The sequence below is a fragment of the Achromobacter colocynthidis genome, from assembly GCF_057334535.1.
Window position 1 is genome coordinate 64920 of the sequence record NZ_JBHFIZ010000032.1, and the last position, 57671, is coordinate 122590.

The 57671-nt window shown below is 64.2% G+C and carries 41 protein-coding genes and 2 pseudogenes (1 of these 43 only partly in view); 25 read left to right on the top strand and 18 right to left on the bottom strand.

Features of this window, described 5'->3' with window-relative positions:
* Positions 1–70 precede the first annotated feature (70 nt).
* From ACE04A_RS14485 to ACE04A_RS14505, 5 genes are all read right to left on the bottom strand, one after another.
* Positions 71–1075 (bottom strand): Bug family tripartite tricarboxylate transporter substrate binding protein, encoded by a 1005-nt coding sequence (locus tag ACE04A_RS14485; RefSeq protein WP_448717527.1) that lies wholly within the window; start codon positions 1073–1075, stop codon positions 71–73.
* 78 nt (positions 1076–1153) lie between these two features.
* The gene (locus tag ACE04A_RS14490) at positions 1154–2467 is read right to left on the bottom strand and encodes a 3-hydroxyacyl-CoA dehydrogenase (RefSeq protein WP_448717525.1); all 1314 of its coding nucleotides are present in this window, start codon (positions 2465–2467) and stop codon (positions 1154–1156) included.
* Positions 2468–2490: 23 nt separating this feature from the next.
* Positions 2491–3642: an acetyl-CoA acetyltransferase gene (locus tag ACE04A_RS14495; RefSeq protein WP_279995658.1), complete on the bottom strand. Its 1152-nt coding sequence runs from the start codon at positions 3640–3642 to the stop codon at positions 2491–2493.
* 60 nt (positions 3643–3702) lie between these two features.
* Positions 3703–4110, bottom strand: a complete 408-nt coding sequence (locus ACE04A_RS14500; RefSeq protein WP_438858784.1) for a Zn-ribbon domain-containing OB-fold protein — start codon at positions 4108–4110, stop codon at positions 3703–3705.
* Positions 4111–4357: 247 nt separating this feature from the next.
* Positions 4358–5287, bottom strand: coding sequence for a LysR family transcriptional regulator (locus ACE04A_RS14505; protein WP_127185348.1), 930 nt, complete (start codon positions 5285–5287; stop codon positions 4358–4360).
* 272 nt (positions 5288–5559) lie between these two features.
* On the opposite strand from ACE04A_RS14505, the gene ACE04A_RS14510 reads away from it, so the two are divergent.
* Genes ACE04A_RS14510 through ACE04A_RS14520 form a run of 3 tightly spaced genes read left to right on the top strand, consistent with a single transcriptional unit; the run spans position 5560 to position 12412 of the window.
* Entirely contained in the window at positions 5560–8868 is a 3309-nt protein-coding gene (locus ACE04A_RS14510; RefSeq protein ID WP_485820242.1) for an acetyl-CoA carboxylase family protein, read from the top strand.
* 33 nt (positions 8869–8901) lie between these two features.
* Positions 8902–11349, top strand: coding sequence for a CaiB/BaiF CoA-transferase family protein (locus ACE04A_RS14515; protein WP_448717523.1), 2448 nt, complete (start codon positions 8902–8904; stop codon positions 11347–11349).
* Between the two features lie 55 nt (positions 11350–11404).
* Positions 11405–12412, top strand: a complete 1008-nt coding sequence (locus ACE04A_RS14520; protein WP_259245746.1) for a Bug family tripartite tricarboxylate transporter substrate binding protein — start codon at positions 11405–11407, stop codon at positions 12410–12412.
* A gap of 159 nt (positions 12413–12571) precedes the next feature.
* On the opposite strand, the gene ACE04A_RS14525 is transcribed toward ACE04A_RS14520, so the two are convergent.
* The gene (locus ACE04A_RS14525) at positions 12572–14233 is read right to left on the bottom strand and encodes an arylsulfatase (RefSeq protein ID WP_448717522.1); all 1662 of its coding nucleotides are present in this window, start codon (positions 14231–14233) and stop codon (positions 12572–12574) included.
* A gap of 512 nt (positions 14234–14745) precedes the next feature.
* Here ACE04A_RS14525 and ACE04A_RS14530 point away from each other — a divergent pair.
* Positions 14746–15522 (top strand): outer membrane protein, encoded by a 777-nt coding sequence (locus ACE04A_RS14530; RefSeq protein ID WP_485820243.1) that lies wholly within the window; start codon positions 14746–14748, stop codon positions 15520–15522.
* Positions 15523–15628: 106 nt separating this feature from the next.
* Positions 15629–17050: a DUF1254 domain-containing protein gene (locus ACE04A_RS14535; protein ID WP_447990650.1), complete on the top strand. Its 1422-nt coding sequence runs from the start codon at positions 15629–15631 to the stop codon at positions 17048–17050.
* 28 nt (positions 17051–17078) lie between these two features.
* Here ACE04A_RS14535 and ACE04A_RS14540 read toward each other — a convergent pair whose 3' ends face one another.
* The gene (locus ACE04A_RS14540; RefSeq protein WP_279995652.1) at positions 17079–17960 is read right to left on the bottom strand and encodes a YihY/virulence factor BrkB family protein; all 882 of its coding nucleotides are present in this window, start codon (positions 17958–17960) and stop codon (positions 17079–17081) included.
* A gap of 220 nt (positions 17961–18180) precedes the next feature.
* On the opposite strand from ACE04A_RS14540, the gene ACE04A_RS14545 reads away from it, so the two are divergent.
* Complete coding sequence (locus ACE04A_RS14545) at positions 18181–18345, top strand: hypothetical protein (protein WP_341767775.1); 165 nt, start codon at positions 18181–18183, stop codon at positions 18343–18345.
* Between the two features lie 171 nt (positions 18346–18516).
* Here the strand turns inward: ACE04A_RS14545 and ACE04A_RS14550 are convergent, their stop codons facing one another.
* Entirely contained in the window at positions 18517–19314 is a 798-nt protein-coding gene (locus tag ACE04A_RS14550; protein ID WP_279995651.1) for a Bug family tripartite tricarboxylate transporter substrate binding protein, read from the bottom strand.
* A gap of 1 nt (position 19315) precedes the next feature.
* Between ACE04A_RS14550 and ACE04A_RS14555 the strand changes: the two genes are divergently transcribed.
* On the top strand, positions 19316–19513 hold the full coding sequence (locus ACE04A_RS14555) for a LysR substrate-binding domain-containing protein (protein ID WP_448717642.1): 198 nt from the start codon (positions 19316–19318) through the stop codon (positions 19511–19513).
* A gap of 51 nt (positions 19514–19564) precedes the next feature.
* Here ACE04A_RS14555 and ACE04A_RS14560 read toward each other — a convergent pair.
* A pseudogene (locus ACE04A_RS14560) lies at positions 19565–19728 on the bottom strand (IS3 family transposase); the annotation flags it as partial.
* A gap of 37 nt (positions 19729–19765) precedes the next feature.
* On the opposite strand from ACE04A_RS14560, the gene ACE04A_RS14565 reads away from it, so the two are divergent.
* From ACE04A_RS14565 to ACE04A_RS14590, 6 genes and pseudogenes are all read left to right on the top strand, one after another.
* Positions 19766–19876 (top strand): hypothetical protein, encoded by a 111-nt coding sequence (locus ACE04A_RS14565; protein WP_448717519.1) that lies wholly within the window; start codon positions 19766–19768, stop codon positions 19874–19876.
* A 276-nt stretch (positions 19877–20152) separates the two neighbouring features.
* On the top strand, positions 20153–20821 hold the full coding sequence (locus ACE04A_RS14570) for a GntR family transcriptional regulator (RefSeq protein WP_279995650.1): 669 nt from the start codon (positions 20153–20155) through the stop codon (positions 20819–20821).
* Between the two features lie 66 nt (positions 20822–20887).
* Complete coding sequence (locus tag ACE04A_RS14575; RefSeq protein WP_485820244.1) at positions 20888–22264, top strand: aspartate aminotransferase family protein; 1377 nt, start codon at positions 20888–20890, stop codon at positions 22262–22264.
* A 109-nt stretch (positions 22265–22373) separates the two neighbouring features.
* A complete protein-coding gene (locus ACE04A_RS14580) occupies positions 22374–23363 on the top strand; it encodes a Bug family tripartite tricarboxylate transporter substrate binding protein (protein WP_259245756.1) in 990 nt (329 codons plus the stop codon).
* A 28-nt stretch (positions 23364–23391) separates the two neighbouring features.
* Positions 23392–23562 (top strand): annotated as a pseudogene (locus tag ACE04A_RS14585) (aromatic alcohol reductase); the annotation flags it as partial.
* 136 nt (positions 23563–23698) lie between these two features.
* A complete protein-coding gene (locus tag ACE04A_RS14590; RefSeq protein WP_448717648.1) occupies positions 23699–23917 on the top strand; it encodes a hypothetical protein in 219 nt (72 codons plus the stop codon).
* A gap of 55 nt (positions 23918–23972) precedes the next feature.
* Here ACE04A_RS14590 and ACE04A_RS14595 read toward each other — a convergent pair whose 3' ends face one another.
* Both ACE04A_RS14595 and ACE04A_RS14600 read right to left on the bottom strand, forming a co-directional pair.
* Positions 23973–28238, bottom strand: a complete 4266-nt coding sequence (locus ACE04A_RS14595; RefSeq protein ID WP_485820245.1) for a trifunctional serine/threonine-protein kinase/ATP-binding protein/sensor histidine kinase — start codon at positions 28236–28238, stop codon at positions 23973–23975.
* Between the two features lies 1 nt (position 28239).
* The gene (locus tag ACE04A_RS14600) at positions 28240–28623 is read right to left on the bottom strand and encodes a response regulator transcription factor (protein ID WP_448717514.1); all 384 of its coding nucleotides are present in this window, start codon (positions 28621–28623) and stop codon (positions 28240–28242) included.
* A gap of 133 nt (positions 28624–28756) precedes the next feature.
* Between ACE04A_RS14600 and ACE04A_RS14605 the strand changes: the two genes are divergently transcribed.
* Entirely contained in the window at positions 28757–29416 is a 660-nt protein-coding gene (locus tag ACE04A_RS14605) for a response regulator transcription factor (RefSeq protein WP_279995646.1), read from the top strand.
* A 24-nt stretch (positions 29417–29440) separates the two neighbouring features.
* Here ACE04A_RS14605 and ACE04A_RS14610 read toward each other — a convergent pair whose 3' ends face one another.
* The 5 genes from ACE04A_RS14610 to ACE04A_RS14630 form a co-directional block, all read right to left on the bottom strand.
* Positions 29441–30085, bottom strand: a complete 645-nt coding sequence (locus ACE04A_RS14610; protein WP_438858741.1) for a response regulator transcription factor — start codon at positions 30083–30085, stop codon at positions 29441–29443.
* Positions 30086–30229: 144 nt separating this feature from the next.
* Positions 30230–31309, bottom strand: a complete 1080-nt coding sequence (locus ACE04A_RS14615; protein WP_485820246.1) for a porin — start codon at positions 31307–31309, stop codon at positions 30230–30232.
* 114 nt (positions 31310–31423) lie between these two features.
* Entirely contained in the window at positions 31424–32287 is an 864-nt protein-coding gene (locus ACE04A_RS14620) for an alpha/beta fold hydrolase (RefSeq protein ID WP_448717510.1), read from the bottom strand.
* A gap of 25 nt (positions 32288–32312) precedes the next feature.
* The gene (locus ACE04A_RS14625) at positions 32313–32999 is read right to left on the bottom strand and encodes a hydrolase (RefSeq protein WP_279995642.1); all 687 of its coding nucleotides are present in this window, start codon (positions 32997–32999) and stop codon (positions 32313–32315) included.
* 207 nt (positions 33000–33206) lie between these two features.
* Complete coding sequence (locus ACE04A_RS14630; protein WP_448717509.1) at positions 33207–33596, bottom strand: helix-turn-helix transcriptional regulator; 390 nt, start codon at positions 33594–33596, stop codon at positions 33207–33209.
* A 382-nt stretch (positions 33597–33978) separates the two neighbouring features.
* Between ACE04A_RS14630 and ACE04A_RS14635 the strand changes: the two genes are divergently transcribed.
* A complete protein-coding gene (locus ACE04A_RS14635; RefSeq protein WP_485820247.1) occupies positions 33979–34317 on the top strand; it encodes a hypothetical protein in 339 nt (112 codons plus the stop codon).
* A gap of 145 nt (positions 34318–34462) precedes the next feature.
* On the opposite strand, the gene ACE04A_RS14640 is transcribed toward ACE04A_RS14635, so the two are convergent.
* Entirely contained in the window at positions 34463–34873 is a 411-nt protein-coding gene (locus ACE04A_RS14640; RefSeq protein ID WP_448717506.1) for a hypothetical protein, read from the bottom strand.
* 340 nt (positions 34874–35213) lie between these two features.
* On the opposite strand from ACE04A_RS14640, the gene ACE04A_RS14645 reads away from it, so the two are divergent.
* The 4 genes from ACE04A_RS14645 to ACE04A_RS14660 all read left to right on the top strand — a co-directional run bounded on the left by ACE04A_RS14645 (position 35214) and on the right by ACE04A_RS14660 (position 38165).
* Complete coding sequence (locus ACE04A_RS14645) at positions 35214–36176, top strand: Bug family tripartite tricarboxylate transporter substrate binding protein (RefSeq protein WP_448717505.1); 963 nt, start codon at positions 35214–35216, stop codon at positions 36174–36176.
* 126 nt (positions 36177–36302) lie between these two features.
* Entirely contained in the window at positions 36303–37085 is a 783-nt protein-coding gene (locus ACE04A_RS14650; protein ID WP_448717641.1) for an aldolase, read from the top strand.
* Positions 37086–37230: 145 nt separating this feature from the next.
* A complete protein-coding gene (gene relB, locus ACE04A_RS14655; RefSeq protein ID WP_279995637.1) occupies positions 37231–37785 on the top strand; it encodes a type II toxin-antitoxin system RelB family anti-toxin in 555 nt (184 codons plus the stop codon).
* Between the two features lie 14 nt (positions 37786–37799).
* Positions 37800–38165 (top strand): cupin domain-containing protein, encoded by a 366-nt coding sequence (locus ACE04A_RS14660; RefSeq protein ID WP_279995636.1) that lies wholly within the window; start codon positions 37800–37802, stop codon positions 38163–38165.
* A gap of 19 nt (positions 38166–38184) precedes the next feature.
* Here the strand turns inward: ACE04A_RS14660 and ACE04A_RS14665 are convergent, their stop codons facing one another.
* The gene (locus ACE04A_RS14665; protein WP_448717503.1) at positions 38185–38553 is read right to left on the bottom strand and encodes a hypothetical protein; all 369 of its coding nucleotides are present in this window, start codon (positions 38551–38553) and stop codon (positions 38185–38187) included.
* 228 nt (positions 38554–38781) lie between these two features.
* On the opposite strand from ACE04A_RS14665, the gene ACE04A_RS14670 reads away from it, so the two are divergent.
* From ACE04A_RS14670 to ACE04A_RS14695, 6 genes are all read left to right on the top strand, one after another.
* Positions 38782–39453 carry an STN domain-containing protein gene (locus ACE04A_RS14670; RefSeq protein WP_448717502.1) on the top strand — a complete coding sequence of 224 codons (672 nt, stop codon included), beginning with the start codon at positions 38782–38784 and terminating at the stop codon, positions 39451–39453.
* On the top strand, positions 39443–40018 hold the full coding sequence (locus ACE04A_RS14675) for an RNA polymerase sigma factor (protein WP_448717501.1): 576 nt from the start codon (positions 39443–39445) through the stop codon (positions 40016–40018). Before ACE04A_RS14670 ends, ACE04A_RS14675 begins: the two co-directional genes overlap by 11 nt.
* Positions 40019–40026: 8 nt before the next feature.
* The gene (locus tag ACE04A_RS14680; protein WP_448717500.1) at positions 40027–40980 is read left to right on the top strand and encodes a FecR family protein; all 954 of its coding nucleotides are present in this window, start codon (positions 40027–40029) and stop codon (positions 40978–40980) included.
* A 158-nt stretch (positions 40981–41138) separates the two neighbouring features.
* The gene (locus ACE04A_RS14685) at positions 41139–53807 is read left to right on the top strand and encodes a putative filamentous hemagglutinin family protein (protein WP_485820248.1); all 12669 of its coding nucleotides are present in this window, start codon (positions 41139–41141) and stop codon (positions 53805–53807) included.
* A 476-nt stretch (positions 53808–54283) separates the two neighbouring features.
* Positions 54284–55906: a ShlB/FhaC/HecB family hemolysin secretion/activation protein gene (locus tag ACE04A_RS14690; protein ID WP_448717497.1), complete on the top strand. Its 1623-nt coding sequence runs from the start codon at positions 54284–54286 to the stop codon at positions 55904–55906.
* A gap of 39 nt (positions 55907–55945) precedes the next feature.
* Positions 55946–57671 carry the 5' portion of a DUF2341 domain-containing protein gene (locus ACE04A_RS14695; RefSeq protein ID WP_448717496.1) on the top strand. Its footprint extends 191 nt past the window's final position, so 1726 of the gene's 1917 nt are visible here — the first part of the coding sequence; the start codon lies at positions 55946–55948; the stop codon falls past the right edge of the window.

Below are 57671 nucleotides of genomic sequence, written 5' to 3' on the forward strand. Positions count from 1 at the left end.
GGGCCGGCCTGCCCCCCCCCCCCCGGGCCGCATTGGGCTTACGGCGCCCGTTTGCGAGCGCCTCACCGTGCTATTGGACCTTGACGTGCGCCTGGTCGATGACGGTTTTCCATTTGTCGAGCTCGGCGTCGACGAAGCCCGTGACCTGTGCCGGCGAAAGCTTGGCCGTCGTGGCATTGTTGTCGTTGATCCATTTGATGTTGGCTTCGGTGTTGGCGCTGTCGATGGCGATCTGGTTCAGCTTCTGCACGATGGATGTCGGCATGCCGGCGGGGCCGAAGAGGCCTATCCAGGCCTGCGACTCATAGCTGGGATAGCCGGATTCGGCGACGGTGGGCACATCGGGCAAGCTGGGCAGGCGGTCTTTTGAGGTGACGGCCAGGGCTTTGACGTCACCCGAGCGGATGAACGCGGCTGCCGATGTTGCGTCCAGGAATGCCGCCGGAATCTGAGCGCCTATCAGGTCGGTGACGGCGGGCGCGGCGCCCTTGTAAGGGATATGGCGCAGATTGGCGCCGGCGACCATTTTGTAGAGTTCGCCGGACATGTGCGCCGAGCCGCCCACGCTGCTGGAGCCGAAAGCCAGACCGCCAGCTTGTTGGTTGGCGTAGGCCGTGAAATCCTTCGCGTTGGAGAGGGGAGATTTGGCGGGAACCAGCAGGACGTTAGGCGCGTAAGCCAGAATGGCCACGTTGGAGAAGCTTTTCTTCGAGTCGTAGGGCAGGTTGGGCTGCAGGCCGGGATAGATCACGTGCTGCGTGGCCGTGACAAGCAGGTTGTAGCCGTCCGGCTTCTCGCGCGCGACGAGCGCAGTGCCGATCTGGCCGCTGGCGCCGGGTTTGTTTTGAACCACGATGGTCGTCTTCAACGCATTGCCCAGGTCCTGAGCGTAGCGGCGCGCAACCAGGTCCGTGAAACCGCCAGGCGAAAACGGGACGACGATGGTGATGGGTTTGCCGTCGGGCCAATCGGCGGCAGCCGCGACGCCAGGCGCGAGCAGGGCGCTGCTGCCGCAGATGATGATGGCGGCCAGATTGCGGCCCAAGGGGATGCGATGCAGTTGCTTGTCAGACACGCTTGTCTCCGATTTGTTGTAGTTATCAAAACCTCTGTATTTGCTAGCTCCGCAGCCTCTTATTGCGTGTGCGAGGCTTCAGGCAGGGCCATCGAGAAAACCTCGCCCCTCCCGAGCGAGCTTGACGATGAGATCGGCCGGCTTCCAGTATTGGGAACCGTGCTCGGCTTCGTATTTGCGCAAGCCCGCCAGGATGGCAGGCAGGCCGATCTGGTCCGCGTAGCACAGCGGGCCGCCCCGATAGGCGGGAAAGCCGTAACCTTTGAGCCAGACGACGTCGATGTCGGAGGCGCGTTCGACGATGTTCTCTTCCAGGATATAGGCGGCTTCGTTGATCATGGAGTACAGGCAGCGCTCCAGAATTTCCTGGTCGGAGATCTGCCGTGCTTGTCGGCCGGAGGCCGCGCGGTGTGCGTCGACCAGTGCTTCGGCAGCCGGTGATGGGGTGGCCTTGCGGTCATTGTCATAGTCGTAGAAGCCGCCCTGGGTCTTCTGGCCCAGCCGGCCCGCGGCGACCATGCGGTCCAGCATGTCGCACTCGCGCTCGCGCGGCGTCAGGTTCGGCAGGCGGCTCTGGCGATTGCGCCAGCCCACGTCCAAACCTGCCAGATCCGCCATGGCGAACGGCCCCATCGGCAGGCCGAAATCGCGCAGGACACGGTCTATCTGAAAGGGCGAGGCGCCTTCCTGAAGCAGGAAATGACTTTCGCGCGTGCGCTTGGCCAACATGCGGTTGCCGACGAATCCGTCGCAGGACCGCACCAGCACGGCGACCTTGCCCAGGCGGCGGCCCACATCCATGACGGTGGCGCACACGTCGTCAGAGGTGGCGGAGCCGCGCACATTCTCCAGCAACTGCATGACGTTGGCAGGACTGAAAAAGTGCATCCCCACCACGTCCTGGGGCCGCCGAGTGGCGCTCGCGATAGTGTCGATGTCCAGGAAAGAAGTGTTTGAGGCCAGGATGGCGCCGGGCTTGCAGACCCGATCAAGCGTCTTGAAGATCTCGTGTTTAAGGCCGATTTCCTCGAACACCGCCTCAATGACCAGATCCACGTCGGCCAGATCCTCGAAGCGTGTGCTGCCCTGTATGCATGCGAGACGCTGCGCGACGTCGCCTGCGCTGAGTCGGCCGCGCCGCGCGGAGTTGGCGTAGTTTTCTTCGATGCGCGCCATGCCCTGGCTGAGGCGCTCGGCGTCTTTCTCCAGCAGCACCACGGGTATGCCGGCGTTGGCGAAACACATCGCAATGCCGCCGCCCATCGTCCCGGCGCCTATCACCGCCGCCCGGTTGACGGACCTGGTCTTGGCCGCCAACGGCACCTTGTGCAATTGAGGCTCGGCCACGAAGGGATGGTAGGTGACGACTGGCGTGCTGGTGGTGCTGCTCATGATGGTGTCCGCGGTTGTAGCGTTTACAGGGTGGTGCGCGATCCGAGAATCGCCGTGACTTGGCTGGCCAACTGGCCGCCATTGCCGTGGGCCAGGGCCAGATCGACGCCGTCAACCTGTCTGGCGCCTGCGGTGCGGCGGATCTGGTGCACCGCCTCGATGGCCGCGAAAATGCCATACATGCCAGGGTGATTGCAGGACAGGCCGCCGCCGTTGGTGTTGACCGGCAGTGCGCCGCCGGGCGCGGTCACGCCTGAGGCCACGAACGCGCCACCTTCGCCCTTGGCGCAGTAACCCAGGTCTTCAAGAAACAGAATCGGGTTGATGGTGAATGCGTCATAGAGCTGCAAGACGTCGATCTCTTGTGGCGCGACGCGCGCCATCTCGAAGGCGCGTTGGCCGGATTGCACGGCACCGGTGACCGTAAGGTCTTCCATGCTTGAAATCTGGCGATGCGTGGTGGCCTCGCCGACACCCAGAACATAGGCCGGCGTGTTGGCAAATTCCGGCACGCGCTCCGCGGCGACAAGAATCATCGCTCCGCCGCCGTCGGTCACCAGGCAGCAGTCCCGCAGCGTGAGCGGATCGGATATGGGCCGGGAATCCAGAACCTCGGCGATGCTCAGGGGGCCGCGCTCGTGCGCGGCAGGATTTAGCTGCGCCCATTGGCGCGCGGCGACCGCGACGCTGGCCAACTGCTCGCGCGTGGTTCCGTACTGGTGCATGTGGCGCGCGGTAGCCAAGGCGTAGCCGCTGATGGGGTTGCGCGGCGAATACATCGCCTCCCAGGGGGCGGGTTCGGTCAGGGTGGTGAGCTTGCCGCCCGCCGACAGTTGGTTCGACCCATAGCAAATGCAGGCCACTTTGCACAGCCCGGCTTGCAGGGCAAGCGTGGCCGACAACAGGTGGGCCAGAAATGAGGATCCGCCGATGTTGGTGCCATCCATGTAGGTCGGATGGATGCCGAGATACTCCGCCACGGACAGGGCGGGCATGAAATGCGTCAGGGTGGACGTGAACAAGCCGTCGATCTGGTCCACGCCGATGCCCGCATCGGCCGCCGCCGCCTGAACGGCGATGCCAAGTTGATCCAACGCCGAGAACCCGGGGCTGTTCCAGCCAGGCGTGGTGCCGATCCCGACAATCGCCGAGGCCCCTCTTGTACTAGTAGCCATCAAATCGTTCCAATAATCATGGGTCGCGCGATAGTCAGCGCGCACAAACACCACACGCGGTCAGTCCGCGCGCACGAACACCACGCGCGGCACGCCAGAGGAATGGCGGCGCACTTCTGCACGGACTCGCATGCCGATCGTCACCGCCAGGGGCTCCATGTCGACAACGGTGCTCATCAGGCGCGGTCCCTCTGCAAGGTCCACCAGGACGACGCAATAGTTCCCACCCCGTTCGGGGCGTTGGCGCACGACGGTGGTCGAATAGATAGTGCCGTCGCCACTGGCGGCTTCCCAGCGCAAGCGTCCGCCGCCATAAGGGGAGATGGCTCGAGGATAGAAAACGGCGCGGCCGGTTGTTTCGCAGCGCTGAATCATGAACTGCCCTTGTTCGAGCATGCGCTGGAAGTACTGCTCCGGGCCGACTGCCTCGTCGCCCGCTGTGTGTGTGCTGTTAGAGGAATTCTGCACATTCGCCTCCCAAGATTCGTTGGCCGCGGCCGGCCGGCAGGCGGACGGGACATACACCCGTTGGTGCATGGCTTGTCTGCTGGCGATGCCACGACGCTTGAATGATGTTAGGGGGGCGAGTCGTCTCGGGACAATTAACTAATTTTGACGAGGGGCATAGCGATTGAGCATAGCTGGGCCGTGGCCCGTTGCGTGCCGGGTTCGCGCGCGGAGGGTGCACGCAGAGGGTGCACGCAGAGAGATGTATTCAATCAGCCAGCCAGCGTACGCCGACGTTCTCGAACTGTTTGATGTAGGGCTCGAGCAGGCGGATCAGCTCGGCATGCAGGACATTGACGAGGCGGGGGTTGCGGTTCAGCACGGCGGTGCCGATGATCACAGTGCGTTGCAGCGTGGGGCTGATGATGGGAGCGCCTTCGATGCGCTTTTCGGCCAGCATCGTCATGATGGGCATGGCTGGCAGGATGGTGTAGCCGACGCCGCGTAACACCAGATCGAGAATGACCGTAGTGCTGTCCGACTCGGCAACAAGATTCAGGTTGACGCCGAGGATGGTGCAGGCCCGGTCTATCACGTTGCGCAAGCTGCGCGCTTCCGGAACCACCATGGGCATTCTGGAGACGGCCTCGAGCGTCATCGGGGTGTCTTCGGACAATCCGGATCCCGGCATGCCGAAGACGTATATGGGTTCGGAATAAGCGGGCGAGGTCTGCAGAAGTTCGGATTGCAGATAGTCGCCCATGAGGCAGATATCAAGCTTGCCGCCCTCCAGGCCCTCTTGCAGGAAATCCGAGAAGCCGGTGGCGATGCGCACGCGCAGATTTGGGTACTGCTGCTGCAACGCGATGACGAGCGGGCCGGCAAGCGCGGCCGCAAGGCTGGGCAGCATGCCGATGGACACCGTGCCAAGCAGCTCCGATTTTGCGGCGCCGATGTCGGCCCGGGCTTCATTGAGCCCCTTAAGGGAAACCCGCACCTGATCGACAAACCGGCGGCCTGGCACGGTCAGCACCATCCCGAGCCGGTTGCGCTCGAAAAGCGGCGTGCCCAGTTCGTCTTCCAGTTGTTTCAGTTGTCGGGACAGGGCGGGCTGCACAACATGCAGCAGTTCCGCCGCCTTGGTGAGGCTGCCGGTTTCCGCGATCGCCAGAACCGTTCTTAACTGCCTGAGTTCCATTTCCGCCTGCTTTTATCGAGACACATGCCGAACGGCTATAGGGGTCAGAGAAAAATGTGAATTGTGCGGCTGTGGCACGACTCCTACCATCCTCACCAAGTTAACGACAACCGCCGGATCAAGCTGGGCTGCGATTGCGCGTATCCGTTTGCATGTTAGTGCTTTTCGGCGCCTGCCCGCAGGCGCGCCTCGTCTGGCAGGAACATGCAAGGGCTACGGGCAGCAGCTCAAGGACTTGAGCATAAGAGTCAGAGCAGAGACATAGGATCACCATGAAGAGAGTGTTGGTTGCCAATCGTGGCGAAATCGCCGTGCGAGTCATACGCGCCGTGCGCGACCTGGGGTTGGAAAGCGTCGCGGTGTATTCCCAGGACGATTCAAACTCAAGGCATCGAATTCTTGCGGATACCTCGGTTGCGCTGACCGGCTCCGGTCCGGCGGCTTATATCGATATCGACGCCATCATTGCCGTCGCCACGGCCGAGCATTGCGATGCCATCCATCCGGGGTATGGCTTCTTGAGTGAAAGGGCGGATTTCGCCCTGGCTTGCGATGCGGCGGGAATCACGTTCATCGGCCCGAACGCCGATCACCTGGCTCTGTTCGGAGACAAAGGCCGCGCATTGCAACTGGCCCGCGAATGCGGCGTGCCCGTCATGCCCGCCACGCCGGGCGGTGCAACACTTGCGGACGTCGAACAGTTCTTCGACGAGCAGGGAGGGGTCGGGATTGTCATCAAGGCGGTCGGCGGAGGCGGCGGACGCGGGATGCGCGTCGTCAAGTCCAAAGCCGATATCGCCGAGCTCTATGCCCGCTGTCGGTCGGAAGCCATGTCGGCCTTTGGTGTGGACGCGCTGTACGCGGAGCGTCTGGTCAACCGCGCGCGTCATATCGAAGTGCAGATTGCCGGCGATGGGGCGTCGGTGGTCGCGCTTGGCGATCGGGATTGCACGCTGCAGCGCCGCTTTCAGAAAGTGGTCGAGATCGCGCCCAGCCCGGTGCTAAGCGCGCCGCTGCGCGCCGCCATTCTTGCCGCGGCAAAGAAAATGGCGGCCAGGGTGGAGTACCGCAGCCTGGGAACCTTTGAATTCCTGGTCGAAGAAAACGAACACGGGGTGCAGACGGACTTTGTATTCATCGAAGCCAACCCCCGGCTACAGGTTGAACATACGATTACCGAGCAGGTCACGGGTGTGGATCTGGTGACCTTGCAGATCGGCGTCGCGCAGGGAAAGCACCTGGCCGAACTGGGCGTGGACCCGAGCAACCCGCCGGGGCTGAACGGTTATGCCATTCAGGTTCGCATCAATGCAGAATCGACCGATGCCACGGGCATGGCGCGCCCGGCACACGGCAGGCTGGAGCGTTTCGAGCCGCCCGCCGGCCCCGAAGTGCGCGTCGACACCCATGCCTACGGCGGGTACTCGCCCGCCCCGGCGTTCGACACGCTGCTGGCCAAGCTGATCGTGTTCAGCGGCAGTGACGATTTCTCGGGCGTGGTGCGGCGGTTGCGCCGCTGTCTGGCCGAGTTCCGGATTGCCGGCGTAGCCACGAATATCCATCTTTTGCAGGCGCTTGTGGCCCGGGAGGACTTCCTGTCGCAGCGCAACCATACGCGCTACATCGAGTCCATCCTTGGGGAACTGCTTGCAGCGGCCGAGCAGTACGCGCAAGCGCAGCAGGCCAAGGACAGCCTGATCGGGGATGCGGGGGCGCGCAGCGCTTCGGCGGCAAAGCTGCCGGAGGCCGCGGTGCCGGAAGGGCTCTCGGCATCGCGCGCGCCGTTGAGCGGCCGCCTGGTCGAGGTGTCCGTAAGCGCTGGCGCTCTCGTGCTCAAGGGCCAACCCATCGCCGTGATCGAAGCGATGAAAATGGAGTACAGCGTCGTCGCCGATTTCAATGGCAGGGTCGTCGAGGTGCCGGCCGCCAGTGGCGGTAATGTGCTCGAAGGCGAGATCCTGGTCTTGCTGGAACAGGAATCGAGTGGGGTCGACACCGAGGTCGTGACAGACGCGATCGATCTGGATGCCGTGCGCCCGGACCTGCAAGCCGTACTCGACCGCCATGCGTCGCTTTACGATGACGCGCGCCCGCAGGCCGTGGCAAAGCGCCGTTCGCGAGGGCAGCGCACCGCACGGGAGAACGTGGACGATCTGTGCGATGAAGGTTCGTTCGTGGAGTTTGGCGCATTGGTCATTGCCGCGCAGGCCAGCCGCCGCAGCAAGGAAGACCTGATCGCCAACACGCCCGCGGACGGCATTGTCACCGGCATTGGCAACATCAACGGCGACGCATTCGGCTACGACGGGTCGCTGACCGCCGTCATGGCCTATGACGCGACGGTGCTGGCGGGCACGCAGGGCAAACGCAACCACATCAAGACCGACAGGCTGGTGGAACGTGCTCGCCGCGACGAAATGCCGATGGTGTTGTTCGCCGAAGGCGGAGGCGGCCGCCCGGGCGATGTGGATTTTCCGTTCGTATCCGGGCTGTATCAGCCGTCGTTCGCGGCGATGGCCGAACTCAGTGGCGAAGTGCCTTTGCTCGGCATTGTTTCGGGACGCTGTTTCGCGGGCAACGCCGCCTTTCTGGGGGTCTGCGATGTCATCATCGCGGACAAGAGCGCCAACATCGGCATGGCCGGCCCGGCGATGATCGAAGGCGGAGGGCTGGGCATCTTCCGGCCAGAGGACGTTGGCCCCGCGCCGGTGCAGTTCGCCAACGGCGTCATCGACATCCTGGTCGACAACGAGGCGCAGGCCGTCGTGGCGGCCAAGCACTATCTGTCCATGTTCCAGGGCCGCACCAAGGACTGGGTGGCGCCCGACCCGCGCCAGCTCCGTCATGTGGTGCCGGAGAATCGCTTGCGTGTCTACGACAGCCGCAAGGTGATCGAAGGCATTGCAGACGTAGGCAGCGTATTGATGCTGCGCTCGGGGTTCGGCCTGGGAATGCACACCGCCCTGGCTCGCGTGGAAGGGCAGCCTGTAGGGATCATCGCCAACAATCCGCATCACCTGGGAGGCGCTATCGATGCCGATGCGGCCGACAAGGCGGCGCGCTTCATGAACCTTTGCGATATCCACGGCCTGCCCATCATTTCGTTGATCGATACGCCGGGATTCATGGTCGGGCCGGAGCAAGAGGCCAAGGCACAAGTGCGGCATGTGTCGCGCATGTTCGTGGTTGCGGCCAAGCTGCGGGGCGCCATCCTGGCAATTGCCTTGCGCAAGGGCTACGGCCTGGGAGCCATGGCCATGGCCGGCGGGGGCTTTCGCTCGGCCAGTTGCGCGGTGTCGTGGCCCACGGGCGAATTCGGCCCCATGGGCCTGGAAGGGTCCATCCGGCTGGGCTTCAAGAAAGAGCTTGAGAACGTCCCCGAGGGGCCGGAGCGCCAGGCGCTTTACGACCAGTTGGTGGCTCGCGCTTACGAGCGCGGGCACGCCATCAACGTCGCGTCCACGACGGAGATCGACGCAGTCATTGATCCCGCGCAGACCCGCACGTGGATACGCCAAGGCATCGCGTCGGCACCTTTGCGCGCCGGCCGTGCCCGCCGCGCCTTTGTCGATACCTGGTGATCAAGGTGAAGTCTGTTGGAACAGGTTGCGACTATGCATACATCTGAAAGCCGGCTCGCCTTCTCCGGGTTGCGCGTGCTGGAAATTGGCTGCGGAGCGGCAGTGGCTTATGCCGGGAAGCTCTTTGCGGATTTTGGCGCCGAGGTCATCAAGCTGGAGGACGCCGACGGCGACACGTTGCGCCGCCTGCCGCCCCTTTTGAACGAGGCCAATGGCGAACCCGCAAGCGCCTTGCATGCCTGGCTTAATACCAACAAGCGCAGCGTGGCTCTTCGTGGAAAGACAGGCGCGGAACCCGCGTGGCTGTCAGGGCTTGCGCGGACATGCGATGTGATTCTTGACGCCCGGGCCCTGGACGAAGGCTTGGAGGTTCTGAAGCGCCCCGCGTACGCTGGCGATGGGAATGACGGCCAGGGCAAGGCGCCCATCGAGGTATGTCTGACCTGGTTCGGCGAGTCCGGGCCCTACAGCGGTTTCGCGGGCACCGAGGCCGTGTGCCGCGCCCTGGCCGGCGCGGTGTATTGCAGTGGCGCGAAGCAGGGCCCGCCCCATCTGCCGCACGACATTCAGACCGCCATTGCCGCCGGTGTCGCGGCATTCTCAAGCGCGACCGCCGCGTTGCTGGGACGATCCGACGGCAGCCGGCGTTATCTGCTGAGCATCCATGAGGTTGCGTTTTCGCTGGTGGAGATGGAAGCCGGCATGGTGCAGGATGGCCGGCATCCCATGGCCCGGCTGGGTGTCAACCGGTTCTGCACAGCGCATCCCGCCGGCATCTACGAGACAAAGCAGGGCTGGATTGGGCTGTTCGCCCATACCGGCCCGCAGTGGGCAGCGCTGTGCGCTGCCATCGGCCACCCGGACCTGGCCGCGGACCCGCGTTTTGCGAGCGGGCCGACCCGTATGGTCAATGCGGACGAAATCGATGCGTTCCTGATTCCCAGCCTGCGCGCCAGGACAGCCGAGGAATGGTTCGATGTGCTGCGCAAGCAGAAATTTCCCGCTGTCATCGTGCCGACCATGGCAGAACTGCTTCAACAAGGCGTGCATCGCGAACGCGGCGCCTTTGTTCCCGTCAAGGCGGGAGCGGCCGAATTCGAGGGGCCGGTCGTTCCGCTGCCCATGGGCGATGCGGGGCCCTTGCCGGGCGGTAAGGCAGCGCTCCTGGATGCTGACGGCCCCCGCTACCGTGAAGCGCAGCGTCTGACGCCGGCCGCCGGCTTGGCCAGGGCCGCGCCGGACGCGCCGCCCTTGCGAAAAATCCGGGTGGTGGATCTGACGATGGGGTGGGCCGGGCCATTGGCGGCAAGGACGCTGGCGGACTTTGGCGCGGAAGTCATCAAGGTTGAAAGCACGGGCTATCCGGATTGGTGGCGGGGCACGCATTACACCGATGAGTTCTATCAGGAAAAGCTGTACGAAAAGAACTCGAACTTTGCGCTGATGAACCGCAACAAGTTGGGCATCACGCTTGATCTGACCCGTGCGGAAGGGCGTGCGGTCCTGTTCGACCTGGTGGCCAAGGCCGATATCGTCATCGAGAACTACTCGACCGAGGTATTGCCCAAACTCGGGCTGGACTATGCCGTGCTGTCCCAGGTCAATCCGCGCTTGGTCATGGTATCCATGCCGGCATTCGGGTCGGGCAATGCATGGAGCACGATCAGGGCCTATGGCGGCACGCTGGAGCAGGCTAGCGGCCTGCCGCAACACACTGGTTTCCCGCAGGACCCACCCGCGCTGACCTCCTACGCTTATGGTGATCCGGTGGGTGGCTTCAACGGGGGGGCGGCGGCGTTGCTGGCGCTGTTCGTGCAGCAACGCTCGGGCAAGGGGCGCCACGTCAACCTGTCTCAGGTGGAATGCATGCTGCCCATGACAGCGCCGTTCCTTATTGAGCAGTCCGTGCACGGCACGACCACGCCCCGCAGCGGCAATGCGCATCCTCTCCATGCCCCGCAGGGGATATACCAGTGCGCGGGCGATGACGCCTGGGTGGTGGTGAGCATCACGAGCGATGCGCAATGGCAGGCATTGCTGACGGTCATGCAGGCGGCTGATCTTGCCCTGGACCCTGCGCTGGAGAAGGCGGCGGGCCGACGGGCCCGGCACGAAGAGATAGACCGCAGGATCAACGCATGGGCGCGCACGCGCTCCGCGCAAAGCGCCATGGCCGAATTGCAGCAGGCCGGTATCAGCGCAGGAGAGGTCAAGCCGATCTGGACGGTACTCGATGACCCGCATCTCAGGGCCCGTGAGTTTTTCACGGCGACTACCCGCCCGTATATCGGCGAGTTTCTGGCGACCACGCCCTGGTTCAGGGAGCCGGGCGCGACGGTCGCGGCGGTGCGTCCGGCGCCTACGCTAGGGCAGCACAACAGCGATGTGTTTTCGCGCGTGCTGGGCATGAGCGCGGATCGGCAACAGACACTGGAACGAGACGGAATCATAGGAAACACCGCAACCAGGAAGGCGGCCTGACAAGCCGCGCAAGCACGATGCAATACACAAGATCTAACTTTCGTGGAGACAAACAATGACTACATCCAATTCCCGCCGTAACTTCCTCATCACTTCCGCGCACCTTGCCGTGGCTTCGGCATTGGGGTTGGGGTCGCCTGCCGCGTTCGCGCAGGACAACGCATGGCCCACTAAAGCCATCAAGATCATCGTGCCGTTCCCGGCCGGTTCGATCACGGACACGATGGCTCGCCTGCTGTCGGATTCGTTGTCCAAGACGCTCAAGCAGCCCGTCATCGTGGAGAACAAGGGCGGCGCCAATGGATCGATCGGGGCGGCCGAGGTGGCCCGTTCGGCGCCGGATGGCTACACGCTGCTGGCCACCAACAGCAGCAGCATCACGGTCAACCCCCTGATCTACAAGAACTCCCAGTACAAGACCAAGGATTTCGCTCCCATCGCCCTGGTTCTGGACGCGCCGTTCATTTTGAACGTCAACCCCGAATGGGCCAAGAAGCACTCCATCAAGTCGGTCAAGGATCTGGTTGAGTACGCCAGAAAGAATCCGGGCGAGCTCACTTATGGCTCGGGAGGCCAAGGCAACCTGGCCCACCTGGCGTTTGCGCAACTGAGCAATGACACCCAGTTCAAGGCAACCCATATCCCCTACAAGTCGGCCTCGCAAGCCAGCATGGCGGTCATGGCGGGCGAGGTGAACACGTCTTTCGATACGCTGGCCAGCGCACCGCAGGTGGCCGCCGGCAAGTTGAAAGCCCTGGCCGTCACGCAGAAGCAACGGATTTCCCAAATGCCGGATATCCCCACGATGGCCGAAGCAGGCTATCCGAACATCGATGTCACTTTCTGGCTGGGCCTGTTCGCCCCGGCAGGCACGCCTGCCCAGATCGTCGACACCTTGTACGAGCAGTCCAAGCGCGCGATGGAGCAACCTGCCGCCAAGACCTCACTCAGTGCGCAGGGTAGCGTCGTCATGAGCAATCCGAAGGAGTTGTCCACGCGCATCGGGCGTGAGGTCGATCAGCTTTCTCATGTCGTCAAGCGGGAGAAAATCGTCATCGATTGAGGCCAGGCCGGGAGGCGTCTTGCCGGCGGCGAAGTCCGCGGTCACCGATATCAAACAGAAAAAATGGGGCTGACATACTGGCCTTTGACTAGGCCCGCCGGTTGCGTGGCGGATCGGGTGGCCCGCGGCTAACCCGGTCCGCGCAATGGAAACGCCGCGTTAGTTCCCCGAAGGCATTGGCAGACTGAAGCCTTCTTTGGCCAAGCCGTCCCGTATGTGCTGGAAGCGCTCGTACTGCGAGAGAGTGATCGGCCCGTCATAGACCTCGCTTTGTGCCTTTCGCGGAGGGTACTTCACATACGTCTTCATAAGGTCCGCGGCGGCCGCGTTCATCGACACTATTGTCCAGGTCCTTTCCGTGACATTGCTCATGAAGATGTCGTACCGTTCTTGGGGGTCCGCCCACAAGTCAAATACCTGCGGAACCGCCGCGACATATGACTCAGCTCCTTTCCAGCCCAGGTTGGTGTCAACGGCCAAGCCTCCCGTTTTCACGCCGTCGTCGCCACGAAGATTGAATACCGCCTTATAGTTGCCAACGCGAATGGCGCCAGGAGACAACTCGTTTTCCGTGAAATAGAACCACGACTTACGTTCAGATTTGCCCGTGCCAAACAGCACCGGCGACATGTCGTAGCTATCGAACACAATAGGCTTTTCCGCCCGATCGTTAACGGGTAGTTTGACGCCCGCCACCGACGCGAAGGTCGCCATCAAGTCAAGGCCGCCCAAGATGCTGTGGTCCGTCGACGCGGGCGCAATCTTGCCCGGCATCCAGGCGATGGCGGGAACACGATTGCCACCTTCGCGAACCGTGCCCTTGGTACCACGGAAGGGGGTGTAGCCCGCATCGGGGTAGACGTCCTGCCAAGCGCCGTTGTCCGTGGTGTAGAAGACCAATGTGTTCTTGTCCAGGCCCAGCTCCCGAACTTTGTCCATGATCCGCCCGATCCGCGCATCCAGCTCCACCACCGAATCTGCGTACTTGCTCTTGGACATCGACTTACCCTTGTAGTCGGGGTCCGGCATATTTGGCTGGTGGACCTTCATGAAATTGATGTTCATGAAGAACGGCTGCTCGGATTTAGCGTTGCGGTCCAGATACTCGAGCGAGGCCTTTTCCACGTAGCGGTCGAAGAAGGGGATACCAACCACGCCTTCCTTGCCGTTCACGACGGGCGTATCGACGTACTGACCATTGATCTTGAATTCCTCGCGCGCCGTTTCGCCCGCGTTACCCGACAGGGCTCCGCGTGTCACCTTCTGGAACATCGCGCGGAGTTCAGGGTCCATATCCGGGAACCAAGTTGGATCCGCATAGGTATAGGCATTGAGATGGTATAAGCCGGCGTATTTCATCTCGTCGTAGCCTTGGGCGTTTGGCAACGAGTAGTCCGCTTCGCCCAGGTGCCATTTTCCGCTGAAGAATGTCTTGTAGCCGCCCGTCTTCAGTACTGACGCCAACGTCCATTCCTCTTTAGGCAAGCCCCCGCCTTGGCCTTGGAACGCGACCGTCGTCATGCCGCTGCGATTCGGGATGCGGCCGGTTTGCATGGCAGCGCGCCCTGGCGTGCAACTGGGCTGTGCATAGAACGAGAAGAAGGTCATCCCCTCTTTGGCAAGCCGGTCGATATTGGGGGTGGGCATTCCACGTCCGACACCGCCACCGTAGGGGCCGAGGTCCCCGTAGCCCGTGTCGTCCGATACGATCAGAATGATGTTTGGTTTGCGCGGTTCCTGCGCTATCGAGGGTGTAGAGAAAACCGCTGTGGCCATAAAAAGCGCCGCCGCACTCGACGAAAATGCTCGTTTGGTCGTCATCTTCAACTCTCCGTCGAAAGATAATCAAATCGACCGCACGAAATTCCAAACCGCGCGGCGCACATGGGCATACGGGTTTACTTTGGCATACGTACTGGAGTTCAAAGGCTGGCACTATCGCGCCCTTGAGTCGGACTTATTCTCACCTTCTTTAAAGGGCTGTCAATTGGTATATGCCGCTGGAATGTGGCTAGGCCGAGCCATTTGATAAGTCCGCACCGGCGTAATCGCACTACACCTTGGGCGTACGACTCGCTTCGATATCGCGGCGGAAAATCGCGAGGGGTTGCCACAGACGCATGAGCAGAAAAAAATCTGAAGTGGCACCGTTATATTCGAAGTAATCTACCGCGAGAGTCAGCCCAAATGTTCCGGCAGGTCTCGCATACCTGATCGATACCGGGAATCCCGCGATTAGCTTTGGTTTCGGCCCTGTACTGATGTCGTTTCGATAGAGCCCCTCGGCGGGCTGCCTGAGTTATTCACTGGCTCTTGCGGGCCGAGGCGGGACGATGATAAAGCACATATTTGGATGTCTGGCTGGCGGCCTGCTCTACGCCGGATCCGGTGTTTGCGCCGAACAGGTTGCTACGCCAGCGCCCGACATACGGCATGCGAGCGAATGGCAGTTTTCAGTCACGCCCTATGTCTGGGCGCCGGCGCTGTCTGGAAAGGTGTCTCACCGAGGTTTGCCGGTTATCGATGTAGACACGAGCTTTGATCAGATTTTCGATAACCTGGATTTTGCGGCCATGCTGGCAGGCGACGCCCGTAAGGGCCGGTACAGCCTTTTTGGCGATCTGATTTATGCAAAGGGCGGAGCACAGGGAGACACGCCCCGCGAGGTTGTGGCGACCAGTGCGGACGTACAGAGCAAGACGTTCACGGGTCTGTTGGGCGCGGGATATTCGGTCCTTGATCAGTCGCCCCACAGCCTTGATGTCGTAGCGGGCCTGCGTGTTTGGTCGGTAGACACCGACATCACGCTGAAGGGCGCTCGCCTGAATGGCAGGAAAAGCAGCGATGGCGCCACATGGGTGGATGCCGTGGTAGGAGTGCGGGGAAGCTACGTTTTCACTCCAAAGCTATATGCGACGGGGTGGGGGCTGGTAGGCGCGGGCGGCGCAAATGCGGATTGGGATGTTGGACTCGGCGTTGGATACAACATCAGCAAGAGCTTCTCTGCGACGGTCGGCTACCGTGCCTTGGGCGTGGATTACAGTGCCGGCGGCTTCAAGTTTGATGCTGTGCTTCACGGCCCAATGGCCGGCTTGACTATCCGTTTTTAAAGGCTGCGTCTCAGACCTCCTCCGTGCCATGTGACTAGCCGCATGAAGTCACGAAGCGTTGGTGAGCCGATCCACCGATTAAATTCAATAAATGGAATAGAGCCTCATGGACATCAAACTACCGAAAGCACTTGGTCACGGGATGCTGGTGATTGCGTCCTTAACATCCTTCTATGCCTGCGCGGAAATCAGCCCCTCTGAAACGCGGGCAATCGCGGAGGAAGGGTACATCTACGGTCTTCCTCTTGTGATGAACTACGCGATCATGTACGAGTACGCCGTCGACAAGAACTCGAGCCAGTACAAGGCACCCTTCAACCAGATTCGCAGCCTGCACCATGTCGCCAACTATAAGGACACGGCCGTCATCTCGCCGAACAGCGACACGCCGTATTCCATGATGTTCATGGACGTGCGCAGCGAGCCGATTGTGTTATCGGTGCCGGCGGTGACAAAGCCTCGGTACTACACGGTTCAGCTTATTGACGGCAACACCTACAATTTCGGCTACATCGGAAGCCGTTCCACTGGGGATGAGGCCGGCGATTACATGATCGCTGGCCCCCACTGGAAGGGCGCGATTCCACCAGGTGTAAGAAAGGTATTTCGTTCCGGAACTGAACTTCCATTCGCGGTCTTTCGAACCCAACTGTTCAACCCGGCCGACATGCCCAACGTCATAGCTATTCAATCGGGCTACAAGGCACAGCCGCTTTCTGCGTATCTTAAACAGCCCGCACCTCCTGCCGCGCCAGCAATCGACTTTCCAAAAATCAATACTGATCTGGCAAAGGCCGACTTTTTCACGTACCTGGGTTTCGCCTTGCAACACGGCCCGGCCGAACAGGACGAAGTGGCAATCCGTGCGAAGCTTGCTCTTCTTGGCATTGGCCCGGACAAGAAGTTCAGCTTCGAAAAACTGTCCGCTGAACAAAAGAGCGCCGTCGCTCAGGGCATACAGGATGGGCACGCCAAGGTCGAAAATGCTATCAAGGGTCTGGGCACGAAAGTCAACGGCTGGAACATCGTGGGGGCTGGCGGCGACAGTGCCTTCTACCACGGAGACTGGCTGAAGCGAGCGGCTGTGGCGCAGGCGGGCATATATGCCAACGATGCTGAGGAAGCCACGTATCCCCTGACCACGACCTTGCCCAATGGCGAGCCGCTCGACAGCAGTAAACACAACTACACGATCACCTTTGACGCCGGACAGCTCCCGCCGGTCAACGCTTTCTGGTCGGTGACAATGTACGACGGCAAGACGCAGTTATTAATCGAAAACTCGATTGATCGTTATCTCATTAACTCGCCCATGCTCTCCAGCATGACGAAAAATGCGGATGGTTCGCTGACGCTCTACCTTCAGAAAGCGTCTCCCGGCGCGGACAAGGAGAACAACTGGCTGCCCGCACCGAACGATCTCATGTACTTGGTAATGCGCCTCTACTGGCCTAAGACAGACTCGCCTTCCATCCTGCCTCCCGGGAAAGGAACTTGGAGTCCACCACAAATCGTCAAGGTGATGTGACCCACTAAGAACAACCGGTGAGCTAGGTTCACGTATCGCTTCTGGTAGGCGCGGCAGGGCCACGTTCTCGGCGGGATCCGTGCGCTTCGGCATAAACGCGGGTAAATTCGGCGCCCAGCAGAAACACCTGGGCTGCGTAATAAACCCAGATCAGCACGATCACCAGGGATCCCGCCGCAGCGTACGACGAGGCGACGGACGCCTTGGCCATGTACAGGCCAATCAGAAACTTTCCGATTTCGAACATGATGGCGGTGACGAACGCCCCTGCCCAAACGTCTCGCCACGCGACTGAGACTTGAGGCATAAACCGGTAGATCATCCCAAAAAGCAGGGTGAGTATGCCCAACGTGATTGCCTCGTTGATCACTTGGAGAAGCACCTCCCAGCCTGGGATGCCGCCGCCCAGCCAACTGCCCAATGCTGCCAGCACGGTGCTGACGACAAGCGAAACAAGCAATAAAAACGCCAATGTCAAAATCAGGCCAAAGGAAAGCAGACGCGCGCGGATCAGGGCCCAGATGCCGGACTGCTTCTTCGCGTTGACCTTCCAGATGCGGTCCAGCGCGCTTTGCAATTCCGCAAATACTGTCGTCGCCCCGACCACCAAGATCACGACGCTAATGACCGTGGCCGCAATGCCCTGCGCGGGCTCTTGCGCACCCAACACGACACTTTCCACCGCCTTCCCGCCCTCTGCGCCGACCAAGGCGCTGACTTGGTCTAACAACTGTCCCTGCGCGGCTTCGCGGCCCCAAAAGAACCCTGCGATTCCGATCACGATAATGAGAAGTGGCGCCAGCGAGAAAACCGTGTAGAACGCGATGGCGGCACCCATGCTGGGCGCGTAGTCGTCCAGCCAGTTCGTCACCGTTTGCTTGACTAACGCATAGAACCGTTTGATAGCCATTTTCCGCACTCCCAGCGCCTGGAGGGACTCAGCAAGTGGCGTGCCACCCTTGTATCGAGCGCCGCTTGGCAGGAATACCCCCCAGGGTATGAGTAGCAGGGAATAGAGTTCGCCTTTATTGGCGGATGACATTCCAACCGCGTAGTACGTCGACCGGCGAAGATATGTCCGTCCGCGTCGGTTCATCCGGCCAGCTCGGGCCGCCGATCCGGAAAGCGCGTTGCGCAAGTACCGCGCCGTATTCGCCGAGGGGCGCGGCGTGGCCTGGGACAAGGCACATACGTTCAACGCCCAGCGCGGCATCGCCGTCTGCGGGTTGGACCAATGGTTACGCAATCATCTGCCGGCGCCGGATCAAGGTCAGCGGAACTTACATCAGCGCTGACAACTAGTTGTCAGCGGCGGGACGACTTGATGCATTGGAGACGAGCACTGCGTGTCACGATGACGTGGAATGAACGAGATAACCGTGAGCTGCTCGAGAATAGCGGCGCTAGGTCCGGGGCGCACCACTATTCCTGATTCGCCGCTCGCTGATTCGGCCGGCCTTGCTGCCCTATTGACGCGCGATGCCGGCGTTGGCGATTGCCTGTTCCCATTGCCGGTCGCTTTCCGCGACGAAGCGTCCAAATTCTGCCGGGGTCGCGTTGGCGCTGACCTTCACGCCCAGATCCCGCAAGCGCGCCTGCACGTCGGGTTGCGCCAGGACTCGACCAAAGGCCTGGTTCAGCGTGGCGACGATGGGTTCGGGCGTGCCAGCCGGCGCGAAGATGCCGGTCCAGAAATAGAAGTCCATGCCCTTAAGGGCGGCTGTCTCGCCCGCCGCTGCCATATCGGGGTTGCCGATGTCGCGCTCGCGGCTCATCACTCCTACCGGCGTCACCCGGCCGCTCTTGATCAGTTCCAGCAACGCGGGCAGGCCGGACACCGCTAGGTCCACGGAGCCGCCGATGACGTCGGTGGCAATTTTCGACGCGCTGGCGTAGGGAATGAAGGTGATGTCGGTGCCGGTCATTTTCTTGAGACTTTCCATCGCGATGCTTGGCAGCGAGCCGACGCCGGTGGCGCCGTAGGTCAATCGGCCAGGCTCGGCGCGGGCACGCCGGATCAGGTCGTCGAACGAGCGGATGCCCAGCTCGGGATTGGCCACCACGGCAAGGCCGCTGGTGCCCAGCGGCGCCACCGCCTGCAGATCGCGGTAGGTGTACTTGGCAGAGGCCTGCACGCGCGGCGCGATGACCACGTCCGACACGATTCCCATCAGCACGGTGTAGCCGTCCGGTTTGGCGTTGACGGCGCGCGTGACGCCGATAATGCCACCAGCGCCAGCGATGGAGGTCGACCAATTGGCCACGATGATCGGTCTGGTACAGACGGGGGATTTCGTGGCGGTGATGCCCGGCTTGTTCGATGCGGCAGGGTACGGCTTGCAGTCTGTGCCGGTGGGCGAGCCGGACATCATCCGGGATATCTACTTGGTGCGGCGGCACGACGTGAGCCTGTCGCCCGCGGCGCAGTCCTTGCTAGCGTTAGTCCGGGACCGGTTGGCTTGACGTCCTTCGTGTCGCCGTGGCAGGCGTCCCGGGCCCGCTGAAGGCAGGGAAATCTGGGGTGCGCCCACGGCTGCCGAGCGAGGGTTCGATGCCGGTCTCGGCCAGCCGCTCGCAATAGCGGATGCTCACGTATTGCGATCCCTATCGAAGTGATGGGTCAGAGAACCGTCATTGGCGGCCTGGCGGGCGTATCACGTCTGCTCCAACGCATCGAGCCGGTCGCTGATCAATTTCGCGATTTGGTCCAGTGTCATGCACGGCCCGATCATGGCGATGCAGTCCTACAGCCCTGGCTCGCTCATGGGCATATGTTGGGCGACGTGCCCGCGTTGTTGCTGGTTGCAATCGTGCTGGGTGCATTGATCTGTCGCGGTGGTGCGACGACTGATAGGAAGTGAAGCGGCCGTTCGAGGTGATTGTCCTATGCGGTTCATCGGCTCCGAGGCTGACCCGTCAGAAACTCCGATCGGATGCGAACGGCCCCGCTCGTCCTTTCCCGCACCCGTACTGTTTGGCGTAGTAGCCACGCTGCGGTGCGAGGAAACCCCTATTGTCGCCAGCCCCGGCGGTTTCTAGAATTTATTCAACAATACGTGTATCCACTCTGACAATTGAAACATTTAATTTCCTTGCTGAATTATGGCTATTGAATACGTGCCGGGACATGCCTTATCGGCGGACGAAGAGGCTTACCATTTCGTCCTTCAACAGATTCGGACTTGCGGCTTTCGACCGGGCGAGCGTCTCGTCCCGGAAGAAATCGCCGCGACGATAGGCACCAGTCGGATGCCGGTGCGCGAGGCCTTCAAGCGGCTCGCGAATGAGGGGCTGGTGACGCTGCGGCCGAACCGAGGTGCAGTCGTCCGAGGGCTGTCCATTCCCGAAATGGAGGAGGTCTTCAACATGCGCGCGGTGCTCGAGGGATTAGCCGCACGTACGGCCCTCAAGCGTGTTGGCCCTCAGCAACTGAAAAGCCTGGAACACATGATAGATGTGATGGAGCAGAGCGACCACGATCTGCCTCGCTGGGTAACGGCGCACCGGGAGTTTCACGAGTATCTTTGCGGGCTTAGCGCCAGCCCTCGATTGCAGCAGCAAATTGCCTCGTTGCACGCAGTCGTGGAGCCTCACATGCGCCTATGGTTGCAGCACGCAGCGAAGCCAATGACCTCCCGCGAAGATCACATGGCTATCCTGACCGCGTTCAGAACAGGGGCGCCGGACGTTATCGAAGCCGTCCTACGCGAACATATCTCCGCAACAGTGCCTGCCTTGAAAGCGGTGATGGCTATCGAAAACCATCGCTGACGCCAAGCAGTCGTCGGCCCCGGGGCCGGCCTTCACTGGAATCCTTAGCAACCCCAGGTGTGAAACATGAAAAGCCAACAAGTGGCGCTATCCGGCGCTGATGTGAAGAACTCGCTGCATCCATACACGAACCTGAGCCTGCACGAACGGGTCGGCCCCATGGTGATCACTAGGGGTGAGGGCGTATACGTCTACGACGACACCGGAAAACGTTATTTGGAAGCGCTCGGTGGGTTGTTTTGTGCTTCCCTCGGTTTTAGCGAGTCCAGGCTGGCGGATGCAGCTGACCGTCAAATGCGCACGCTGCCTTTCTATCATGCGTTTGGACACAAAGCCAATGAACCGGCTGTCCGCCTCGCGGAAAAACTGATCGCGCTGGCGCCCACGCCCATGTCGAAAGTATTCTTCGCCAATTCCGGGTCGGAGGCCAATGACACGGCTGTCAAGTTGATCTGGTACTACAACAATGCCATCGGTCGCCCGAAGAAGAAGAAAATAATCTCTCGTGCTCGCGCCTATCATGGAGTCACGGTAGCGTCCGCGAGCCTCACCGGGCTGGCCAATAATCATCGCGACTTCGACCTGCCGATCTTGAATATCCTGCACACGGATTGCCCGCATCACTACCGCTATGCCTTGCCGGGAGAGTCGGAAGAGGCCTTCGCAACGCGATGCGCACACTCGTTGGATAGACTTATTGAATCGGAGGGCCCCGATACGGTGGCCGCTTTCTTTGCCGAACCCGTCATGGCATCGGGCGGCGTCATCGTTCCTCCAGCGACATACTTCGAGAAGGTCCAGCATGTTTTGCGTAAGCACGATGTCATGTTGGTGGCCGATGAGGTAATTACGGGATTTGGTCGAACCGGCAATCTGTTCGGTGCTCAGACCTATGGTATGCAGCCTGACATGATCAGCTTGGCCAAACAGCTATCCGCTGGCTATCTTCCGATTTCGGCGCTGTTGATCAGCGACACGATTTACCGTGCGCTGACTGTTCAGAGCGAGAAAATCGGTACTTTCAGCCACGGTTTCACCTACAGCGGCCATCCGGTGGCGGCGGCCGGCGCCCTGGAGACGTTGAGGATTTACGAGGACGACGGCATCGTCGAACACGTGCGCAAGGTCATGCCGCGCTTCCAGCAACGGCTTGCAGAAATGGGCGAACACCCATTGGTGGGCGAAGCGCGCGGAGTGGGCTTGCTTGGCGCCGTGGAGCTTGTTGCCGATAAATCCACCAAGATGCCTTTTCCAACTGAACAGACTGTGGCGGCGCGCGTCGGCGAATTCGCCAAGCAGCGGGGCGTGATAACCCGCGCGCTAGGTGACACCGTCAACTTTTGCCCTCCTTTGATCATCACGGAATCTCAAATTGACGAGATGTTCGACAAAGTTGAATTGGCCATGGACGACACGATGTCCTGGCTAGCCACCCTGGCCTGAACCCACAGTTTCGTCCCGCTTGCACGGGGGGCATACATGACTGTCCTGCCGCCTAGCTCGTCGTCGAGCTATGGCCTCGTATTGTCGAAAATTACACAAGGGGTATTAAATGAAGAACCGTGCAATCCAGTTTCTGAGACACGCCCTGATCGGCGGGATGGTCACGCTTGCCTTGGCTGCGCACTCCGCGCATGCTGCAGTGTCGGAACGCGCTGTCCAGCTGATCGTTCCCTTCCCCGCCGGCGGCGCGACTGATTTTATCGCACGTGCCCTGGCAGAACAGCTCTCGAAAAGGCTGGCCACTGCCTTCATCGTCGAGAACCGTCCTGGCGCAGCATCGATAATCGGGACGGAGTTTGTCGCCAGGGCCCCTGCCGATGGGTACACGCTGCTGCTCGCTACATCGTCCTCCATGGTCACGAACAGATTCCTGTTCAAAAAGCTCCGCTATGACCCGGATGCCTTTGAGCCAATCTCGCTGCTTTGCGTCACACCGTTGGTGCTAGTGTCCAATTTGGACCTGCCGTCTACGAACGTCCCTCAGTTAATTGACTATTCTAAAGAGCATCCAGGCACGATCAGCTATGCGTCGTTCGGCACGGGTACGCAGTCCCATCTAGCCTTGGCCAAGCTCAGCCGCGATGCGGGCGTAGACATGGAGCATGTTCCGTACAAGGGCGCCACCGAGGCTTTACCCGCGGTGATAGGGGGGCACGTCCAGCTTTACGTGGACACGATAATCAGCAGTCTGCCCTATATACAAAGCCATAAGGTTCGAGCCCTCGGCGTGACGACGGCCAAACGCACAGCGATATTGCCGGATGTGCCCACTATCGCGGAACAAGGTTATCCTGGCTTCGATCTGGCTCCCTGGTACGGACTGGTCGCCCCACCTGGAACCCCGGCCCCTATCGTAGAAAAGTTGCGCAAGGCGATGACCGAAGTGATGTCGGCACCGGAATTCCGCAATCAGTTGGCGCAGGCGGGCGCGGAGATTCCTGAAGGTGACAACGGCCCGGAAGGGTTTAGGCTCCGGGTGAAAGCGGATATATCCTCAACGCAGGCGTTGTTGGCGGCGGCGGGCGTCACGGCCCAGTAGTTGCACGGGATTCGTGGGCGGCCCGGGCGTGCAGCGCAAGATTGCGCGGGCCGCGCTGGATGCCGACGTCAAGCGCTTTGTCCCGTGGCAATTCGGCGTGGACTACGACGTCATCGGCCGGAACAGCCCGCAGGACCTGTTCGACGAACAACTGGACGTGCGCGATATGCTGCGGGCCCAGCCGAACTCCGAATGGGTCATCGTCTCGACCGGCATGTTCACCAGCTTCTTGTTCAAACCGGCCTTCGGCGTGGTCGACCTGGCGGCCAATACCGTGCACGCGCTAGGCAGTTGGGACACGGCCGTTACTCTCACGACCGCCGATGGCATCGGCAATGCCCGAACTGAAACGCCAACTGGCCGCCGATCCGGAAAGCGCGTTGCGCAAGTACCGCGCCGTATTCGCCGAGGGGCGCGGCGTGGCCTGGGACAAGGCACAAACGTTCAACGCCCAGCGCGGCATCGCCGTCTGCGGGTTGGACCAATGGTTACGCGATCATCTGCCGGCGCTGGATCAAGGTCAGCGTCAGGCGCTTTCTTTTCAGGCTGAATGAAGCAGCACGACATGGGCCGGACGGCTTGCGAGCCCATGCCCGTCTTTGCGCAACCTCAGTTTGCCGTGCGCAGGCGCTCCAGCCGGAACGAGAAGCGGGTGCCGCAAGGCGTCAGCGGCTGCGCGTCCAGCGTGCCGCCATGTGCTTCGATGATTGATCGGCAAATCGCCAGGCCCATGCCCATGCCCTGCGCCTTCGTGGTGAAGAAGGGGTCGAAGATGCGCCCCAGATCGTCTGCCGCGATGCCAGGGCCGCGGTCTTCGACGCTGACCTCGACCATGTCCCCCTCCAAGCGCGAGGACACAATCAACTGGCGCTGCGCCTGCGGCGTGGCATGCATTGCGTCGATGGCATTGGTGACAAGGTTAAGCACGACTTGCTGTAGCTGCGTGCGGTCGGCCTCGACCAGCGCGGCGTCGGAATCCAGCCGCGTCAGCAGGCGTACATGCTGCGCGTCCATTTCCATTTGCGTCAGCGTCAGCACGTCGCCCAGGGTGTCGTCCACGCGCACTGGCGCCAGGGCGGCGGGCGCCTGCTTGGCCAGCGAGCGCAGGGCGCGGATGATTTCCGCCGCGCGCAAGCCATTGTTCTTGATGTGGTTCAAGCTTTCGCGTGCTTCGTTGATGTCAGGCACCGGCCGGTTCAGCCAACGCAGGCTGGCCCCCACCGACGTCACAATCGCCGTCAGCGGTTGATTGACCTCATGCGCGATCGAGGCGGCCAGCCCGCCCATCACCGTCAGGTGCGACGTGCGCGCCAGGTCGCTGCGCGCCATTCGCAGATTCATTTCCGCCTGCGCGCGCCGATGGTTCTCGTCAACCAGTTGCGCGTATAGCCCCGCCATTTCCAACGAGATTGCCGCGTGCGGCGCCAGCAGCTCCAGCGCTGCCGTGCGGCCGGCATCGAACACATTCGGCCCGCCGTTGTTTTCCAGATAAAGCACGCCCAGCAGCATGCCACCCCGAATCAGCGGCAGGCACAGCACCGAGCGCAGCGGCCGGGTTGCGGCCATCGCCGCGTGGATCGATGGCGCGTCCACCACTGCATCGGCCAGCACCAGCGTCTGGTGCGAGCGCAACACGCTGTTCAGCACCGTCAGCGGCAGCGCGTCAGCCGTAGGCGCCGCGCTGCCCAGCGTGACCGCGCAGGTATCGCCCATGCGGCGCGCGGACGCTTCGATCAACGGCGCCCCGCCTCGCACCAGCAACAACAGGCCATACTGGGCGTCTGCGTATTCCATCATGTTGGTCATCAGCGTTTCGACCAGGCGGTCCAGCACCACCTCGCTTGAAATCAGCTGCGACGCGCGCACCCCGATGGTCCAGTCCGCCGCGCCGGTCGCGCCGTCGCGTTCGGCGGGTTCCGGGGGGTCGGCGTGCAGCGCCAACAATGCGGAGTGCGTCGCAAGCACCTGTTCGGCTTTCTTCACCGCGCCCCAGCGGCGATAGCTGGCATGCGCCAGTCTCACGTGCTGACGGGCGGCCGACAGCAGGCCATTGGCCTGGCACAGGCCCGCCGCCATTTCGTGTGCCAGTGCTTGTTCGTGAACAAAGCCCGCCGCGCCGGCGCCGTCGCCAGACGCCTCAAGACTTTGCAGCGCCACCAGTGGCTGTTTCCGCAGGCGGGCCAGTTCCGCGTCGATCAGTTGCAGCTTGCTGCGAAAGGTGGCTGGGTTCAGTCGGCTCCATTTCACAAAGCGGGCGCGGTGGGGCAGCAGTGCCGCGATGGTGGCGTCGGGGTCGGCCGTCGAACCTGGAGCGCGCGCCGTTGCCAGCGCCAGGTACAGGTGGCAATCCGCCGTATTGATGTGGCTGATCACGGACGACTTCAGCGCGGCGGCGCGCGACAGGCTGTCGACCGCCGCCGCGTAGTCGTGGAAATAAAAGGACGCCATGCCGTCGTACAGCCAGATCCAGAATCGGGTGGATTCCGAATGGGTTCGACGCGCCTGTTCCGACGCAGGCTCGTCGCCCACATACAAGGGCGTGCCCAGCAGCCGGCGGGTGAACCCGTGCTGCGCCTTGAGCAGCAGTTCAATGTCTACGTACTGGATCAGGCGCGTCAGCGCCAGGCCGCGTTCGATTTCCTCTTCGACCAGGCGCAGCTGCTCGCCCATGAAAAGCAGGTCGGACACGATGTGGTTGCTGGCGTAGCACGCCATGCCCAGGTCGCCCGACGCGCGGCCCAGCGACACGGCGGTGTGGGCATGGCCCAACGCCACGCTCAGGGGTTGCGTCCAGGGGCAGACCTGGTCCACCGCGACCAGCGTGGCGATGCGTTCGGCCTCGAAACCGTGGTGCTCGGCCAGCGCCATGCCCGCCAGTCCGTATGACAAGCCGTCTTCATAGTCTTCGTATTGCGCCGCGATGAACACGCCGTACCACGACAGGCCATAGGCCGATTCCGGCGTGGCGCCGTGATCCAGCGTCAGTTCGACCATCTTGGCCAGATGGGTGAAGCGGATGCCGTCATCAACGAAGAACGACGAGATCAGCGTGGACAGCAGGCCCATCACGGTCTGCACGCGGCGGTTCCGCGTGACCGGCGTGTGGCCCAGCGAGGCGATGGGGCGGCCGGCCAGCTTGCGCTGGACGATGTCATACGCGTCGCGCTGTGCGTCGGTGGACGGCGCGCGTGTCAGGGGAACGTCCAGCAGCGACAGGCCGGCCAACGCGGCGCCGATCGCGCCTTCGTAGTCGGACCGCAGCGTTTGCAGTGTGGCCTTCAGGCGGTGCACCGCGGCCTTGTCGACAGGGGGCAGGTCGCGCGCCAGCAGGGCGCCGATCTCTCGCGCGGCGGTGGCGAAATCGGCTTGCGCCAACAGGCATTCGCAACGCAGCAGGCTGACGTCATAGGCCAATGGGTACTGTGTCGTCCACCAGTTCCGCTGCATCAACTGGCAGGCCGCACCCACGTAGTGGGCCGCTTGCTGCACCGCCGCCGCGTCCTTGGCGCGCCGCCCGGCAAGTGTTAGTACACGCACGAATACCGTGCGCTGCACCAGGCTCAGCGCAACGCCGTCGGCGCGTTCGATCTGGTTGGCGATCTCGAAGGCGTAGTCGCCAAGCTGCGCGGCCCACAATTCCGCCATCAGCGTGGCGATGCGCGCATGGGCTTGCGGGCGCTGTGCGGGCGTCGTCATGGCGTAGGCGGATTCCAGCACGCGATCGTGCGCGAACACGTAGACGCCGCACTCGTGGCGCAACAGGCCCGCATCAACCAGCGGTTGCAACTGGGTCGCCACGGTGGCCACGGGCAGGTCCGCAATGCGGGCCAGCAGCGTGTCCGCGCTGCGCAAACCCACGCAGGCCATCTGTCCCAACAAGCGCCGTCCGGCCTCGGAAAAGCGCTCTAGCCGTGTCACCATCAACTGGACGACGCTGGCCGAGTAGCGCGGATCCATGACGTCGGCAGTGTTCCATTGCCAGTTTCCCGATGCCGCGTCGAACGACAGGACGCCGTCATCCATCAAGGTCAGCAGCAACTGCCGGGCAAAGAAAGGGTTGCCGGCCGTGACCCGATGCAGCGCCTGGCCCAGCTCGCTGACCGCATTGACCCGGTCGTTCAGGACAGCGGCGGTCAGGTCGCAGACGTCTTGCGCGGACAGCGGCGCCACCGCAATCCGAGTGACCTGGACCGGGTTCCAGCGGTCGGCATGAACCAGCCAGTCAAAGGCCTGGCTTGCTGCCTGGTGGTCCTGGTCGCGATAGGCGCCTAGCAGTAGCACGTGCGAGGGGGGATTGACGGTGTATGCCTTCAACCAGGCCAGCGTATCGGCGTCCGCCCATTGCAGATCGTCGATGAACAACACCAGCGGGAAGCCCGCCTGAGCAAAGGCGGAAAACGTGTTCAGCAGGGCGATGTGCACGCGCTGCTGCGCCTGCTTGGCAGGCACGCGCGACAAGGGCGCGGTGCGCCCGATCAAATGTTCGATTTCGGGGAAGATCTCGGCCACGGCCCGGCCTTGGCCGGCCAGAAGCTCCACCAACCGCGCCCGCAGCGGTGCCAGTACCTTCTCATCGCGGCCCAGCGCGGCCATGGTCAGCGTGCGCAACGCATCGGTTATGGGCGCGTAGGGAATGTCGCGCAGTTGCTGATCGCTTTTGCCACCGGCAAAGCTCGCGCCGGCTTGTTCGGCGCGCTGCGCCAGGCGGTCCACCAAGGTTGACTTGCCCGAGCCCGCGGGGCCGGCAAGCAACACGAGTTCCGCGTTGCCCTGTACCGTCACACGGGCCAGGGCGTCGTCCAGCGTGCGCAGTTCCGCGCCGCGTCCGACAAAGGGGGTGACGGTAAGGGTGGTGCTGTGGTCGGGGACGGGCATGTCAGGGGGCCGTCGAATCCGGGTGGATGGCGCGGTCGATGCAGCGCAGGATTTCGGCGTCTTCGAACGGTTTGCAAAGGAAGCAGAACGCGCCAAGCTGCCTGGCCTGTTCACGATACCGTTCTTCGGGAAACGCCGTCATCAGGATGACCGGCACGGACAAGCCGCGTTCGCGCAGGGCCGCGCACATTGCCAGGCCGGTCATGCCGGGCATCTGAATATCGGTGACCACGCATGACAGCCGCGACAGGTCATCGGCATTCAACAGGCCGGCCGCGCCGTCGTACAGCACCACGTTCAGGTCCAGGGAGCGCAACAAGCTGCCGAGCGCCTTACGCACTGAAGCGTCGTCGTCGACGACCGCGATGAGGGGAGCGGCTTTCACTGTGCATTCCTGTATCAAGGCGACTGCCGGTGGGGTGGCCGCGTCGCAAGTCCCCAAGCATACCCGCAGACCGGGGCCTGGAAAAAGCCATACAAAGGTATAATTTTTTCCCTTTTTAGCCGCCTTTTTCGTTATGCCCGGTCAATCCAATGCTCCGGATCGCGCTTGTCCAGCCACCGAGGCCATGGTCTGGGTGGTGGACGATGACACCTCGGTTCGTGAGGCACTGAGCAACCTGCTGCGGTCCGAGGGGATGGCGGCGCGCACCTTCGGATCTGCCGAGGAAATGCTGGCCGGTGGACTGCCCACGGTGCCCACCTGCATCATCCTGGACGTGCAGCTGCGCGGCCTGAGCGGGTTGGACTTGCAGGCGCGGCTGGCGCCGGGCGATGCTCCGTTTTCCATCGTCTTCATTTCCGGCCACGCCGACGTACGCATGACGGCCACCGCCATGAAGGCCGGCGCGCTGGACTTCCTTGCCAAGCCATTCACCGAGGAAGAACTGTTGGGCGCGGTGCACGCCGCGCTGGACAAGGCCCGGGCACGCCATCAGTTTGCCCGCAACGCGCAGGCGCTGCGTGAGCGCTACGCCACCTTGTCGCCGCGTGAACAGCAAGTGATGCGACTGGCGGCGGCCGGCCTGCTGAACAAGCAGATCGCGGCCACGGCCGATATTAGCGAAGCCACGGTAAAAATTCATCGCGCCAACGCCATGCGCAAGATGCAGGCACGCACGTTCGCCGAATTGGTGTTACTGGCGCAATCCATGGGGCTTATCGAGCAAGGTGGTTAGCCACGGGCGGTCAGCCACGGGCGGTTAGCCACGGGCGTCGATCTGCCCGGCCATCGTCACCAGTTGGGCAAAGCTGCGCGCCTGCATCTTGCGCATGGCGTTGCCCCGGTGGATCTTCACGGTGATATCGCTGATGCCCAAGCGGTCGGCAATCTGTTTGTTCATCAGGCCCGCCGTGGCGTGTTCCATTACCTGCCGCTCGCGCTGGCTCAGGCTTTGATAGCGCTGTACCAAGCCTTGCATGGCTTGTTCGTTGGCGCGGCGCTCGCCGTCGCGTTGCAAGGCCAGTCGCGTGCAATCCAGCAGATCCTGGTCGTTGAATGGCTTGGTCAGGACGTCCAGCGCGCCGGCCTTCATGGCCCGCACCGTCATGGGAATATCGCCGTGTCCCGTCATGATGATGACGGGCAACGCGTCGCCGTCGCTTTGCAGCAATTGTTGAAGGTCCAGGCCGTTGCCATCGCGCAGCCGGACATCCAGCAGCAGGCATGCCGGGCGGTCGTCCCTGTCGTTCTCCCGGAATGCCTGCACGCTGTGAAAGGCCTTGGCGGCCAAGCCTACTGATGCGAACAGCGCGACGAGCGACTGCGTGATCGCGGGCTCGTCATCGACGATGTAGACCACGGGGTCCACGGGTTTGGGTACGCCGGGGGCTGCGCATGGCTTCACGATGAACTCCTGGGTGGGGCGGCCGGGCATATGGTTGCAACGGGCGGGCTCGCTCGGGGCAACTTGCGTGTGTCCAGGATTCTGGCACGCCCGCGCGCCGGGGGCGTACTCACTACCACCAAAGTCGTAGTCGCCGGGCAGTGGCTAGAAGTAGTGGCGCAAGCCGATGGCCAGCGTCTGCGGGCTGGCGCCCTGGGTGACGCCCAGGCTGTTGATGGCAAAGTCATAGTCGGCGTGCGCGCGGTTGCGGATTCGCGAGTAATAGCCGTATAGCGCCGTGCGCGGCGACAGGGGATAGTCGTATCCGACCGTCCATTGCACCGCGCCGGTGTCCGATCCACTGCGTACAAAGCCCACAGTCTGCGACGATGGTCCGCGGCCGTTACCCGCCACACCCAGCGCCGCGCGCAAACTGCCCCGGCCCAGCGCCTGCACGACTGACACGTAATAGCCATCGCGCGTCAACGATCCGCTGGCCGTCTGGTAGCGCAGCCGTTCGGCTACCAGCCCGATCCGGGTCGTCGAAAATTGATAAGACAGCCCCACCTTGAAAGCGTCGTCGTGCGTGTTCGTCGCCTGGTAGTTGCGGTGCACTTCATAACCCACCGCCACGTTCAATCCGCCCAGGTCATAACTGCCCGACCATGAGAAAAGCTGCGGATTACGTGGGGTCCTCATCTTTTCCTGCGGCAGCCCCCACGCGAAGCCACCGGTCAGCCCGCGCCACGACGGCGTGCGGTATTGCAGGGAATTGTTCTGCCTGCGGTCAAACGAACTTGTGTTTTCGACATTGCCGCTACTGGCCGCCGACCCGTTGCCCAGTAAGGCCATATAGCCTGCCGTGGTCGGATAGTAGGGGTCGTAGGCCAGGGTGGCTTCGGTATAGGGCGTATGCCAGTTGCCCAGGAACAGGGTCCCGTAGGGGCCGTCAACGCCGACGCGGGTGTTGCGGCTGGCAATCTGCCCCTGACCGGTGTTCAGGGCGATGCCGCTTTCAATCTGAAAGATGGCGCGGGTGCCGTCGCCCAGCCATTCCGAACCTCGCAGCCCGAATACCGAGCGGTTGTTGGTCATCCGCGCCGCGCTGCCGGCGTCGGCCGCGCCGCTGATCCAACTGCTTTCCAGCGCGGTGTTCAACCTGCCGTAGAGCGTCAGCGACGGTTGGGCGCAGACCGGCGCCGCCGCCACCAAGCATGCGGCTAGCGGTGTTGCATAGCATTTCACTAGAGACTTCCGGTAAAGAAAGAAAGGCAGGGCGCCGGGCTGGTTTGCCGGGCGCCCCTTGATGGGTGCTCCGGAATCGGCGGGTCAAAAGGGGAACCCGCTTCGGGCCGTGGTTCAGCCCTTGATGAAGGCCAGCAGGTCGGCGTTGACCTGTTCGGCATCAAGCACGCACATCCCGTGCGAGGCGCCCGGGTAAACCTTCAGCGTGGCGTTCTTGAGCAGCTTCACCGCCTTCTCGGCCGAGTTCGCAATCGGCACCATCTGGTCGTCCGAGCCATGCAGAATCAGCGTCGGCACGTCGATCTTTTTCAGATCTTCCGTGAAGTCGACCTCGGAAAACTGCTTGATGCACGCGTACTGGCCGCGGATGCCGCCCGCCATGCCTTGCACCCAGAATGCCTCGATGGTTCCTTGATCAACCTTGGCGCCGGGCCGGTTGAAGCCAAAGAATGGCAGGGTCAAGTCCTTGTAAAACTGCGACCGGTTCTGCATGACGCCCTGGCGGATGCCGTCAAAAACTTCCATCGGCAAACCGTCAGGGTTGGAGGCGGTCTTGGCCATCACGGGCGGCACCGCACCGATCAGCACCACTCGCGCAACGCGCTTGCTGCCGTGGCGGCCGATGTAGCGGGCGACTTCGCCGCCGCCGGTGGAATGGCCCACCAAGGTCGCGCCCTGGATGTCCAGCGCGTCAAGCAGGGCGGCCAGGTCATCGGCATAGGTGTCCATGTCGTTGCCCTGGGACGGCTGACCAGAACGGCCGTGGCCGCGACGGTCATGGGCAATGACACGAAAGCCGCGTTCCGACAGGAACAGCATCTGCGCGTCCCAGGCGTCGGCGTGCAACGGCCATCCGTGCGAGAAAACGACCGGCTGCCCTGCGCCCCAGTCCTTGTAATAGATATGGGTGCCGTCACGGGTGACGATGGTCTGGCCGGCGGTGCCCGATGAGGCGGCGGTCTGCGCTTGCGAATTCATGTTCGTTCGTCCTGTGTGCAAGAATTTATCGGGCTGCAATCGGGGCGATTGCCTCGTGCGAGGTATGGGTGCGCTGCGGGGCCTTGTGCACCATCGTGTAGGCGTAGTCCACGCCCATGCCGTAGGCGCCGGAATGTTCCTTCACCAACGCCATCACGGCGTCGTAGGTGTCGCGGCGCGCCCAGTCACGCTGCCATTCCAGCAGCACCTGCTGCCACGTCACCGGCACGACGCCCGCCTGGATCATGCGTTGCATGGCCTGGTCGTGCGCCTCCTTGCTGGTGCCGCCCGAGGCATCCGACACCATGTAGATCTCGTATTGGCCTTCCAGCATGGCGCACAGCGAAAACGTCGTATTGCAGACTTCGGTCCACAAGCCCGCCACGACGACCTTCTTACGGCCGTTGGCGGCCAGCGCGTCACGCACCTTCTGGTCGTCCCACGAGTTCATCGACGTGCGTTCCAGCACCTTTTGGTCGGGAAACACATCCAGCAATTCGGGGTACGTGTAGCCCGAGAAGCTCTCGGATTCCACGGTGGTGATCGTCGTCGGAATGTTGAAGATCTTGCCGGCCTTGGCCAGGCCGACCGTGTTGTTCTTCAGAACCTGGCGGTCGATGGACTGCACGCCAAATGCCATCTGGGGTTGGTGGTCGATGAAGATCAGTTGGCTGTTTTGCGGGGTCAGAACTTCAAGTTTGGATTGGGTCATGGCGTAGGATCAAAGGGTCTGTCGATGCGTGATTGCAAGGCGCAAGCAGACGGATTGTGAATGGAGATGCGCGGGCATCCCGTGGCATTGAAAGGTGTCCGGCAGCGGACGAAACGAAGCTTATGGGGCGGTCATCGGCGGCACAATAACGCCTTCGTATAGGCGTGGAATCCGATGTGTTGATGCGCCGGCGATTACGGGGCTACGTCAGGCCTTGGCCGCGCGACGCCACGCGCCTGGGGGCACGCCCACCAGGTTGTGAAACACGCGCGTGAAGTGGGCCTGGTCGGAAAACCCGCAATCCAGCGCGATATCGGCCAGCGTCTTGTTCGGTATCCGAAGCTGCTCGCGGGCATCGGCGATACGCTGCAGAAGCACCCAACGGTGGGGCGTCGTGCCCTCCGCGTCGCGAAATGCTGTCGTGAAATGCGTGCGTGAAAGCTTGCAGGCACGGGCGACGTCGGCGACGGAGTTCTGGCCGCTTAGCAACATGGTCTTTGCCTGCCGCTCAAGCGTTATCGGCAAGCTGCGTTTGCGCGGCGCGGAACCGCAGGGCAGCGTGCCGCCGTCACCGACGCGGGCGATGGATGGGCGCATGGAATCCTCCGGGGAACTGGGAACGAGGGGTCGTGCCCTCTCGATGGGTGAAAGGGGGGGCGTCGCCGCGCTTTAGCACGCAGGCGTCCGGGCCTGACGATCAGGCGCAGACGCAGAGTAGGACTCGGCCTCAACACCATCAATCAGCCATTGGTGTTAGCGATAGGTGCGCCCGAATAGCGCGCCAGACGGGCCTAGGTTGATGACGCGACGTCGACTTTAGGTCCGCGATCAAGTCGATGGCGGTCTTTTTGCGGTGTGTCGCAAACGATGAAAGCGATGCTAGCTGCGGGCGGCTGAGCCCTCTATGTGCCCACGGACACACCTCAGGACTTATCCAGGCCGCCCAAACGGTCCAGGGCGAGCCCCGACATTCACCGAATTGCACAACGCGAACCAGACGCGCTGGTTCCTGAGCGCAGCCGACCATGACTGCACGGCGGACAGCGCCTTTCCCTGGCACACCCTGCGCGATATCAGCCTGGAGGCCGCGCTGGACGACGCCGGCCGTCAGGCGGTCCTGGATTTCTGGCAACAGCACACGCCGATCTACATGAGCGTTGCCGGCGCTTACGAATTCCTGGCGATACACCGCGACTCGGGCCGCATCGTGCACGGCATCGAGCCGGAATTCGAGGACACCCGCGACGTCGCCCCGAATCTCGCGGCGCTGTTCGAAGACATGATTGCGGGCCGCGCCACGGCGGCCCTACTGGCGTAACGTCGTATGCAACAGCCTACGTAGCCCCATATGCCGCCCGATCTAAAGGCGTATACCCACGACGATATTCCTAGCCTGGGTCTGCGAATCCTGACCCAGGCCGTCGCTTTCCGCCGGGGTCTTCCGACCCTAAGCAGTCATTCGATTAGAGGCTCATCGAAAGGAAGAGACGCTTCCCTTGGCTCGTCGCTTCCCGAGCAAACTTAGTCAAAGCTTCAACAACCGGCTCGATAGCCGGACCATCGGCGCCCATGTGCACCATTTCGTCGTGTTTGGCCCAGACAGCCGATATGCCTGGAATGGCTTCTGGCTGCGCGGTTGAAAGCCTGCGCACAAAGTCCTCTGGGAACTCGAAGACCCATCGCTCTTGCGTGTGCGCACGAAGGTGCTTTTCGCCTTCAAATTCTGTCGCGGTCGTTCCGCCGAGCGCGGACCATAGTCCGGCCAGCACCATGTTGTCCAAAGCTTTGAACTTCAAGATTGGCCAGTTGGCCGACTCGCCAGAGAGAATCGCGGGGATGTCTTCAGTCGAGGCAACCAGGATATCTGTAAGCATGTTCGGTGAACCCTAATTTGTCAGGATGGTAGTGCCATCGCATTCGACCCGGAGTGCGATGTGCGCGCACGCTGACTGTGCCTGAATGGCGTCTACGTTTAGAGGGCAAGATAGCATCCGGCAAGCGACAGGCGCTATTCGCGCGACACGAGGGGAGGCGGATGCCCACCCAATGAATGGTTTTCCCCACCAAAGCCAAAAGGCAAACTTCAACGACAAAGGCGGACTTGATTCCCGCCCCTACGGGTATCCCCCAATCACATTTTCCTTGCGGAAACTCAATCCCCTATAGGACACTTTGTGTCATTAGAGCCGACACGGCGCAATCAAGGGGAATGGCATGAAAGTTTTTCGCATGGTGGCAGCGCTGACCATAGCGCTGGGTCTGACGGGCGGTGCGCAGGCCGCGTATCCGGAACGCACCATCCGGTTGATCGTGCCGTTTGGCGCGGGTGGCATTACCGATATCGTCGCGCGGCAGGTGGGCAAGGGCATGGGCGATGTCCTGGGGCAAACGCTCGTCATCGAAAATCGCCCCGGCGCGGGTGGTGTAATCGCTGCTCAGGTAGCAGCCACGGCGGCGCCTGACGGCTATACGATCTTCATGGGAACGGTGGGCACGCAGGTGGTGAACCCGTTGATCTACAACAAGCTCAGCTACGACGCGAACGCTTTCGCGCCGGTGGGCATGGTGTCGGGCTCGCCGTTTGTGCTGGCGGTGCGGGCGGGGGTGCCGGCCTCCACGTTCGACGCTTTCGTGACCTACGCAAAGGCCAATCCCGGACGCTTGAACTTCGGGTCGGCGGGCAATGCCAGTTCGCCGCATCTGGGTCTGGAACTGCTGAAGTTGACAGCCGGCGTGGACATTGTGCATGTGCCGTTCAAGAGCGGTAGCGAAGCGGTCAACGCCGCGGTGGGCGAGCAGGTGGATGTGGTGATGGACGCCAGTTCGGTCATCATGCCGCATGTGGCCTCGGGCAAGCTGCACGCGCTGGCAGTGGCGTCGGGCGAGCGTCTGGCGGCGGCGCCGGCCGTGCCCTCCAGCGCTGAAGTGGGCGACGCGGCCTTGCAGATCAGTTCCTGGAATGCGTTTTATGCCCCGGCGGGTACGCCGCCCGACGTATTAGCCGCCTTGAACGCCGCCTTGCAGAAGACGCTGGCGTCCGCGCAATTGAAAGACCGTTTGGCGTCCCAGGGCACGCAGTTGTATACCGGTTCGGCTGACGAATACCAGCGCTTCATCACGGCCGAGAAGTCAAAATGGGCTGACATTGTGAAGCGCGCCGATATCAAGATGGATTGATGGCATGCATTCCGGGCTGCGATTTGGGCAGCAGCCCGGCATGCCATTCAGCAAGAAGCTGAGCAAGCCATTCAGCAACAAATTCAGGACTTACGCCGTTGTTGAACACGGCATCACGGAGACATGATGAACGATACGATGCACCTGGGAAAAGACGAACTGATCGCGCGGGCGCAAGCCGAAATGCAGCGCCAGTTCGACACGCCGCAATGGAGCCTGCGTGAACGGCTGGCGCTGACGTGCCGCATTCTGTTCGATGGCGGGCACGACTCGGGCCTGGCCGGGCAGATCACCGCGCGCACGCCGGAGCCGGGCCGCTATTACACGCAACGCCTGGGCCTGGGCTTTGACGAGATCACGGCCAGCAATCTGTTGGTGGTGGACGAGGACCTGCGCGTGCAAGAGGGCGGCGGCATGCCCAACCCGGCCAACCGTTTTCATTCGTGGATTTACCGCGCGCGGCCCGATGTGAATTGCATCATCCATACGCACCCGTTGCACGTGGCGTCGTTGTCGATGCTGGAGGTGCCGCTGGAGGTGTCGCACATGGATAACTGCACGCTGTACGACGATGTGGCGTTCTTGAAGGACTGGCCGGGCGTGCCGGTGGGCAATGAAGAAGGCGAGATCATCTCGGCCGCGTTGGGCGACAAGCGCGCCATTCTGCTGTCGCATCACGGCATGCTGATTGCGGCGGGCTCGGTGGAAGAGGCTTGCGTGCTGGCATTGCAGTTTGAACGTTCGGCGCGCATGCAGCTGTTGGCTATGTCGGCTGGCAAGATCCAACCCATTCCGCCCGAGCTGGGCCGCGAGGCGCACGACTGGATCTTGACACCCAAGCGGTCGCAAGTCGGCTTTTCTTATTACGCGCGCCGCGCGTTGCGTGCGCATCAGGACGTGTTGGCGTAAGCCACGGGGCAGGGGTGGGGAAGGCCGATCAGGCGTAGGGCGTCCAGGCGAAGGGCGGGAAGGCAAGCTCTGTGCAGGCGCAGAGCGCTCGACGGCGGCGCCGCTTTCGGGCATGCTTACCGGCTGGATTTTTGCCCTCCCGCCCATGATCGATCTGCCCCACCGCCTACGCACCCTGCGCCGTCAGCAAGCCCTGTCCCTGGAACAGCTTGCGCAGCGCACCGGGCTGACCAAAAGCTATCTGTCCAAACTTGAGCGCGGCTTGAGCGAACCGTCGATTTCGACGGTGCTGCGCCTGGCCGAAGCGTATGGCGTGGGCGTGTCGCAACTGGTGGGCGCGGATGATGCCGCGCAGGACGAAGTGGTCAGCGTGGTGCGCGTGGCCGATCGCGAGGCCCTGCAACGCGGGGGGCTGGGCTCGCAATACCATTACGAGTCGCTGGCCGGCCGCCGCAAGGTCAAGGCGATGGAGCCCTTCGTGGTGCATCCGCCGCGCGACTTTCCCGACGCCACGGCGGTGTTTCCGCACCCGGGCGAAGAATTCCTGCTGGTGCTCAAGGGCGCCATCGAGGTCCACGTGGGCGAACGCCAGTTGCGCCTGGAGACCGGCGATTCCCTCTACTTTGATTCCGAACTGCCGCACCGCATGCGCACGGTCAGCCGCGCCATGGCTGAAGTGTTGGTGGTGGCGGCGCATTGAACCCAAGGCAAGCCATGACACACGACCCCTCGCGGCTAGTCCGCATTGATGCCGGCCCGATGAAGAACCCCGTGCCGGGCAAGCCCCGCCGTCCGATCTCGGGCGACACGGCTTTTATGTCTGAGACCTTCTTCGAGGGCAACGCCGGCAAGGCCGAAGCCGGCGTATGGGAAAGCACCGCCGGCGTGTTTCAGGCCAACACTACCGGCTACATCGAATTCGGCACCATCATCGAAGGCGCGGCCCGGTTGGTGGACCCGGACGGCACGGTGCATGAACTGACGGTGGGCCAGGCCTTTGTCATGCCCGAAGGCTATACGGGCCGCTGGGAAGTGGACCAGTTCGTGAAGAAGATCTACTTCATCAGCCGCACGGCGTGAAGGTAAGCCGCGATGGCGGCTATTGCGGCGGCCGTTGCGGGTACGCCGACGTGCCGAAGGTATTGCCCATGCGGTTGCCGATGGTGGCCGGCGTGGGCAGGCCCATCTGATTGGGCGGACGCTGTGTGATGGCCTCGGATTCCAATTGCGGCGCGGGCCTGGCCGTGGCGGCCGGCGCCATCTTCTGGTTCAGGCAGTCGTAGGACAAGGCCCGATACCCGTTGACCTCGGTGTCGATGCAAGCGCCGTCGGCGGCGCCTGCTGGTTTGGCGGACGGCTTGGCGGCGGGCGTGGCTTGGGTGTCGTTGGCCGACACGGGCGCATGCATCAGCATGGCGGCCAACAACAATGAAAGCAGCCGGCCAAGGGCCCAGGGCACCGTGCGCATGCGCGCTCCTTGAAGACGCCCGGCCGGATACCGCCGGAGCAATCCAGGAAGTATAGGGATGGCAACAAGCCCGTAGGTGACCGTTGCGTGGCGGCGGCGCGGCTCGCGCGCATGTTGTGTCACGAATGCGTCATTCAGCGCCTCTAGCATGGCGGCTTTTGTCAGGGCGGACATTTCGGTGTCCTCTGTTGCGGCCATGTCAGGCACTTTCCCTTTGCGGTCACGTTCATGAGCGGCGCCTTCAAGGGGCGCGGCGGAGTGCTGCGCGCCTGTCTGGCCTGCGGCCTGTTGGTGCTGGCGCAGGCTGGCCTGGCCGCGCCGCCCGCCCCATCCATTCGATTCGAGATCGCGGCGCAGCCGCTGGCGCAGGCGCTTGTTGAATACAGCCTGGCCAGCGGCCTGACGGTGTTGGTGGACAGCACGTTGACCGCTGGCCGGCAGGCCCCGGCGGTGGTGGGGGTCTACACGCCCAGCGAGGCATTGCGCAAGCTGTTGGCAGGTTCCCCCTTATCCATCCGCTATGCCAGCGCGCAGTCGTTCACGTTGGTTTCCAAGGACGATGACGCAGCGTCCGCCTCGGGCCGGCGCTTGCGCGACACGCCCTACGCCGCCGTGGTGCAAACCGCGCTGAAGCGCGCCTTGTGCAAGGCGGCCGGCACGCAGCCGGGCAGTTATCGCGCGTTGGTGCAATTGTGGTTCGACAAAGCCTGGCGCGTCAGCCGCGTCGGGTGGGTGGCAAGCACCGGCCAGGCCGGTCTGGATGGTCGCCTGGAAGCGGCGTTGCGCGGCGTGGTGATCGGCCCCATGCCGGCGGGCACGCCGCAACCGCTGACGGTGTTGTTGCAGCCGCGCAGCGCGGCGGAATGCGACAAAGAGCAGGGGGGCGGCAGTGCGGGATAACAAGCCGGAAAACTCGTTGCGAGCCTTGTTTCTGGAGCGCTACAACGACTTTCGCAGTCAGCTCAAGCGTCGCTTGGGTTCGGATGACCTGGCGCATGACGCGATGCAGGAAGCGTTCTTGAAGGTCAATGACCTGCCTGCAAGCTCATCGATCCAGCAGCCGGCCGCCTACCTGTTTCGCGTGGCGTTGAACATCGCGGAAGATCAGCGGCGGCGTGACTCCCGGCTGCTGACCGGGGTTGAGATCAGCGAACTGATCCACCTGGCGGACGAGGCCGCGGACCCGGCGCGCATTGCGCAAGGCCGCGACCAGATCGACGCCTTTCAGCGCGCGTTGCGCCAATTGCCCGAGCGCACGCAGCAGATGGTGCTGGCCGCGCGCGTACACGATCTGCCGCATGCCGAGATCGCACGGCGCTACGGCGTGTCGGAACGCATCGTATCCAAAGAACTCAAGCGCGCGCTGGAACATTGCGCGCGCGAACTGCTCGTGGCGGGTAGTGGAAAGGGTGGGTCGGCCCCGATTCCTCGTGCCGCGTGCCGGGACGAAGAACCATGGCGCTGACGATGAGCATGCCCGGAAGGAACAAGAACAAAGAGGACGCCGCTACTCGCGAGGCGCGAGACTGGCTGTTGGCGCTGACGTCGGGCCGCGCCACCGAGCACGACGCGCAAGCGTTTCGCGATTGGCTGCGCGCCGACAGCCGGCATCAGGCGGCCTTTGCCCAGCAGAAGCAGTTATGGGAAGGCCTGGGGCCGGCCATCCAGGAGGTGGCGGCGCAGGGCGCGCGCAGCCGTGCGCGCAAAGCGGCTTTCACGGGCCGTCGTGCATTCCTGGGCGGCGCGCTGGCTGCGTCGGCGGCCTATCTGGCATTCAAGCCGCCGCTGGGCCTGTGGCCTGGCGTGGATACCTTGGGCGCTGATTACCGCACGGCGGCGGGCGAACAACGCCGGGTGTCGCTGGGCAATGCGCTGGACGTGGACATGAACACGCTGACGCGCATCAACGTCGAACACGACGCCGGCGGCCCGGTCATTGAATTGGCCGATGGCGAAGCCGAAATCCGCTGCGGCGCGACGGCCGCCGTCGTGGTGGCGGGCAAGGGCCGGATCACCGCGCGGGACGCTACCTTCAACCTGCGTTACATCGACGGCCAGGCGCGCCTTTGCTGCCTGTCCGGGTCGCTGCGCCTGGTGCATGCGCAAGGCGTGTTCGACGTGGCGGCCAATCGTGAGTTGCGCTACGACGATACGCGGGTGATGCCGCCCGTGCAGGTGGACCCCGCCGTGGTGACCGCGTGGCGCCAGGGCTGGCTGGTGTTCAACCAGCAGCCGCTGGCGCAGGTGGTTGAAGAATTGAACCGTTACCGGCGCGGTCGCCTGGTGCTGATGAATGAGCAACTGGGCAAGCGACTGGTGCAAGCGCGCTTTTCATTGGCGCAGGTGGCCGATGCTGAACGCCTGATCCGCGATGCGTATGGCGCGCGTGTGACACATCTTCCCGCCGGCGTCGTCCTGTTGTCATAAGCACGAGGCGGCCTGCCGCTCGATGAATTATTTATGACAGGGTTCTGGTCTGCATTTTTCAATCCGTCTGTCTTGTTCTAGGTGACGAACACGCGCGATTGGAACAAGGGAAGGCGATCATGCAGGCACGGATGTCGGGGTTGGGTGGCAAGCGAAACATGGGGACCGTGCCGGCGCGCGTGCGCCCGAACTGGCGTCCGACGCCATTGTCCCAGGCCGTGACGGCGTTGCTGATCGCGGGTAGCGCCAGCGGGGCGGCGCAGGCGCAGCGGGCGTTCAGCCCGGGCTGGTTCGCCGACAAGAACGCGGTGCAATCGACGGCGCAGCGCACGGGCCGCATGCCCGACGGCAGCTTGGCCGGCATCGGCAACAGCGCGCGTCAACAGGCGCAATCGCGCCAGCAGTTGCAGCGGTCGCTGGACAACCTGAACCGCACGGCGGCCGCCGTCGCGGCGCAGCAAGCCGCCCAGGCGGCGGCGCGCGCGGCCGCGGCAGCCGCTAATGGCGGCGACGCGCCGGACGGGCTGGTCGAAGGCGGGCTGTGGGCAGCGACGGGCGAGCAGGCCAAATGGGAAGGCGCGAAGGCTGCCAAGCCCAGCGTCGAGAACGGCCGCCAAGTCGTCACCATTGAACAGACGCAGTCGCGGGCGATCTTGAACTGGGACACGTTCAACGTCGGCCGCAACACCACGGTGCAGTTCAAGCAGGGCGCGGACGACGCGGTGCTGAACCGGGTGGTGGGCGCGTCAGCCAAGCCTAGCCAGATTCAGGGCGCGATCAAGGCCGACGGTACCGTGATGGTGGTGAACCAGAACGGCGTCGTCTTCAGCGGCACCAGTCAGGTGAATGCGCGCAACCTGGTGGCCGCCGCCGCCACGATCACCGACGCGCAATTCCGCGACAAGGGCTTGTACGCGGACAACGGCGCGCAGCCGACGTTCCAGGATGCGCTGGGCAAGGTGGACGTGCAAGCGGGCGCAATGATCCGGACCGCCGCGCCCGGCACGTCCACCACCAGCGGCGGCTATGTGCTGTTGTTGGGCAAGGAAACCGCCAACGCGGGCGCCATCGACACGCCCTCGGGCCAGGCCGTGCTGGCCGCCGGCGACAATTTCGTGATCAAGCGCGGCCAGGGCACGTCGGGCAATCTCAGTTCCACCACCAAGGGTAATGAAGTCAGCGTTGCCGGCACGCCCGGCCGCGTGGTGAATACGGGCTTGATCCAGGCGTCACTGGGGGATGTGACGTTGACCGGCGGCGACGTGGTGCAGGGCGGCGTGGCGCTGTCCAGCACTTCGGTCGATACGCGCGGCACGGTGCACCTGAACGCCACGGGCGAAGGCGGCAAGATCACCCTGGCGGAAGCGGGCACGACGGCCATTCTGCTGGACCGCAGCGGCGCGCTGGCGCTGGACAGCCAGCGCGACGGCCTGCGCGCGCCGGTCATCGCCGCGTCGGATTCGGCCTGGGCGCCGGGCGGTAGCGACCGGCGCGAGCTGTCGCGCGTGGAGATCAACAGTTCAGGCACGGTGGATTTCGCGTCGGGCTCCATCACCTTGGCGACGGGCGGGCAGATTGCCGTGCAGGCCGCGCAGCGCAGCCTGCTGCGTGACGGCGCGGTGCTGGACGTGGCGGGCGCGGTGGGCGTGCCCGTGGCCATGGAGAACAACAGCGTCAAGATCAACGTACAGGGCAATGAGCAGCGCGACGCGCCGGTCAACCGCGACAGCGGCAAGCTGAACAACAGCGACATCTGGGTGGATGCGCGCGAACTCGTCCTGGTGCCGGCAGGCACCAACGGCTACGCCACAGACCGTTGGTACACGGCCGGGGGCCTGCTGGAAGTCAGCGGCTATCTGGGCACCCAGGGCCACGCGGTGAACGAGTGGATGGCGCAGGGCGGTAATGTCGAGTTCACGGGCGGCGAGGTGGTCACGCGCGCCGGGTCGCAGATCAACGTGTCGGGTGGCACGCTGGACGTGCAGGACGGCATGGTGCAGCAGAGCTGGCTGCGCGGCGTGGATGGACGGCTGTACGAGGTGTCGCGCGCGCCGGGCGATCTGGCGTACACGGGCTTGTACAAGGGCTACGAAGCGAAGTCCGAACGCTGGGGCCAGACCCGCTATTTCTACAACCCCCTGCTGGCACCGAAGGAACGTTTCGAAACTGGCTACACGGTTGGGCGTGACGCGGGCCGACTGCTTGTCGGCACGAAGAGCGCCGTGCTGGAAGGCGACCTGATCGGGCAGACCTATCAGGGCGAACGCCAGAACGCGGCACCGCAGTTGGGGCTGGACGGCTATCAGCAATCGCAACGCGCGGCGGCGCGCGGTGCGCAGTTGGTGGTGGGCACGTACACGCCTTACTACAACAAGGCCACCGGCTCGATGTCGTACGCGCTGGGGAATTCCGAAAACACCATTCAGCAGGTGTTGCTGTCCGACCGGGTGGACGCCATTGCGGATGGCCTGGACCTGAGCAACGCGTTGCCTGAAGCGCGAGCCGGCATCCTGCATCTGGACACCACGCGTTTGAATGCGTCCAACCTGGGCGCCATCAAGATTGCCGCCAACGACATCGCCGTGCAATCCGATCTTGGCGGGGCGGCGGGGGGCGATATCACCTTGTTCGCGGACAAGGTATCCGTGGATGCCACGTTGACGGCACGCGCCGGCAGCATCCGCCTGGGCAATGTGCTGAATCAGGCTACGCCCGCGGGCATGGCCGACACCGCCACCGGAGCCGGGGCCGACGGCGCCCAACCCACGCTGGCGCTGAGCGCGCGCGGGCGGCTGGATACACGGGGGCAATGGAGCAACCTGGCCATGTCGCCCGAGCAGATCGGCGCCATGCCTTACTTGAACGGCGGCACGGTCGCGCTACGCAGCAGTGGCGACATCCTGCTGGACGCCGGCAGCGTCATCGACGTGAGTTCGGGCGCGGTGTTGGGCAAGAATGGGCGGGTTACGGGCGGCAAGGGCGGCAATACCACCGTGGAGCTGGTGGCCGGCGGCACGCAAGAGGGCCGACTAAGCCTGGGCGCCGAGCTGCGCGGCTATGGCGTGGAAGGTGGCGGCACCCTGGCCGTGACGGGAGACAAGATCGTGCTGGGCGGCATGCCCGCCGACGAGCGCGTGCTGACGCTGGGCGCACCTTTCTTTCAGCAAGGCTATTCGCGCTACGAGCTCACGGGCGCCAATGGCGTGGCGGTGGCCGACGGCGCGCGTATCGATGTGTCGATGCCGGTGTACCGCCCGGTCGACGGCGCGGCCGGCCTGCCGACGGGCGCGGACCCCTCGTCGGTGCTGCAAACGTGGCTACCGCCCGTCTATCAGCATGACGTGGTTGCCGGAACCGTGACGCAGCGCCAGGGCGCCAGCCTGTCGCTGCAAAGCGGCCGCAACCTTGCCGCGACCGGCGCGAATGTGGACGCCGCGCTGATCGTCGGGCAAGGCGCGCAACTGAACGTGGACCCCGGGCAGTCGATTCAGATGCGCGGGGTGGGGCAGATTACCGTGCTGGGCGCCTTGACGGCGGCGGGCGGCAAGATCGATATCCGCCAACTGCGCGTGGGTGACGTGGATGTGGCCGAGTCCCTGGAAGTCGTGCAAGGCGAGGTCCACGACCGTTCCATCTGGATCGGCGAGCAGGCCGTGCTGAACGTGGCCGGCCGCTCGGAAACGGGCGTGGATGCGCAGGGCCGCCGCTACGGCTTGGCGGACGCGGGCGGCGTCATCGTGCTGGGCGGCGAGATCGACCATGACCGCGCGACGGCAACTTCATCCGACCTGTATGTCATCGTGCGTCCCGGCGCGGTGTTGGACGCCTCCGGCGCCAGCACGACCGTGGATGTGAATGGTGTAGGCCCGGCGCGGCTGGACCGCGACGGCGGGCGAATCTCGCTCAGTTCCTACAACGGGCTGCATCTGGACGGCACGTTCATCGCACGCGCGGGCGGCGCGAGCGCGGCGGGCGGCACGCTGGATGTTGCGCTTGAGACGCCGCTGTACCGCACCTGGGGCGAGGGCCTGGCGGGCGAGGCCGTGCAGGTGCCGCGCGAAATGGTGCTGGCTTCGGGCGCGGGCAAACCGCTTGCCGCGAGCCTGATGCCGGGCGAAGCCGACGAGGGCTTGCGTTACGGCCAGACGCGTCTGGATCCGTCGCGCCTGTTGTCTGGCGGGGGCTTCGATCACCTGGGGTTGTTGTCCAACGGCCTGATGTCTTTCGACGGTGACGTCAACGTGTCGGTGGGGCAAAGCCTGCGCCTGTACGCCGGCGCATTTTCACTGGCGCCACAGGGAGATGCGCTTGCCGCCGAGCAAGCCTACGTGCCGGCCCAGGTCAACCTCGCGGCCTCCACGGTGCGGCTGTCCGGTCCGGGAAAATATGCCGCGTCCAACGGCATCATCCGGCCGCGCGTCCTGTTCGGCGACGCGCAGGACGTGGGCGAGGGCACGTTCACGGTGCGCGCGGGCCGCTTGCTGGAAGTGGGCAACAGCCTGTCGTTCGGCACACAAGGCACGATCAACCGCAGCGTGGGCGGCGTGCTGTCAGTGGCGCGTAGCGGCTTTGACCGGGTGACGCTGGACAGCGCGGGCGACCTGCGCTTTCTGGCCCAAAACGACAACGAGCCGCGCACGCGCCTGTGGACGCGCGGCGATCTGGACCTGATCGCCGCGCAGATCTATCCGGGCACGGGCGTTGAGGCCGAGGTGCTGGCGGGCTATACGCGGCGGCCAGACGGTACGCAGGTGTTCGACCCGGACCGCAGCTTGCGGATTGCGCGCCATGAAGGCACGACGGGAGCCTTGCCCGCGATGCCCTATTCGGCATTCGGCGCGTTGCGTTTGGCGGCGGCAACCGTGGAACAGGGCGGCGTGTTGCGCGCACCGCTGGGCGCGATCACGCTGGGCGACCTGAGCGAGCGGATGGACACGCAGCGCCTGAGCTTGTTGCCGGGCAGCGTTACGTCGGTCAGCGGTGCCGGCCTGGTCATGCCTTATGGCGGCACGACGGATGGCGTGTCGTACAAGTTCAACGGCGCGGATGTGTCCTTGGTCGGGGTGGGCGGCGCGTCAGGCTTGGATGGCGGCGCCATGCTGCGCACCGGCATCACCTTGGGGTTCCGCGACGTGGACGCGCAGCCGGGATCCGTATTGGATCTGTCCGGGGGCGGCGAACTCACGGGCGCGGGCTTTGTGTCGGGCCGAGGCGGCTCCACCGACGCGCGCTATGCGCCGTTGGTCCGCATGAATCCCGATGGCGGCTTCACCCTTCCGGGTCTGGCCGACAACCCCGTCTACGCCATCGTGCCCGGCGCGCAGCCGGTGGTGGCGCCGGTGGGCGGCGAGGCGGGGGCCTCCACACCCGGCGTTGGCCAGCAGATCACGCTGGGCGCGGGTGTACCTGGCCTGCCGGCTGGCACCTATACCTTGATGCCGTCCACCTATGCCTTGCTGCCCGGCGCGTTCCGGGTCGAGATCAACGGCGGGGCCAAGGCGGGCGCGGCGCTTGCGCCGATGCAGATGCGCAATCAATCGTGGGCGGCCAGCGGCACCTTGTCGACCGCGGGCACCAACGTGGTGAACAGCCTGGCCAGCGCGGTGGTCCTGACGCCGGGCAAGGTGCTGCGCACGCTGTCGCAGTACAACGAAATGAGCTACGCCAGCTTTGTCGCGGCCGATGCCGTGACGCGCGGTGTGCCGCGTGCGATGCTGCCGGCCGACGCCCGCACCTTGCGGCTGGCGATCCATCCGGGTTCCACGGACGGGCAGGCGCTGAGTGTTGAAGGGCTGGCGAATTTCACGGCCGCGAAGGGCGGCTTCGGCGGCGCCGTGGCGCTCAATGGCGGCAGCTCGACGGTAGAGATCCTGGCGGCGGGCCAGGCCCCCACGGCGGAGTTCGCGGGCACGTCGGTGCAGGCGGATGCCTTGAACGCGCTGGGCGCCAGCCGTTTGGTCGTCGGCGCGCTGCCGGTAGTGTGGTACGGGTCGGGCGGCCGCTTCTATACCTTCCAGGCGTCGGCCAACCAGGTGGTGCTGCGCGCGGGCGCGCAATTGACGGGGCCGGAAGTGCTGATCTCGTCGAGCACGATCGAGCTTGAAGCCGGCGCGGGCATATCCACGCTGGGCGCTGGCGCGCCGTCGGTGGATTCCACCAACGGCTATGCCTTCCAGCCACGCACCGCCAGTTTGCTTGCGGTGTCCAATGGCCGTCTGGATGTGCTGGCGCCGGACGCGCTGGGCTCGGGCGCCATCCGCATCGGCACCTGCGCGGCGCAGCCCTGCCAGGGCGTGACCCGCCTGTATTCCGAGGGCACCATCGCCGCCGCCACCAATGGCGTATTCGATCTGGGCGAACAAGTTCGCTACGGCACCCGCAACCTGGCCTTGGCCGTGGGCGCGGTGAATGTCGGCACGACCGAGGCGCTGGCGCAAGCCGCCGCGCGCGGCGTCTTGCCCAACGGCCTGACGCTGAACCAGGACATCCTGGGCCGCCTGCTGCGCGGCGACACCAGCGTGGGTGCACCGGCGCTGGAAACCCTGACGCTGACCGCGCGCGATGCCCTTAACTTCTACGGCACGGTGGCGCTGGACACGCGCGACCCGCTGACCGGCAAATACAGCCTGGCCACGCTGGCGCTGGGTACGCCGGCCATCTACGGCTACGGCGACACGGGCGACGAGGCCAGCATCCGCACGCAGAATCTGGTCTGGAATGGCGCAACCCAAGCGCCGGGCGCGGTGGCGGCGGGCGGGGCCGGCACGGGCCAGGGCACGCTGCGTATCGATGCCGAACGGATTGAGTTCGGTTATGGGCAAGGCGCGCAACCCAACGGTCTGGAAGACAACGCCAGGCTGGCGTTGGGCTTTTCCAGCGTCAACCTGAATGCCAGCGACCGCATCACGGCCAACCACCGAGGCAGCTTGTCGGTGTACGAATCGCAGGGCGCGTTCGATAGCGCCACGGGCCGCTACGCCTATGTGGGCGGCAACCTCAACTTGAACACGCCCTTGCTGACCGGCGGGGCGGGTTCCGTCAACCGCATGACGGCGGGCGGCGATGTGCGGGTGACGGGCGCGTCGGGGGTGCCGGCTTTGCAAGCCGCGGCGGTGCAGGACCTGGGCGCGGAAATCAGCCTGGCCGGGGCGAACGTGCAGGTCGATGGCAGGATCGTGCTGCCCAGCGGCAAGCTGACATTGGAAGGCCGCGACAGCGTGCTGCTGACGTCGGCCTCGCAGTTGGATGTGTCGGGCCGGGCCATCGCCTTCAACGACGTGCTGCGCTATAGCTGGGGCGGCGACGTGATTCTGGCAAGCAGCCAGGGCAGCATCCGGCAGGAAGGCGGGGCGCTGATCGATCTGTCGGCGCAGCAGAACAATGCGGGCAGCCTGCGGGCCGACGCGCTGTCGGCCTCGGCCGGCGTGGTGGACCTGCAAGGCCGCATCCTGGGCACAAGTTCGGGCGTCTACGATGCCGGCGGCACGGCCGTGCCCTACCGCGCGGGCAGCATCGATATCAGCGCGCAGCATCTGGGCGCGCCGGGCGCCTTGAACGCGGATTTCGACGCGCTGAATCAGCGCCTGAACGACGGCGGCGTCACCGGCGCGCGCAGTTTCCAGATCAAGCAAGGCAGCCTGACGCTGGGCGATACGCTGCGCGCCAACGACATCAACTTGTCGATCGACGGCGGCAGCCTGACCGTGGCCGGCCTGGTGGACGCCAGCGGCGAGCGCGTGGGCCGGATCCGCTTGGCCGCGCGCGATGGCCTGACCCTGGCGTCGAACGCGGTGCTGGACGCGCATGGAACCGTGCTGCGCGTGGACAGCTACGGCAAGATCATCGACGCGCCCAACCGCGCCGTGGTGCAACTGAATTCGGGTCGCGGCGTGCTGACCTTGGCCAGCGGCGCGCGCATGGATTTGCGCCACGGCACGGCGGCCACGCCGGGAACGGGCGCGGGGCAGCACGACGGCGTGGCGCGCGGCACCCTGGACCTGTTTGCGCCGCGCATAGACGCCGCCGGCAATGCGGCCAACAACGGCAGCGGGGTGGCGGGTTCCGCCGCCACGTATGGCGACATCGCCATCGAGGCGCGCGGCCCGGTCGCGATAGACGGCGCCAAGGCCATCTCGCTGATCGCCACCCAACGCTATGACGACGCCCGGGAAGGCGTTGCCGCCGATCGCACGAGCGGTCGCGAATATCAGATCATTGACCAGGCCTATCTGGATACGCTGCACGGCGACAGCGCAACGTTCATCGGCCGCGCGCTGGCCAACGGCAATCTCTTGAACACCAAGCTGGCCGGCTTGAATAACGCCACCTACCGCGATGTCTTCCATCTGCGGCCTGGCGTGGAAATCGTCAGCAAGACGGGCGATGGCGATCTGGTCGTGCAAGGTGACCTGGACCTGTCGCGCTATCGCTACGCCAGCCTGAATCCGCACTCGGCCATGACTTCCGTCTATGGCTCGGGCGAGGCGGGCGCGCTGACGCTGCGCGCCAAGGGCAACCTGGACGTCTACGGCAGCATCAACGACGGCTTTGCGCCGCCTGCGGCCACGCCGGATGACGAGAACGGCTGGATCCTGACGCCGGGCGCACAAGCGTTTGGCGGCGATGTGGTGTTGCCGCGCGGCGGTGTGGAACTGGCCGAAGGCACGGAGTTCCCAGGCGGCAAGACGCTGAACTACGCCTTGCCCCTGCAAGCCACCACGCTGGCCGCGGGCACCCGCCTGCCGGTCGAGGCCGCGCTGAACCAGGAGTTGACCCTGGCCGCCGGCGTGGTGCTGTCGGGCGACGTGCGCGATGCCTCCGGGCAGTTGCTGTACGCCGCCGGCAGCATTCTTGAACAAGCGGTGAACTTGCCCGTCGGCACGCGCTTGGGCGCGGGCACGATGCTCACGGCCGGCACGGCGCTTCAGTCGTTCACGTGGCCGGCCAACGTGGCCCTGCCCAATCTCTACACGACGCAAGGCTATGAGCCCAACGTGTTGTTGATGGCGGGCACCATCACGCTCAAGCAGGGCGCGTTGATCCCGTCGCAGACCAAGCTGGTGTTCCCGGAAGGGGTCGACTATGTGGAACTGCGCCCGGGCACGGCGGCGGATCAGCGGCGCAACTGGGCGGTGGCCCAGATGCTGCCGGCCGGCAGCCAGTCGTGGTCGATGCAGTTGGTGGCGGGCGCGGACCTGGACGCGGCGGATCCGCTGCGCGTCGTGCGCGGGCCGGACGCGGGCAAGCTGACGCTGGCCGATACCCACTACAACGCCAGCCTGGTCAAGGGCGCAAGCCTGGTCTGGGGGCCCGAAGCCGGCCCGTCCGGCTTTGAACCCGGAACGCCGGTGCCGGACGACCTGCTCTGGCTGTGCGACGCGATCGAAGGGCTGTGCATGCCGCCGCCGCGCTTTGTCTGGGGGCCGGACAACTGGTTCGGGTATCCGGCCGGCACGCCGGTGTCCGAGGCTGAAATCGACCTGTGCTCGCTATCGGCGGAGCAGTGCATCGAGAACAAATCATCGACGTCGGTGGTGACGCATACGCAGAATTTCAGCGTGTTGCGCACGGGTACGGGCGACCTGGACCTGGCGGCGGGTGGCGACTTCAGCCTGATGTCGGCGTATGGCGTCTACACGGCCGGCACACAAGCGGCAAACGTGGACGCGGCCTACCAATTGCCCCGTGGCCGCTACGAGACCACGGTGCTGGGCGACGATCACTCGACCACCTATGAACCCTTCGTGTCGGCCGGCGCGGGGTATCAGGCGTGGTACCCGGAAGCAGGCGGCAACCTCAGCCTGTACACGGGCGGGGCCTTGCGCGGCGACGTGTGGGGCAAGACCACGGGCGGCAATTTCGAGGCGCGCGTCATAGATCCCAGCGTAGGCATCGGCAACTGGTTGTGGCGCCAAGGTACCGGCAGCGCCAATGGCGGCGATACGCCTACCGCCTGGTGGATCAACTTCGGCAGCTACACGCGCGCGCCCTCGGCGTTCAAGGACAACACGCCGCTGTTGGTGGGCTTCACCGGCTTCGGGGCATTGGGCGGCGGCAACGTCAGCCTGCGCGTGGACGGTGACGCGGGCAACATCGAGTCGCGCGGGTCCATCAACAATCCGCGCAGCCAGGGCCTGATCGTGGCCGTCGGCAGCACCGGCCGCGTTGCGGCCGACGGCGGCATGACGTTGACGGGGGGCGGCGATATCGACATCCGTGTCGGAGGCGGCTTGAACCCGACGCAAAGCGCGCGCGGTCTGGTGTCCTCGACCGTGGGGCCAACCCCCTATTACGGCGAACCCGCGCTGGACTTGCAGGGCGCGCTGATCAACCTGCGCGGCCATGCCCAATTGGCGGGCGGCGCGGTGGGCGGGCTGGATCTGCAATACGGCAACGAAGCCCGCGAGCAGGACGTGAAGGAAAGCCGTGGCTACGACCCCTACGTGTCCACGATGGCCAGCGCCACGGGCGGCCTGGTGCTGATTCCGGGCGACGCGGTGATCCGCCTGGATACGCGCGGCGACCTGGTCGTCGGCGGGGCCAGCGATCCGGGCCGTGTTGCCTTGCCCAACAGCACGCCTTATCGCATGCCGGACGGCACCATGCGCACGGGCGGCGGCTATAGCTGGTTCTCGATGTGGACGGAGAACACGGCCATTGAGCTGTCCAGCGCGGGCGGCAACCTGACGCCCAGCCGGCAGACGTCGCATAGCGCGCAGGGTCTGGCGGTGCAGCCGGGGCGTAATACCTCGCCGTCCGACGGGCGCTATCTGTATCCGTCGATTCTGCGCGCCACGGCCTATGACGGCAGTATTTATGCGGGCGTGTCGGCGGGATACCTGAACAACGAAGCAACGGGCCTGCCGTATTCGCTGACGCTGGCGCCGGGTGCGCGCGGGCAAGTGGAAATGCTGGCGGGGGATTCCATCTACGCGGGTGGCTACGCCATCAACCGCTCGGGAGCCGACCCGGCCAGCGTCGCCAACGTGTTGGCGCCGGCCTTTGCCGGTTACTTGTCCGAGGCCAATACGAATGTGGCCTTGAGCAACCAGGGGGCCAATGGCCTGGCCGGCGACCGGTACACCCATTTCCCCTTGTTCTACTTCAATGCGCTGACCGCCAGCACGGCGGGTTCCAATGACGTGACGCGCTTTTATGCCCGCGATGGCGACATCGTCGGGCTCCGCACGGGCGAGGCGCTGTCCATCACGCAGGGCCCGAACCTGGGCCAAACCTGGTATGAGGCATCCGGCCCCGTCTGGATGCTGGCGGGCCGCGACATCGTGGCCTCGGGCACGAACACGGGGACGTCGACCGACGTGCCCTCCACCAATGGCATGAACTTTGGCGCAAGCGGGACATCCGTGACCTCGACCGGCAACCTGTTCCTGCATCGCGACGCGCTGGATGTGTCGCGGGTGTCGGCGGGTCGCGACATCCTGTACAGCTCGTTCCAGGTGGCGGGCCCCGGCGCACTGGAAGTGTCGGCCGGCCGTCATGTGCTAATGGCGGACAAGGCTTCCATCACAAGCCTGGGCGCGGTGATGCCGGGCGACCACCGTGCTGGCGCGTCGATCGCCGTGCAAGCGGGCGTGGGCGCCAAGGGGCCGGACTACGCGGCGTTCCTGGCGCGGTATCTGGACCCGGCCCAGGCGGCCGACCCCAGCCGTCCGCTGGTGGACCAGGGCTTGGCCTTCAAGACCTACGAAGCCGAACTGCTGCTGTGGATGACGCAACGCTTTGGCTTTGCCGGCAGCACGGACGACGCGCGCGCGGCCTTTGCCGCCTTGCCCGCCGAACAGCAACGGATCTTCGCGCGGCAGGTTTATTTTGCCGAGCTGCGTTCCGGCGGACGGGAATACAACGACCTGACCAGCCCGCGCAACGGCAGCTATCTGCGTGGCCGCCAGGCCATCGCCGCGCTGTTCCCGGAAACCGCGCCGGGCGCCTACGAGGGTGACCTCACGCTGTATGGCGCGGCGGGCATCCGCAGTACCTTCGGTGGCGACATCCAGTTGCTGACGCCGGGCGGGCAGCAGGTGTTCGGCGTGGAAGGCGTGGCGCCACCCGCCACCGCCGGCATCATCACGCAGGGCGAAGGCAACATCCAGTTGTACGCGCAGGGCAGCATCCTGCTGGGTCAGAGCCGGGTCATGACGACCTTCGGCGGGGGGATTACCGCGTGGTCGGCGCAAGGCGATATCAATGCGGGCCGGGGCTCGAAGACGACCGTGCTGTACACGCCGCCCAAGCGCGTCTACGACGCCGTGGGCAACGTGACCTTGTCGCCCAATGCGCCCAGCACCGGCGCGGGTATCGCCACGCTGGCGCCGCTGCCGGAAGTGCCGGCGGGCGATGTGGACCTGTACGCCCCGCTGGGCACGATTGACGCGGGCGAGGCAGGCATCCGCGTATCGGGCAACGTGAACATCGCGGCCTTGCAGGTGGTGAACGCGGCCAACATCCAGGCGCAGGGCGATAGCGCGGGGGTGCCGGTAACGGCCGGGGTCAACACCGGTGCGCTGTCTTCGGCCAGCGCGGCGGCAAGCTCCGCCGTCAATGCGGCGCAGGAGTCCGCCCAGCGCGCGCAGGCCGAGGCGCGGCAAAACCAGCCTTCGGTGATCAATGTGCAGATCCTGGGCTATGGCGACGAACCGGTGGCGGGCGCCGCGCCAGCTGTGCCGTCGGCGGGTGCGGCTTCGGGTACGGCTGCGGGTACGCCGAAGTACGACGCGGCCAGCGCGGTGCAGGTCTTGGGGGCGGGGGCGTTGGACGCGGGCGAGACGGCATCGTTGACGGCGGAGGAGCGGCGCAAGTTGATGCTGTGAAGAAGGGGGGCGGAACCGGGGCGTGAGGAACGCGATGGTTTTGAACCCCGGGGCGGAGTCGTGCAGACGGCGGTTGATGGGTTGCGCGCGTTCGGCGCCGGGGTTCTTGCCGTGGTGTTTGCGCGCTTCACCCATCCTACGCATGCGATTCACCCATCCCACGCATGCGCTTCACCCATCGTACGTATGGGCGGCCAGTTTGCTACTGGCCGCTTTTTTTTTGTTGCGCTGCTGGCGCCGTCATGTGGCGTCGCCAGAATCCCCGCCAGATCGTTCGGCCCGCTCGACGCCCGGTTTTTTTTCATGAAGTTTTTCTTACAACGCGCGGTCTTGGGCCTGCCAGTACGTCTAGTAACAAGCAGAAGTTGTAGACGCGGGGTTGTGGGCGAAAACCGTAACGGGATTGTCGCGAAGCGCGCTGCACGGTAGCGGCCGGTACCAGACCGGTTTTCACACAAGGAACTGAGTGCATCGCTATGCATGATTTCGAAAGTAGGGGCCGCGCGTTGCGCGCCATCTTGCGCCGCGCGCCGCAGGCGCTTGTGCTGATCGCCGTGATGAACACGGCCTGGGCGCAGGACGCGGCCGGGGCGGACGCCACGTCGGCGCGCCGCGTCAATATCAATGAGTACATCGTGCGCGGCAACACCGTGCTTGAAGCCCGTGACATCGAGCGCGCCGTCTATCCCTATCTGGGACCCGACCGCACCCTGGCCGACATTGAATCGGCGCGCGAGGCCTTGCAGACGATCTATCAGGAAAAGGGCTACCAGTCGGTCTACGTGGACCTGCCCGAACAGCAGGTGGCCGACGGCGTCGTCTTCCTGCAGGTGTCGGAAACCAAGGTCGGCCGCGTGCGGGTGGTGGGTGCGCAGCACTATTCGCCCCTGGCCATCCGCGACGACGTGCCCGCGTTGCAGGAAGGGCAGGTGCCCAACTTCAATCGCGCGCAGGCCGAGCTGACGCAACTGAACAAGGGCGCCAGCCGCCAGGTGGTGCCGTTGGTGAAGGAAGGGCGCATTCCCGGCACGATGGATGTGGACCTGAAGGTGGAAGACAAGAGCCCCTGGCACGCCAGCCTGGGCTTGAACAACGATTACAGCGCCGACACCTCGCGCCTGCGCAGCACGGCGTCGCTGGGCTATGACAACCTGTGGCAACTGGGCCACTCCGTCAGCCTGACTTTCTTCACCGCCCCGCAGGAAACCGACAACGCCAAGGTGTGGTCGGGCTCGTACTCCATGCCGCTGACGCCGCGCTGGGGCCTGCAATTCTCGGGCTACAAGAGCGACAGCAACGTCGCCACCATCGGTGGCACCAACGTACTGGGCAAGGGCTATTCGTTCGGGCTGTCCGCCATCTACACGATGGACCCGCAAGGCGACTGGAGCAATTCGCTGTCCATCGGGCTGGACTACAAGAAGTTCGATGAGTCGACCCGCTTCGGCGACAACGAAGACCAGATCCCCATCAAGTACCTGCCGTTCACGCTGGCCTACAACGGCTACCGCTATTCCGAGTCATCGCAAAGCAGCCTGGGATTGTCGGTGGTGGGCGCCAGCGGCTCCTTCTTCAACCAGGGCAGCGACTGGCAGGAGTTTGACGACAAGCGCTATCAGGCCAGCCCCAGCTTTGCCTTGCTGCGCGGCGACGGCACGCACACGCAGAACCTTTTCGGCGACTGGCAATTGGGCCTGCGCGGCTCGTTCCAGCTGGCCTCGGGCGCGCTGGTGTCCAACGAGCAATTCTCGGCCGGCGGCGCGACCAGTGTGCGCGGCTACCTGGCCGCCGAACGCACGGGCGACGACGGTGTGTTGGCTTCGGTCGAATGGCGCACGCCGTCTTTGGCGCGCTGGCTGGGCGCGAACGTCAACGAATGGCGCTTCTACGCCTTTGCCGACGCCGCCACCTTGCGCCTGCGTGACCCGCTGCCTGAACAAGACGCCAGCTATTCACTGGCCAGCCTGGGCCTGGGCACCCGCCTGCAAGTGCTGGATTGGTTGTCCGGCTCGCTGGACTGGGGCTACCCGCTCAAGGACGGCCCCAATACCCACAAACACGATCCCCGTCTGAACTTCAGCGTCCGCGCCAACTTCTGAGCGCACGCGCTTACCCCATTCACCCCCGGAGTCTTACTCATGCAACGCCTATTGATGCTCCTGCTAACCGTGCTGGCCGGCGTACTGCCGTCCGCCGCCAACGCCTGGTGGCAACCAGACTGGCAGTACCGCAAGCAAATCACCGTCGACAGCACCGCGCAGGGCATGCCGCTGGGCGGCCCCGCCGGCCGCATGCCGCTGCTGGTGCGCCTGCATACGGGCAACTTCACCTTCGACGGTATCAACGAGAAGGGCGCCGACATCCGCTTCGTGGCGGCCGACGACCAGACCGTGCTGAACCACCAGTTGGAATCGTTCGACCCCTTGCTGGGGATGGCGCTGGTGTGGGTGGATGTGCCGGACGTGGCCGACGGCCAGCGTCAGGACATCTGGATGTACTACGGCAACCAGAAAGCGCCCGCCTCGGCCAACGGCCAACTGAGCTTCGACCCCAACACCACGCTGGTCTATCACTTTGACGGCGCGGCCGGTGCGCCGCCCCGCGACACCACGGCCTACAGCAACCACGGCCAGACGCCGACCGCTGCGATGGTGGACGGCGTCATCGGCCGCGCCGCGCAGTTCACGGGCGCCGCGCCGCTGATGCTGCCGGCCAGCCCCTCATTGGCCATTCCCGCCGCGGGCGCCTTCACGTTCAGCGCCTGGGTGCGTGCCGACCAACCGGCCGGCGAACAACTGATCTACGCGCGTCGCGACGCCGGCAACGCCTTGCTGATCGGCATCAACCAGGGCGTGCCCTTTGTGGAAGTGAACGGCCAGCGCAGCCAGCCCGGCCAACCGCTGACGCCCGCCGCCTGGCAGCACCTTGCCGTAACGGCCGATGGCAGCCAGGTTCACCTGTATGTGAACGGCCGCGCTACCGCATCGCTGGCCGCGAGCCTGCCGCCGCTTGCCACCACCGCCGCGCTGGGCGGCGATGTGCCGATGCCGCCGGTGTCCGCCGCAACCCCCGCGACCCCCGCAGCGGACGGCACGACGCCCGTCGAAGCCGCCCCGGCGCCGCAGCCGACGTACGCGCCGTTCGTGGGTGCGATTGACGAAGTGCGCCTGTCCAAGGTTGCGCGTCCCGCCGCGCTGATCTACGCCGACGCGGCCTCGCAAGGCGCGGAGTCGCGCCTGGTGGTCTACGGCGCCGATGAAGAGCAATCTGGTTTTGGTTTTGGCGGATTGGGCTTTCTGCTTAACGCCGTGCCGATCGACGCCTGGATCATCATCGGCGTGCTGGTGCTGATGATGGTGCAGTCCTGGATCATCATGTTCAAGAAGAGCCGCAACGTGGCCCGCGTGTCGCGCGCCAACGAGTCGTTCCGTGAGGCCTTCGCCACGGTCGGCCAACGCCTGGAATTGCTGGCGGACGACAAGGCGCTGGCCACCCGCGTTGAGCACGCCTCGCTGTGGCGCCTGTACCGCGTTGCGATCAACGAGATCCGCACCCGCCGCGCGCAGGGCGCCGACACCACGTCGATTTCCACGGCCACCATCGAAGCCATCCGCGCGTCGATGGATGCCGTGCGCACCAAGGAAAACCTGGCGCTGGGCTCGAAGCTGGGTTCGCTGTCAAACGCTATTGCCGGCGGCCCCTATATCGGCCTGCTGGGCACGGTGCTGGGCATCATGGTCGTGTTCCTGGGCACCGCCATGGCGGGTGACGTCAACATCAACGCCATCGCGCCCGGCATGGCCGCCGCCTTGCTGGCGACCGCGATGGGTCTGTTCGTGGCGATCCCCGCGCTGTTTGGCTACA

Bases quoted from the DNA above. Each gene is read 5' to 3' on its own strand.
- ACE04A_RS14650 (WP_448717641.1), top strand. From the start codon at position 36,303: ATGAACGATACGATGCACCTGGGAAAAGACGAACTGATCGCGCGGGCG.
- ACE04A_RS14625 (WP_279995642.1), bottom strand. From the start codon at position 32,999: ATGACCCAATCCAAACTTGAAGTTCTGACCCCGCAAAACAGCCAACTG.
- ACE04A_RS14515 (WP_448717523.1), top strand. From the start codon at position 8,902: ATGCATACATCTGAAAGCCGGCTCGCCTTCTCCGGGTTGCGCGTGCTG.
- ACE04A_RS14535 (WP_447990650.1), top strand. From the start codon at position 15,629: ATGGACATCAAACTACCGAAAGCACTTGGTCACGGGATGCTGGTGATT.
- ACE04A_RS14525 (WP_448717522.1), bottom strand. From the start codon at position 14,233: ATGACGACCAAACGAGCATTTTCGTCGAGTGCGGCGGCGCTTTTTATG.
- ACE04A_RS14575 (WP_485820244.1), top strand. From the start codon at position 20,888: ATGAAAAGCCAACAAGTGGCGCTATCCGGCGCTGATGTGAAGAACTCG.
- ACE04A_RS14555 (WP_448717642.1), top strand. From the start codon at position 19,316: ATGATCGGTCTGGTACAGACGGGGGATTTCGTGGCGGTGATGCCCGGC.
- ACE04A_RS14640 (WP_448717506.1), bottom strand. From the start codon at position 34,873: ATGCTTACAGATATCCTGGTTGCCTCGACTGAAGACATCCCCGCGATT.
- ACE04A_RS14630 (WP_448717509.1), bottom strand. From the start codon at position 33,596: ATGCGCCCATCCATCGCCCGCGTCGGTGACGGCGGCACGCTGCCCTGC.
- ACE04A_RS14620 (WP_448717510.1), bottom strand. From the start codon at position 32,287: ATGAATTCGCAAGCGCAGACCGCCGCCTCATCGGGCACCGCCGGCCAG.
- ACE04A_RS14665 (WP_448717503.1), bottom strand. From the start codon at position 38,553: ATGCGCACGGTGCCCTGGGCCCTTGGCCGGCTGCTTTCATTGTTGTTG.
- ACE04A_RS14490 (WP_448717525.1), bottom strand. From the start codon at position 2,467: ATGAGCAGCACCACCAGCACGCCAGTCGTCACCTACCATCCCTTCGTG.
- ACE04A_RS14645 (WP_448717505.1), top strand. From the start codon at position 35,214: ATGAAAGTTTTTCGCATGGTGGCAGCGCTGACCATAGCGCTGGGTCTG.
- ACE04A_RS14590 (WP_448717648.1), top strand. From the start codon at position 23,699: ATGCCCGAACTGAAACGCCAACTGGCCGCCGATCCGGAAAGCGCGTTG.
- relB (WP_279995637.1), top strand. From the start codon at position 37,231: ATGATCGATCTGCCCCACCGCCTACGCACCCTGCGCCGTCAGCAAGCC.
- ACE04A_RS14670 (WP_448717502.1), top strand. From the start codon at position 38,782: ATGAGCGGCGCCTTCAAGGGGCGCGGCGGAGTGCTGCGCGCCTGTCTG.
- ACE04A_RS14680 (WP_448717500.1), top strand. From the start codon at position 40,027: ATGCCCGGAAGGAACAAGAACAAAGAGGACGCCGCTACTCGCGAGGCG.
- ACE04A_RS14540 (WP_279995652.1), bottom strand. From the start codon at position 17,960: ATGGCTATCAAACGGTTCTATGCGTTAGTCAAGCAAACGGTGACGAAC.
- ACE04A_RS14495 (WP_279995658.1), bottom strand. From the start codon at position 3,642: ATGGCTACTAGTACAAGAGGGGCCTCGGCGATTGTCGGGATCGGCACC.
- ACE04A_RS14660 (WP_279995636.1), top strand. From the start codon at position 37,800: ATGACACACGACCCCTCGCGGCTAGTCCGCATTGATGCCGGCCCGATG.
- ACE04A_RS14505 (WP_127185348.1), bottom strand. From the start codon at position 5,287: ATGGAACTCAGGCAGTTAAGAACGGTTCTGGCGATCGCGGAAACCGGC.
- ACE04A_RS14595 (WP_485820245.1), bottom strand. From the start codon at position 28,238: ATGCCCGTCCCCGACCACAGCACCACCCTTACCGTCACCCCCTTTGTC.
- ACE04A_RS14685 (WP_485820248.1), top strand. From the start codon at position 41,139: ATGGGGACCGTGCCGGCGCGCGTGCGCCCGAACTGGCGTCCGACGCCA.
- ACE04A_RS14510 (WP_485820242.1), top strand. From the start codon at position 5,560: ATGAAGAGAGTGTTGGTTGCCAATCGTGGCGAAATCGCCGTGCGAGTC.
- ACE04A_RS14605 (WP_279995646.1), top strand. From the start codon at position 28,757: ATGCCCGGTCAATCCAATGCTCCGGATCGCGCTTGTCCAGCCACCGAG.
- ACE04A_RS14530 (WP_485820243.1), top strand. From the start codon at position 14,746: ATGATAAAGCACATATTTGGATGTCTGGCTGGCGGCCTGCTCTACGCC.
- ACE04A_RS14570 (WP_279995650.1), top strand. From the start codon at position 20,153: ATGGCTATTGAATACGTGCCGGGACATGCCTTATCGGCGGACGAAGAG.
- ACE04A_RS14520 (WP_259245746.1), top strand. From the start codon at position 11,405: ATGACTACATCCAATTCCCGCCGTAACTTCCTCATCACTTCCGCGCAC.
- ACE04A_RS14690 (WP_448717497.1), top strand. From the start codon at position 54,284: ATGCATGATTTCGAAAGTAGGGGCCGCGCGTTGCGCGCCATCTTGCGC.
- ACE04A_RS14565 (WP_448717519.1), top strand. From the start codon at position 19,766: ATGCACGGCCCGATCATGGCGATGCAGTCCTACAGCCCTGGCTCGCTC.
- ACE04A_RS14580 (WP_259245756.1), top strand. From the start codon at position 22,374: ATGAAGAACCGTGCAATCCAGTTTCTGAGACACGCCCTGATCGGCGGG.